General features: G+C 73.9%; 44 protein-coding genes and 2 pseudogenes (2 of these 46 only partly in view). 31 read left to right on the top strand and 15 right to left on the bottom strand.

Annotated elements, in window-relative coordinates; genetic code table 11:
• The 13 genes and pseudogenes from ACWGSR_RS23065 to ACWGSR_RS23005 form a co-directional block, all read left to right on the top strand.
• On the top strand, positions 1–3,427 hold the 3' portion of the coding sequence (locus tag ACWGSR_RS23065) for an SDR family NAD(P)-dependent oxidoreductase (protein WP_453568576.1). It extends 7,283 nt beyond the left edge of the window; the window shows 3,427 of its 10,710 coding nt (coding positions 7,284–10,710); its start codon lies off the left edge, out of view; it ends in the stop codon at positions 3,425–3,427.
• A 27-nt stretch (positions 3,428–3,454) separates the two neighbouring features.
• Positions 3,455–6,592, top strand: a pseudogene (locus ACWGSR_RS23060) (type I polyketide synthase); the annotation flags it as partial.
• Positions 6,589–8,619 (top strand): HAD-IIIC family phosphatase, encoded by a 2,031-nt coding sequence (locus ACWGSR_RS23055; protein ID WP_453568574.1) that lies wholly within the window; start codon positions 6,589–6,591, stop codon positions 8,617–8,619. The pseudogene ACWGSR_RS23060 and the gene ACWGSR_RS23055, both read left to right, overlap by 4 nt.
• A gap of 49 nt (positions 8,620–8,668) precedes the next feature.
• Positions 8,669–9,700 carry an LLM class flavin-dependent oxidoreductase gene (locus ACWGSR_RS23050; RefSeq protein WP_376238689.1) on the top strand — a complete coding sequence of 344 codons (1,032 nt, stop codon included), beginning with the start codon at positions 8,669–8,671 and terminating at the stop codon, positions 9,698–9,700.
• Positions 9,701–9,835: 135 nt separating this feature from the next.
• The gene (locus ACWGSR_RS23045; protein WP_453568571.1) at positions 9,836–11,494 is read left to right on the top strand and encodes an ABC transporter substrate-binding protein; all 1,659 of its coding nucleotides are present in this window, start codon (positions 9,836–9,838) and stop codon (positions 11,492–11,494) included.
• Positions 11,479–12,483 (top strand): ABC transporter permease, encoded by a 1,005-nt coding sequence (locus ACWGSR_RS23040; protein ID WP_453568569.1) that lies wholly within the window; start codon positions 11,479–11,481, stop codon positions 12,481–12,483. The genes ACWGSR_RS23045 and ACWGSR_RS23040 overlap by 16 nt, the downstream gene beginning before the upstream one ends.
• Positions 12,480–13,289 carry an ABC transporter permease gene (locus ACWGSR_RS23035; RefSeq protein WP_376246949.1) on the top strand — a complete coding sequence of 270 codons (810 nt, stop codon included), beginning with the start codon at positions 12,480–12,482 and terminating at the stop codon, positions 13,287–13,289. Before ACWGSR_RS23040 ends, ACWGSR_RS23035 begins: the two co-directional genes overlap by 4 nt.
• On the top strand, positions 13,286–14,938 hold the full coding sequence (locus ACWGSR_RS23030) for a dipeptide ABC transporter ATP-binding protein (protein ID WP_453568567.1): 1,653 nt from the start codon (positions 13,286–13,288) through the stop codon (positions 14,936–14,938). Before ACWGSR_RS23035 ends, ACWGSR_RS23030 begins: the two co-directional genes overlap by 4 nt.
• A 426-nt stretch (positions 14,939–15,364) precedes the next feature.
• Complete coding sequence (locus ACWGSR_RS23025) at positions 15,365–16,552, top strand: cytochrome P450 (protein ID WP_376246943.1); 1,188 nt, start codon at positions 15,365–15,367, stop codon at positions 16,550–16,552.
• Between the two features lie 5 nt (positions 16,553–16,557).
• On the top strand, positions 16,558–16,764 hold the full coding sequence (locus ACWGSR_RS23020) for a ferredoxin (protein WP_376246955.1): 207 nt from the start codon (positions 16,558–16,560) through the stop codon (positions 16,762–16,764).
• A 57-nt stretch (positions 16,765–16,821) separates the two neighbouring features.
• Positions 16,822–18,009 carry an acyltransferase family protein gene (locus ACWGSR_RS23015; protein ID WP_376246940.1) on the top strand — a complete coding sequence of 396 codons (1,188 nt, stop codon included), beginning with the start codon at positions 16,822–16,824 and terminating at the stop codon, positions 18,007–18,009.
• Positions 18,010–18,036: 27 nt separating this feature from the next.
• Entirely contained in the window at positions 18,037–19,248 is a 1,212-nt protein-coding gene (locus tag ACWGSR_RS23010) for a cytochrome P450 (protein ID WP_453568564.1), read from the top strand.
• 14 nt (positions 19,249–19,262) lie between these two features.
• Positions 19,263–19,469, top strand: coding sequence for a ferredoxin (locus ACWGSR_RS23005; protein ID WP_383160245.1), 207 nt, complete (start codon positions 19,263–19,265; stop codon positions 19,467–19,469).
• A gap of 146 nt (positions 19,470–19,615) precedes the next feature.
• Here the strand turns inward: ACWGSR_RS23005 and ACWGSR_RS23000 are convergent, their stop codons facing one another.
• From ACWGSR_RS23000 to ACWGSR_RS22990, 3 genes are all read right to left on the bottom strand, one after another.
• A complete protein-coding gene (locus ACWGSR_RS23000) occupies positions 19,616–20,584 on the bottom strand; it encodes an aldo/keto reductase (RefSeq protein WP_453568612.1) in 969 nt (322 codons plus the stop codon).
• Between the two features lie 95 nt (positions 20,585–20,679).
• The gene (locus ACWGSR_RS22995) at positions 20,680–21,195 is read right to left on the bottom strand and encodes an allene oxide cyclase barrel-like domain-containing protein (protein ID WP_366378923.1); all 516 of its coding nucleotides are present in this window, start codon (positions 21,193–21,195) and stop codon (positions 20,680–20,682) included.
• Positions 21,196–21,296: 101 nt separating this feature from the next.
• A complete protein-coding gene (locus tag ACWGSR_RS22990) occupies positions 21,297–21,896 on the bottom strand; it encodes a TetR/AcrR family transcriptional regulator (RefSeq protein ID WP_376235399.1) in 600 nt (199 codons plus the stop codon).
• A gap of 450 nt (positions 21,897–22,346) precedes the next feature.
• Here ACWGSR_RS22990 and ACWGSR_RS22985 point away from each other — a divergent pair, with 450 nt between their 5' ends.
• Together ACWGSR_RS22985 and ACWGSR_RS22980 are read left to right on the top strand one after the other, a co-directional pair.
• Positions 22,347–23,777, top strand: coding sequence for an MFS transporter (locus ACWGSR_RS22985; RefSeq protein ID WP_376235401.1), 1,431 nt, complete (start codon positions 22,347–22,349; stop codon positions 23,775–23,777).
• Between the two features lie 275 nt (positions 23,778–24,052).
• On the top strand, positions 24,053–26,812 hold the full coding sequence (locus tag ACWGSR_RS22980) for an AAA family ATPase (protein ID WP_453568560.1): 2,760 nt from the start codon (positions 24,053–24,055) through the stop codon (positions 26,810–26,812).
• Between the two features lie 88 nt (positions 26,813–26,900).
• Here ACWGSR_RS22980 and ACWGSR_RS22975 read toward each other — a convergent pair whose 3' ends face one another.
• On the bottom strand, positions 26,901–27,674 hold the full coding sequence (locus ACWGSR_RS22975; protein WP_376235406.1) for an AfsR/SARP family transcriptional regulator: 774 nt from the start codon (positions 27,672–27,674) through the stop codon (positions 26,901–26,903).
• A gap of 196 nt (positions 27,675–27,870) precedes the next feature.
• Here ACWGSR_RS22975 and ACWGSR_RS22970 point away from each other — a divergent pair, with 196 nt between their 5' ends.
• The 6 genes from ACWGSR_RS22970 to ACWGSR_RS22945 all read left to right on the top strand — a co-directional run bounded on the left by ACWGSR_RS22970 (position 27,871) and on the right by ACWGSR_RS22945 (position 36,490).
• Positions 27,871–28,074, top strand: a complete 204-nt coding sequence (locus ACWGSR_RS22970) for a DUF6059 family protein (protein WP_453568558.1) — start codon at positions 27,871–27,873, stop codon at positions 28,072–28,074.
• 88 nt (positions 28,075–28,162) lie between these two features.
• Positions 28,163–28,999 (top strand): hypothetical protein, encoded by an 837-nt coding sequence (locus tag ACWGSR_RS22965; RefSeq protein WP_453568556.1) that lies wholly within the window; start codon positions 28,163–28,165, stop codon positions 28,997–28,999.
• Positions 29,000–29,166: 167 nt separating this feature from the next.
• The gene (locus tag ACWGSR_RS22960) at positions 29,167–33,372 is read left to right on the top strand and encodes a SpoIIE family protein phosphatase (RefSeq protein ID WP_453568554.1); all 4,206 of its coding nucleotides are present in this window, start codon (positions 29,167–29,169) and stop codon (positions 33,370–33,372) included.
• Positions 33,372–33,653 carry an STAS domain-containing protein gene (locus tag ACWGSR_RS22955; RefSeq protein WP_376235416.1) on the top strand — a complete coding sequence of 94 codons (282 nt, stop codon included), beginning with the start codon at positions 33,372–33,374 and terminating at the stop codon, positions 33,651–33,653. The genes ACWGSR_RS22960 and ACWGSR_RS22955 overlap by 1 nt, the downstream gene beginning before the upstream one ends.
• A 198-nt stretch (positions 33,654–33,851) precedes the next feature.
• Positions 33,852–34,262, top strand: a complete 411-nt coding sequence (locus ACWGSR_RS22950) for an STAS domain-containing protein (RefSeq protein WP_376235419.1) — start codon at positions 33,852–33,854, stop codon at positions 34,260–34,262.
• Positions 34,259–36,490, top strand: a complete 2,232-nt coding sequence (locus ACWGSR_RS22945; protein ID WP_453568551.1) for a SpoIIE family protein phosphatase — start codon at positions 34,259–34,261, stop codon at positions 36,488–36,490. Before ACWGSR_RS22950 ends, ACWGSR_RS22945 begins: the two co-directional genes overlap by 4 nt.
• Here ACWGSR_RS22945 and ACWGSR_RS22940 read toward each other — a convergent pair.
• The 7 genes from ACWGSR_RS22940 to ACWGSR_RS22910 all read right to left on the bottom strand — a co-directional run bounded on the left by ACWGSR_RS22940 (position 36,471) and on the right by ACWGSR_RS22910 (position 42,951).
• Positions 36,471–37,175 (bottom strand): lysoplasmalogenase, encoded by a 705-nt coding sequence (locus tag ACWGSR_RS22940; protein WP_453568549.1) that lies wholly within the window; start codon positions 37,173–37,175, stop codon positions 36,471–36,473. The two genes, ACWGSR_RS22945 and ACWGSR_RS22940, sit on opposite strands and share 20 nt — an antisense overlap.
• A gap of 1 nt (position 37,176) precedes the next feature.
• A complete protein-coding gene (locus tag ACWGSR_RS22935; RefSeq protein ID WP_453568547.1) occupies positions 37,177–38,010 on the bottom strand; it encodes a sterol desaturase family protein in 834 nt (277 codons plus the stop codon).
• The gene (locus tag ACWGSR_RS22930) at positions 38,007–38,732 is read right to left on the bottom strand and encodes a FadR/GntR family transcriptional regulator (RefSeq protein ID WP_453568545.1); all 726 of its coding nucleotides are present in this window, start codon (positions 38,730–38,732) and stop codon (positions 38,007–38,009) included. Before ACWGSR_RS22930 ends, ACWGSR_RS22935 begins: the two co-directional genes overlap by 4 nt.
• A gap of 333 nt (positions 38,733–39,065) precedes the next feature.
• Complete coding sequence (locus tag ACWGSR_RS22925) at positions 39,066–39,566, bottom strand: winged helix-turn-helix transcriptional regulator (RefSeq protein WP_453568543.1); 501 nt, start codon at positions 39,564–39,566, stop codon at positions 39,066–39,068.
• Between the two features lie 30 nt (positions 39,567–39,596).
• Complete coding sequence (locus tag ACWGSR_RS22920) at positions 39,597–40,433, bottom strand: alpha/beta fold hydrolase (protein WP_453568541.1); 837 nt, start codon at positions 40,431–40,433, stop codon at positions 39,597–39,599.
• Positions 40,434–40,499: 66 nt separating this feature from the next.
• On the bottom strand, positions 40,500–42,038 hold the full coding sequence (locus ACWGSR_RS22915; RefSeq protein ID WP_453568539.1) for a flavin-containing monooxygenase: 1,539 nt from the start codon (positions 42,036–42,038) through the stop codon (positions 40,500–40,502).
• 28 nt (positions 42,039–42,066) lie between these two features.
• Positions 42,067–42,951: an alpha/beta fold hydrolase gene (locus ACWGSR_RS22910; protein ID WP_453568537.1), complete on the bottom strand. Its 885-nt coding sequence runs from the start codon at positions 42,949–42,951 to the stop codon at positions 42,067–42,069.
• Between the two features lie 270 nt (positions 42,952–43,221).
• On the opposite strand from ACWGSR_RS22910, the gene ACWGSR_RS22905 reads away from it, so the two are divergent.
• From ACWGSR_RS22905 to ACWGSR_RS22890, 4 genes are all read left to right on the top strand, one after another.
• The gene (locus tag ACWGSR_RS22905) at positions 43,222–44,034 is read left to right on the top strand and encodes an IclR family transcriptional regulator (RefSeq protein WP_453568535.1); all 813 of its coding nucleotides are present in this window, start codon (positions 43,222–43,224) and stop codon (positions 44,032–44,034) included.
• A 163-nt stretch (positions 44,035–44,197) separates the two neighbouring features.
• The gene (locus ACWGSR_RS22900; RefSeq protein ID WP_376235461.1) at positions 44,198–44,707 is read left to right on the top strand and encodes a hypothetical protein; all 510 of its coding nucleotides are present in this window, start codon (positions 44,198–44,200) and stop codon (positions 44,705–44,707) included.
• The gene (locus ACWGSR_RS22895; RefSeq protein ID WP_453568532.1) at positions 44,704–45,201 is read left to right on the top strand and encodes a hypothetical protein; all 498 of its coding nucleotides are present in this window, start codon (positions 44,704–44,706) and stop codon (positions 45,199–45,201) included. Before ACWGSR_RS22900 ends, ACWGSR_RS22895 begins: the two co-directional genes overlap by 4 nt.
• Positions 45,198–45,740: an SRPBCC family protein gene (locus ACWGSR_RS22890; protein WP_453568530.1), complete on the top strand. Its 543-nt coding sequence runs from the start codon at positions 45,198–45,200 to the stop codon at positions 45,738–45,740. The genes ACWGSR_RS22895 and ACWGSR_RS22890 overlap by 4 nt, the downstream gene beginning before the upstream one ends.
• Before the next feature lie 191 nt (positions 45,741–45,931).
• On the opposite strand, the gene ACWGSR_RS22885 is transcribed toward ACWGSR_RS22890, so the two are convergent.
• On the bottom strand, positions 45,932–46,969 hold the full coding sequence (locus tag ACWGSR_RS22885) for a hypothetical protein (protein WP_453568528.1): 1,038 nt from the start codon (positions 46,967–46,969) through the stop codon (positions 45,932–45,934).
• On the opposite strand from ACWGSR_RS22885, the gene ACWGSR_RS22880 reads away from it, so the two are divergent.
• Together ACWGSR_RS22880 and ACWGSR_RS22875 are read left to right on the top strand one after the other, a co-directional pair.
• Entirely contained in the window at positions 46,950–48,020 is a 1,071-nt protein-coding gene (locus ACWGSR_RS22880; protein WP_453568526.1) for a hypothetical protein, read from the top strand. The genes ACWGSR_RS22885 and ACWGSR_RS22880 overlap by 20 nt on opposite strands.
• Positions 48,017–49,111 carry a hypothetical protein gene (locus tag ACWGSR_RS22875; protein WP_453568524.1) on the top strand — a complete coding sequence of 365 codons (1,095 nt, stop codon included), beginning with the start codon at positions 48,017–48,019 and terminating at the stop codon, positions 49,109–49,111. The genes ACWGSR_RS22880 and ACWGSR_RS22875 overlap by 4 nt, the downstream gene beginning before the upstream one ends.
• A 96-nt stretch (positions 49,112–49,207) precedes the next feature.
• On the opposite strand, the gene ACWGSR_RS22870 is transcribed toward ACWGSR_RS22875, so the two are convergent.
• The gene (locus ACWGSR_RS22870) at positions 49,208–51,049 is read right to left on the bottom strand and encodes a hypothetical protein (RefSeq protein ID WP_453568522.1); all 1,842 of its coding nucleotides are present in this window, start codon (positions 51,047–51,049) and stop codon (positions 49,208–49,210) included.
• A gap of 446 nt (positions 51,050–51,495) precedes the next feature.
• On the opposite strand from ACWGSR_RS22870, the pseudogene ACWGSR_RS22865 reads away from it, so the two are divergent.
• The 3 genes and pseudogenes from ACWGSR_RS22865 to ACWGSR_RS22855 all read left to right on the top strand — a co-directional run.
• Positions 51,496–52,702: pseudogene (locus ACWGSR_RS22865) on the top strand (IS3 family transposase); the annotation flags it as partial.
• A 3-nt stretch (positions 52,703–52,705) separates the two neighbouring features.
• The gene (locus ACWGSR_RS22860) at positions 52,706–53,428 is read left to right on the top strand and encodes a glycoside hydrolase family 38 N-terminal domain-containing protein (protein ID WP_453568610.1); all 723 of its coding nucleotides are present in this window, start codon (positions 52,706–52,708) and stop codon (positions 53,426–53,428) included.
• 9 nt (positions 53,429–53,437) lie between these two features.
• Positions 53,438–55,159 carry a hypothetical protein gene (locus tag ACWGSR_RS22855; protein WP_453568608.1) on the top strand — a complete coding sequence of 574 codons (1,722 nt, stop codon included), beginning with the start codon at positions 53,438–53,440 and terminating at the stop codon, positions 55,157–55,159.
• Between the two features lie 258 nt (positions 55,160–55,417).
• Here the strand turns inward: ACWGSR_RS22855 and ACWGSR_RS22850 are convergent, their stop codons facing one another.
• Together ACWGSR_RS22850 and ACWGSR_RS22845 are read right to left on the bottom strand one after the other, a co-directional pair.
• Entirely contained in the window at positions 55,418–56,065 is a 648-nt protein-coding gene (locus ACWGSR_RS22850; protein ID WP_376235482.1) for a response regulator transcription factor, read from the bottom strand.
• Positions 56,062–57,162, bottom strand: coding sequence for a sensor histidine kinase (locus ACWGSR_RS22845; RefSeq protein ID WP_453568606.1), 1,101 nt, complete (start codon positions 57,160–57,162; stop codon positions 56,062–56,064). The genes ACWGSR_RS22850 and ACWGSR_RS22845 overlap by 4 nt, the downstream gene beginning before the upstream one ends.
• Before the next feature lie 183 nt (positions 57,163–57,345).
• On the opposite strand from ACWGSR_RS22845, the gene ACWGSR_RS22840 reads away from it, so the two are divergent.
• Positions 57,346–57,671 carry the 5' end (the start) of a class I SAM-dependent methyltransferase gene (locus ACWGSR_RS22840; protein WP_453568520.1) on the top strand. Its footprint extends 415 nt past the window's final position, so the window shows 326 of its 741 coding nt (coding positions 1–326); its start codon is at positions 57,346–57,348; its stop codon lies off the right edge, out of view.

Genomic DNA, 57,671 nt, shown 5'->3' with positions numbered 1-57,671 from the left:
CGGACAGCTGGAGGAACTGGTCCTGCGGGAGCCGCTGGTGCTCGCGGCGGACGGGCCCGACGGCGGCGCCGTCGAGATCCAGGTGGCCGTCGGCCCCCCGGAGCGGGACGGCGTACGCCCCCTGACCGTGCACGCCCGGCCCGTCGAGGACCGATCCGTCTCCGGACGGCCAGTCGAGGACCGGACCGACGGCGACCGATCCGTCTCCGGACCGACCGCCGGCGACCGGACCGGCGCCGATCCGCTCGGAGCGCCGTGGACCGCCCACGCCACCGGCACCCTCGCGCCCGAGGGGGAGCGCCCCGAAGCGCTCCCGGGCCCCTGGCCGCCGTCCGGCGCCGACCCGGTCGACGTCGACGCGCTGTACGACGACCTGGCGCTCAAGGGCTATCAGTACGGACCCGCCTTCCGCCGTCTGCGCGCCGCGTGGCGGTCCGGCGACGAGGTGCACGCCGAACTGTCCCCGACCGCTCCGGCGCCCGGGTTCCGGATCGCGCCGACCCTGCTCGACGCCGCCCTGCACGCCGTCGGCGCCGCCGGTCTGTTCCCCGACGACGGAGCCGTCCGGCTGCCCTTCAGCTGGCGCGGTCTGCGGCGGTACGGCGACGTCCCGGACACCGTCCGCGCCCACCTGCGGCGCGGCGCGGGCGACACCGTCTCCGTGTCCTTCACCGGCGCCGACGGCACCCCCGTGGCGGACCTCGACGCCGTGGCCTTCCGGGTCGCCGAGCCCGTCGGGGCGGACCCCCTGTACACCCTCGGCTGGGAGGCGGCCCCGGCCCCGGACGGCCCCGTCGCCGCCCCCGGACGGGAGGTGTGGGAACTCGGCTCGCCCGGACACCCCGACCTCGCCGCCGTACGGGCGGCGCTCGACGCCGGAACCCGCCCGCCCGGAGCCCTCGTGCTGCCGGTCCCGGACCCCGGCGACGACCGCCCGGAGACCCTGCGCGGCACCCTGGAGGCGCTCGTCGCCACCCTGCGGGACGGACTCGCCGAACCCCGCCTGGACTCCGCCCGCCTCGTCGTGCGGACCCGGCGCGCCGTCGAGGCCGTGCCCGGCGAGGGCGTCGCCGGACCGGTCGGCGGCGCGGTCTGGGGCCTGGTCCGCAGCGTGCAGACCGAGGAACCCGGCCGGGTCGTCCTCGTCGACGCGGACGGCCCCGGCGGGGACCTGCCGCCGCGGGTCCTGGCCGGCGGCGAGAACCAGTTCGCGCTGCGCGGCACGGACCTCCTGGTGCCCCGGCTCCGCCCGTACCGGCCGGCCCTCGCCCCGGACACCGGCCGGGACGGGAACTGGCGGCTCGCCACCGGCGGGAGCGGCTCGGCCGACGACCTCGTGCGCCGCCCGGTGCCCGAACGGCCCCTCGGCCACCACGAGGTGCGGATCGCCGTCCGCGCCGCCGGACTCAACTTCCGCGACGCCATGCTCGCCCTCGGCATGTACCCGGGCGAGGCCGAACTCGGCACCGAGGCGGCCGGCGTGGTCCTCGCCACGGGCGACGGCGTCGTCGGGCTCGCCCCGGGCGACCGGGTCATGGGCCTGGTGTCCGGCGGCATCGGACCGGTCGCCGTCACCGACCACCGGCTGCTCGCCCCGATCCCCGACGGCATCGACTTCGCGCGGGCCGCCACCGTGCCCGCCGTCTTCCTCACCGCGTACTACGCCCTCGGCGACCTGGCCGACGCGAAACCCGGGCAGTGGCTGCTCGTCCACTCCGCCGCCGGCGGCGTCGGCGGCGCCGCGATCCAGCTCGCCCGCCACTGGGGCCTGCACGTCTTCGGCACCGCGGGCCTCGCCAAACACCCCGCCGTCGAGGCCGCCGGACTGCCCGCCGACCGCATCGGCAACTCCCGCGACCTGTCCTTCGTCCCCGAGGTCCGCGCCGCCACCGGCGGACGCGGCGTGGACATCGTCCTCAACTCCCTCGCGGGGAGGTTCGTGGACGCCTCCCTCGAACTGCTCGCCCCCGGCGGCACGTTCGTCGAGATGGGCAAGACCGATCTGCGCGACGCCTTCCGCGTCCGGGCCGAACACGGCGTCGGCTACCGCTCCTTCGACCTGATGGAGGCGGGACCCGACCGCATCCAGGAGATGCTCGCCGACCTCGTCGAGCTGCTGCGGACCGGCGTCCTCGCACCGCTCCCGGTGACCGCCTGGGACGTGAACCGGGCCCCGACGGCCCTGCGCCACATCAGCCTCGCCCGGCACACCGGCAAGGTGGCGCTGCGCGTCCCACGGCCGGTCGACCCGGACGGCACCACCCTGATCACCGGCGCGTACGGCGGCGTCGGCCGGCTCGTCGCCCGCCACCTCGCCGCCCGGCACGGCGTACGGCACCTGCTCCTCGTCGGCCGGCGCGGCCCGGACACGGAAGGGGCCCGCGCCCTGCACGCCGAACTCGCCGCCCTCGGGGCCGAGGTGACCTCCGTCGCCGCCGACGTCGGCGACGAGTCGGCGGTCGCCGCGCTGCTCGCCGGCATCCCGGCCGAGCACCCCCTGACGGCGGTCGTGCACGCCGCGGGCGTCCTGGACGACGCGACGCTGCGCACCCTCGACCCGGCCCGCCTCGACGCGGTGCTGCGGCCCAAGGCCGACGGCGCACGCCACCTGGACCGGCTCACGCGGGACGCCGACCTCGCGGCGTTCGTCCTGTTCTCCTCCGCGGCCGGCCTCGTCGGCAGCGCGGGCCAGGGCGCGTACGCCGCCGCCAACGTCCACCTGGACGCCCTGGCGACGGCCAGGGCCCGGGCGGGCCTCCCGGCCACCTCGGTGGCCTGGGGTCTGTGGCACTCGGAGAGCGGCATGACCGGCACGCTGTCCCGGGCTGACCGGGCCAGGATGAGCCGCGGCGGGCTCCTGCCGCTGTCCCCGGAGCGCGCCCTCGCCCTCCTCGACGCGGCCCTGGAGGCCGGGGAGCCGGCGCTCGCCGCCGTACGGCTCGACGCGGCCCGGCTCGCGGCGGAGGCGGAACCCGCGCCGCCGCTGCGCTCCCTCGTCCGCCCCCGGGCCGCGGCGCCCGCCGACGGCGGGGAGCCGGCCGGCGACGGGCTGTCCGAGCGGATCGCGGCGGCCGCACCGGAGCGGCGGCGGGAACTGGTGGCCGACACCGTGTTCCGGCACATCGCCACCGTCCTCGGCGCCGCGCCCGGCACGGACGGCGCCACGGACGGCCGGACCTTCAAGGAGCTCGGCTTCGACTCGCTCACCGCGGTCGAGCTGCGCAACCGGCTCGGCCGGGCGACCGGCCTGCGGCTCCCGGCGACCCTGGTCTTCGACCACCCGACGCCCGAGGCGCTCGCCGACCACCTCCTGGACCGGCTGGCTCCCGCACCGGGGACGGCGGACCCGGACGCGGCGGACGCGGCCGGCGCCCCGTCGACTGCGGAGGAGCTCTTCCGCTTCATCGACGCCGAGTTCCGATCCTGATCCCGACGACGAGAGGGGGCCGCAGCCATGGCCGACGAGAAGAGACTGGTCGAGTACCTCCGGTGGACGACGAACGAACTCGCCCGGGTCGGAAAGGAGCTGGCGGACCGCGAGGCGCGGCTCGCGGCCTTCCGCGAACCGGTGGCCGTGGTCTCCATGGCCTGCCGCTACCCCGGCGGGGTCCGCTCGCCCGAGGACCTCTGGGAGGTCGTCGCACGGGGCGCGGACACCGTCGGAGGGCCGCCGTCGGACCGGGGCTGGGACCCGGCCGCCCTGGAGCACGCGCGCGCCGGCGGCTTCCTCGACGACGCGGCCGGCTTCGACTCCGGGTTCTTCGGCATCGGCCCCACGGAGGCCCTGGCGATGGACCCCCAGCACCGGCAGCTCCTCGAACTGTCCTGGGAGCTGCTGGAACGGGCCGGGCTCCTGCCGGGCGACCTGCGCGGCAGCCGTACGGGCGTCTTCGCCGGGGCGATCTACCAGGAGTACGCGCCGCCGCCCGGAACCGTGGCCGCGGACGTCGAGGGCCATCTGATGACCGGCAACGCGGCGAGCATCGTCTCGGGACGGCTCGCCCACACCTTCGGCTTCGAGGGCCCCGCCCTCACCGTCGACACCGCCTGCTCGTCGTCACTGGTCGCGCTGCACCTGGCCGCCGAGTCGCTGCGCCGCTCCGAGTGCGACCTGGCGCTGGCGGGCGGGGTGACCGTGATGTCGACGCCCCGGGTCTTCACCGACTTCGCGGCCCAGGGCGGGCTCGCCGCCGACGGGCGCTGCAAGGCCTTCGGCAAGGGGGCGGACGGCACGGGATTCGGCGAGGGGGCGGGGCTCCTGCTCCTGGAACGGCTCTCCGACGCGCGCCGCCACGGACATCCCGTACTGGCCCTGCTGCCGGGCTCGGCGATCAACTCCGACGGGGCGAGCAACGGACTCACCGCGCCGAGCGGACCCGCCCAGCGCAAGGTCGTCGAGGCGGCCCTGCGCGCCGCGGGGATCCCCGCCTCCGCCGTCGACGCGGTCGAGGCCCACGGCACCGGGACGGCCCTCGGCGACCCGATCGAGGCGGGCGCCCTCATCGCCGCGTACGGCGAGGACCCCGGCCGCGCGGCCCCGCTCTACATCGGCTCGGTGAAGTCGAACCTCGGCCACACCCAGGCGGCGGCCGGCGTGGCCGGCGTGATCAAGACGATCCAGGCCCTGCGCCACGGCGTCCTGCCGGCGACCCTGCACGCCGACGAGTGGTCCGAGTTCGTCGACTGGCCCTCCGGACGCGTGGCCGTCCTCAGCGAGGCCCGCCCCTGGCCCGCCGCCGAGGGCCGCCCGCGCCGGGCCGGCGTCTCCTCGTTCGGCATCAGCGGCACCAACGCCCACGTCATCGTGGAGGAGTACGACCCGGAGGCCGCGCCCGCGTACGAACCGGAGCCCACCGCCGAGGGCGCTGCCGACGGGACCCCGGCCCCGGCCCCCGGCGCACCCCGGACGGACGTCGTCTGGGCGCTGTCCGGGCGGTCCCCCGAGGCGGTGCGGGCCCAGGCGGGACGGCTGCGGGCGCTGCTGCGCGACCGGCCGGACACCGATCTCGGCGCCGTCGCGCGGACGCTGGCCACCCGCCGGACCTCCTTCCGGCACCGCGCCGCCGTCCAGGGCGCCGACGCGGCCGGGCTCGGCCGGGAGCTCGACGCGCTCACGGCCCCGTCCGCGCCCGTCACGAGCGCCGTCGCCGGGCCCCGGATCGCCTTCGTGTTCAGCGGCCAGGGCACCCAGCGGCCCGGCATGGGCGCCGAACTCGCCGACCGGTTCCCGGTGTACGCCGAGACCTTCGACGCCGTGTGCGCCGCCCTCGACGCGGCCCGAGGGCCCGACGAGGGGCCCGCCCTGCGGGACGTGGTCCTGGCCCGGCCCGGCAGCCCGCGGGCGGCGCTCCTGGAGCGGACCGAGTACGCCCAGCCGGCGCTGTTCGCCGTCCAGGCGGCGCTCGCCCGGCTCGCCGAGTCCTTCGGGCTCGTCCCGGCCGCGCTCCTGGGCCACTCGATCGGCGAGCTCACGGCCGCGTACGTCGGCGGCGCCCTGACCTTGGACGGCGCAGCCCGGCTCGTCGTCGCCAGGGCCCGCGCCATGCAGGCCGCCCCCTCGGGCGGGGCGATGCTCTCGATCCGGGCCTCCGAGGACGAGGTCCGGGAGTCGCTCGCGCGGGCCGGGGGAGCGGTCGCCGTCGCCGCCGTCAACGGCCCCCGGTCGACCGTGGTGTCCGGCGACGCCGACGCCGTGCGCCGGCTCGCGGCCCTCTGGCGGGCGGAGGGCGTGCGGACCAAGGCGCTCAAGGTCGGCCACGCCTTCCACTCCCCGCACATGGAGCCCGCGCTCGCCGCGGTCGACGCGGCGGCGGCCGGCCTCGCCGTGTCGCGGCCGCGCGTCCCCCTGGTGGCCAACCGCACCGGCGAGGTCGCCGACCTCGCCGAACTCTCCGCGCCGGGCCGCTGGTCGGCCCAGGTGCGCGGCACGGTCCGCTTCCACGACGGCGTGACGGCCCTGCGCGGCCTCGGCGTCGACACCTTCGTCGAGATCGGCCCCGACACCACCATGACCGGACTGGTCGCCGACTGCCTCGCCGACCGGCGGGACGAGGCCGCCGTGATCCCGCTGGTCCGCCGCCCCGCGACGGAGGCCGCCTCGGTGGTCCGGGCCGTCGCCCAGGCGCACTGCCGGGGCGTCCGCGTCGACTGGGACCGGCTGCTCGGCGCGGGACCGGCCGCCGACCCCGCCCTGGTGCCCGTCTACCCGTTCCAGCACCGCCCGTACTGGCTGCACCGCCCCGCGCCCGGCCCCGTCCCGGACGCGCCCCCGGCCGTCCCCGAGCGGCCCGAGCCGCCCGTCCTGATCCTGCGCGAGGTGCCGGAGGATGAGCGGCGGGACGTCGTGCTCGCGCGCGTCCTCGACGCCGTCGCCGCCTCCCTCGGATACGCGCCCGGCGAGGTCGACCCGGCCGCCGACCTCACCGAGATCGGCATCACCTCCTTCGGCTCGCTGGAGATCGCGGCCCGGCTGAACCGCGAGACCGGGGCGGAGGTCCGCCCCTCCGTCGTCCTGGAGCACCGCACCGCGCACGAACTGGCCGCGCACCTCCTCGTGTCGCTCGACACCCGCACCCCGGAGACCGTCCGATGACGACCGACCCCGCCCCCACGACCCCCGCGCCCCCTCCGCCCGCCGCCGTCGGCGCCCTCGACGCCCTGCGCGCGCTGCACCGCGACGGCGGCCTGGACCGCCACTTCGACCGCGTGCCCGCCCTGCTCGCCGTGCTCGACCGGACGGACCTCGCCCGCGCGGCCCGCCTGCTCGCCCGCGTCGATCCGGCGCGGGCCCGCGCGCACCACCCCGGCCTGCCCGCCGTCACGGTCGCGCTGACCGGCGGCGGCACCCTGGACGCGCTGCGGACGGCCCTGCTCGCCGAGCTCGCCCGGCACGGCTTCCTGCCCGAGGTGCGGCTCACCGGCTTCGGCTCGTACGTGCACGAACTCGGCGACCCCGGGAGCTCGCTGCACACGGAGCCCGCCGACGTGACCGTGTGCGTCCTGGACCACGCGACCGTCTTCGACGAGGTGCCGGTGCCGTTCGCGGCGGAGGACGTCGCCGGCGCCCTGCGCCGCAAGCTGACGCTGTGGCGGGGACTGGCGACCCGGTTCGCCGGCCGCTCCTCCGGCACCCTCGTGCTCAACACGCTGCCGCTGCCGAGGAACCAGCAGGCGCAGCTGCTCGACCTGCCGTCCCGCGCGCGGCTCGGCGCGGCCTGGCGGACCGCCAACGCCGAACTCCTCGGGTTCGGGGAGGAGCTGGGCCGCGTCGTCGTGCTCGACGTCGACCCGCTGCTCGGCGAGCCCGTCGAACTCGCCGACGCCCGTTTCGACGCGTACGCCGGGGCCCGGTTCTCCGACGGGTTCCTCGCCGCGTACGCCCGCGAACTGGGCCACCTCGTCCGGGCGGTGACCGGCCGGACGAAGAAGGTGCTGGCCGTGGACCTGGACGAGACCCTGTGGGGCGGGGTCCTGGGCGACGACGGCGTGGAGGGCATCGAGGTGGCGCACGGGCGCCGCGGCGAGGCCTTCCACCGGGTCCAGGGGGTGGTGAAGCAGCTCCAGTCGCAGGGCGTCCTCCTCGCGGCGGTCAGCAAGAACGACCGGGACACCGTGGTGGCGGCGCTCCGCGACCATCCGGACCTGCGGGTGCGGGAGGAGGACTTCGTCCGGATCCTCGCCGGCTGGCAGCCCAAGGCGGAGTCGCTGCGCGCGCTGGCCGGCGGCCTCAACCTGGGCGGCGACAGCGTGGTGTTCGCCGACGACAACGTGCGCGAATGCGCGGCGGTGGGCGCGGAGCTCCCGGAGACGACGGTGATCCCGCTGGACGGCGACCCGGCGCTGCACGTGACGCGGCTGCTCGCGGACGGCTGGTTCACGACGACGGAGGTGACGTCCGAGGACCGGGTCCGCACCCGCCGCTACCGCGAGGAGTCGGCGCGGGCGGACTTCCTGTCCGCGGCGGGGAGCGCGGAGGAGTTCCTCGACGGGCTCGGCGTGACCGTCCGGCTGGCCCCGGCGGCCCCGGCGGAGATCCCCAGGCTGTCCCAGCTCACGCTGCGCACCAACCAGTTCAACCTCACGACGCGACGGCTGTCGGCCGAGGAGGTGCGGGCCGGGGCCGCCGGTCCCGGCACCGCCGTCCTCGGGCTGACGGCGGGGGACCGGTTCGGGAGCAACGGGCTCGTCGGCGCGGTGTTCCTGCGCGCCGAGGAGAAGGTCCTGCACATCGAGAACATGCTGCTCAGCTGCCGGGTCTTCGCGCGGGGCATCGAGCAGGCCTGCCTGGCGGCGCTCCTCGACCGGGCCGCCGGCGCCGGGTTCGCCGAGGTGCGGGGCGCGTACCGGCCGACCGCGAAGAACGCCAAGGTCGCCGGCCTCTACGCGCACTACGGGTTCGAGGAGCTGGGCCCGGAGGAGCCCGGCCCCCGGGCGGACGGCTCCGGTGCGGGCGGCCTTCAGCCGGACGTCCCCGGGCCGGTCGGCCCCTCCGGCGGGACGGGGGCCGGGACCGTGTTCGTGCACCGTCTGGAGCGGCGGCCGGAGGTGCCCGGCCATCTGACCCTGGACGCGGCCGAAGACCTGCTCCCGGCCCCGGGCGCCCCGGCATTGACAACCTGAGGCATGCTCGACTTAACTTCCCGGGACAACGTGAGGTCGCCTCAGGATCGTGTCCGCGAGACCGGCGACCGCCCAGCAGGAGGAGGAGAACCAGGTGGCCGAGGGAATCGCGATTTCGGTGCACGACACGGTCCCCGTCTGGCGCGGCGACACGCCCGGCGACGCGCTGCGCCGCACCGTCGACCTGGCCGCGGCGGTGGAGGGCTTCGGCTACCGCCGCTACTGGGTCGCGGAGCACCACGGCACCCCCGCCCTCGCCACGTCCAGCCCCGCCGTCCTCGCCGGACCCCTGCTGCAGGCCACCCGCACCCTCACCGTCGGGTCCGGGGCGGTCCTGCTGCCCAACCACTCCGCCCTCGCCGTCGCCGAGCAGTTCGGCGTGCTCGCGAGCCTCTACCCCGGCCGCGTCGACCTCGGACTCGGCCGGGCCACCGGCGGCTCGCCCGCCTCCGCGGCCCGCCTCGGCGACCCCCGCCGCCTCGGCTTCGACGCCCAGTTCGACGAGCTCCGCGGCTACTTCGCCGGAGGACACCAGGGAGTGCGGGCGGTCCCCGAGCCCGAGGTCCCGCCCCGCTTCTGGCTCGTCGGCTCCAGCATCGGCAGCGCCGTCCACGCCGGCCGGGCCGGACTGCCGTACGTCTACGCCCACGCCATCGTCGGCGGCGGCGCCCCCCAGGCGCTGGACGCCTACCGCGAGGCCTTCCGGCCCGCCCCTGGCCTGTCCGAACCGCACGCCTGCGTCGCGGTGATAGCGGTCGCCTCCGACAGCGACGCGCGCGCCCACCGGCTCGCCGAGGCCTTCGTGCACGGACAGATCCTCATGCGCACCGTCGACCCGGAGAGCGTCCTGCCCACCGAGGAGGAGGCCGCCGCGCACACCCACACGTCCGCCGAGCGGGACTTCCTGCGCTCGCGCATCGACCCCCAGTTCGTCGGCGCCCCGGACCGCATCGCGCCCCGCCTCGCCGACTTCGTCGCCCGGACCCGCGCCGACGAGCTGTTCGTCCTCACCCAGGTCCCCGACCACGAGGCCCGGATCCGCTCGTACGAACTCGTCGCGAAGATCGCCGCCTCGCTCTGACCGCCCCGGACCGCCCGCCCCCACCGTCCGCGCCCCGCCCCCACCGCGCCCGCCGTCCGCTTTCAGACCGGCTTTAGGCCGGCCGTGCACCGTGACTGACCGAACGTCACGGCACAAGCGATGAGGACGACGAGCATGCACTCGGGTACACGGACACGGACGAAGAGATCCGCCCTCCTGGCGGCGGGAACCGCCCTGCTGACGACGCTGGTCACCGCGTGCTCCGCGGGGGCCGGGACCGACGGCGGCACCGCCGCCGGCGGCCCGCCCCGCGACGGCGGCACCCTGCGGATCGCCATCGCCAAGGAACCCGAGTGCCTCGACCCCCACCAGAGCCCCACCGAGGCCGCCCGGCTGCTGTCCCGGCCGATCCTGGACTCCCTGGTCCACCAGACCCCGAAGGGCGCCTTCGAGCCCTGGCTCGCCAAGAGCTGGACGCTGTCGCCCGACGGCCGGACCTACACCTTCGCCCTCCGCGACGACGTCACCTTCACCGACGGCGCCCGCTTCGACGCGGCGGCCGTGGTCGCCAACCTCGACCACGTCGCCGACCCCGCGACCAAGTCGCTCCTCGCCTCCAGCCTGATCTCCGCCTACAAGTCCTCCCGGGCCGTCGACCCCCACACGGTCGAGATCACCCTCGAGCGGCCCGACTCGGGCTTCCTCGGCGCCCTCGCGCTGCCCAACCTCGGCATCGAGTCCCCGGCCGGACTCAAGGGGTCCACCGCCGAACTCTGCAAGAAGATCGTCGGCACCGGCCCGTTCCGCACCGCCACCGGACTCGTCGCGCAGAAGGGCATCGAGTACACCCGGAACCCCGACCACGCCTGGGCGCCCAAGTCCGCCGGCCACTCCGGCCCGGCCCGCCTCGACGGCATCCGGGTCCAGGTCGTCCCGGACAACGCCTCCCGCTTCGGCGCGCTCACCAGCGGCCAGGTCGACGCCGCCACCGGCCTCGACCCCACCAGCACCCGGCAGCTCGCGAAGACCCCCGGCTTCACCCTGCACAGCACCAGCTTCCCCGGCGCCAACTACAGCTACTGGCCCAACACCGCCAAGGGCCCCCTCGCCGACGTCGCCGTGCGCAAGGCGCTGCGCGCCGGCATCGACTGGTCGACCATCGCCCAGCGCGTCCACTTCGGCCAGTACCCCTCCGCCAAGGGCCCGCTGTCCGCGACCACCCCCGGCCACGACGCCTCCCTCGCCGCCGCCTACGCCCACGACCCCCAGGAGGCCGCGCGGCTGCTCGACGCGGCGGGCTGGACCGCCCGCGACGCCCAGGGCTACCGCACCAAGGACGGCAAGCGGCTGCGCGTCCGGCACCTGTGGTCCGACCCGTCCATCACCAACCTCGCCGTGCAGATCCAGTCCGCCGGCAAGAAGCTCGGCGTCGAGTTCGTCGAGGAGAACGTCGACGGCGGCACCTTCGTCGAACGGCTGCTCGCCGGCGACTACGAGATCATCGACACCAGCTTCTCCTCGCCCGCACCCGACGTCCTGCGCGTCCTGTTCGGCAAGGACAACATCCCCACCCCCGCCCGCGGCATCAGCAACAACATGGCCCGCTACGACGTCCCGGACGTGGAGAAGCTGTTCGCCGACGCCCAGCGCGCCACCGACCAGAAGGAACAGTTCCGGATCTACCGCGAGGTGCAGCGGCGGATTACCGAGGACGCCGCCGTCCTCCCGATCTACTCGCCCGTCTCCACCCTCGCCGCCCGCGACGCGGTGCGCGGCACCGGCTTCACCGCCGACGGCTCCGCGAGCCTCTACGCGACATGGCTGGCCTCCTGACCGGCGGCGGGCCCGCTCCCGGCGACACCGCCCGGGAGCGGGCCCGCCCCGTCCGCCTCCTCCGGCTCGTCCTCGGCCGCGCGGCCGGCGCCGTCGTCGTCCTGTGGGGCGCGGTGACCCTCGCCTTCGTGGTCCTCCAGATCATGCCGGGCAGCACCGCGGACGTGCTGCTCGCCCGGTCCAGCGTCTCGCCCCGCGTCCGCGCCGAGATCACCGCCGAGTACCACCTGGACGACCCGCTGCCCGCCCAGTACCTCGGCTACCTCGGCCGGATCGTCCGCGGCGACTTCGGGGACTCGTACGTGCTGCGCCGGCCCGTGTGGGAGGCCGTCGGGTCCCAGCTCCCCGACACCCTCACGCTGATCGCCTCCACGCTCCTCGTCACCGCCGCCGGCTCGGTCGTCCTCGCCGTGCTCGGGGCGCACCGCCGCCGCTGGGTCCGGACCCTGTTCGCCGCCGCCGAGTCCGTCGTCGTCGCGCTGCCGCCGTTCTGGCTCGGCCTGCTCCTGCTGACCTTCTTCTCCTTCGGCCTCGGCTGGTTCCCGACCGTCGGCGCGTCCGGCCCGAGCGGCCTCGTCCTGCCGACGCTCGCGCTCGCCGCGGCCCCCACCGCCGTGGTCGCCCAGGTGCTGCGCGAAGGGCTGCTCCGTGCCCTCGACGAACCCTTCGTGGTGACCGCCCGGGCCCGCGGCATCGGCGAACTCGCGCTCCGCCTGCGGCACGTGCTGCGGCACGCCCTGCTGCCCGCCACGACGCTCCTGGGCTGGATCGCCGGCTCCCTGATCGGCGGGGCCGTGATCGTCGAGATCGTCTTCTCCCGGCAGGGCGTCGGCCGGCTGGTGCTGTCGGCGGTGCAGAACAAGGACATGCCCGTCGTCATGGCCGTCGTGCTGCTCGCCGCCGCCGTGTTCGTCCTCGTCAACCTCGTCGTCGACGCCCTGCAGTGGCTCGTCGACCCCCGCACCCGTGACGCCGGGAGGCCCGCGTGACCCGTCCCCGCACCGGCCTCTGGCTCGGCGCGGCGGTCCTCGCGGTGCTGACCGCCATGGCCGCCTTCCCCGGCCTCTTCACCTCCGTCGACCCCGACGCGGCCGACATCGACGCCCTGCTGCGCCCGCCCGGCGACGGGCACTGGCTCGGCACCGACCAGAACGGCCGCGACCTGTACGCGCGGATCGTGCACGGAACCCGGCCGTCGCTGCTCATCGGCGTCGGCGCGGTGGCCCTCGCCCTCGTCGGCGGGACCCTCGTCGGCGTCGCCGCCGCCCAGCTCGGCCGCTTCGCCGACCAGGCCATCGGCCGGTTCCTCGACGTCCTGCTCTCCGTGCCGGGCCTCCTCCTGGTCTTCCTCGTCGTCGCCGTCCTCGGCCCCGGCGCGGGCGCCGCCACCGTGGGCCTCGCCGTCGGCGCGCTGCCCGGCTTCGCCCGCGTCGCCCGCGCCGAGGTGATCTCGCTGCGCGGCCGGGCGTACGTCGAGGCCGCGTACGGCTTCGGCTGGACCCGCGCCCAGGTGGTCCTGCGGCACGTGCTGCCCAATGCGCTCGGACCGGTCCTCGCGCTCGCCACCGTCTCCCTGGGCGCGATGATCGTGGCGAGCTCCAGCCTGAGCTTCGTCGGCCTCGGCCCCCAGCCGCCCACCGCCGAGTGGGGCGCGATGCTGGCCGGCAGCCGCGACTTCCTCGCCCTCGCCTGGTGGCCCGCCGCCTTCCCCGGCGCGGCCATCACCCTCGCCGTCCTCGCGATCACGACGGTCGGCCGCCACCTCCAGCGCACCGTCGACGGGAGCACCGCATGAGCACCGAGCCCCGCACGGCCCCGGCCGAAGCCCCGAAGACGTCCGAAGGACCGGCCGCGCGCGAACTGGTCCGGGTCGAGGACCTGACCGTCTCCTTCGGCCGCGGCCGCCGCCGGGTGGAGGCGGTGCGCGGGGTGTCGTTCACCGTACGGCCGGGGGAGATCGTCGCCGTCGTCGGCGAGTCCGGCTCCGGCAAGAGCGTCACGGCCCGCAGCCTCGTCGGCCTGGCCGGCGACGGGGCCGACGTACGGGCCGCCGCGCTGACCTTCGACGGCGTCGACCTGCGCGGACTCGACGGGCGCCGGCTGCGCGCGCTGCGCGGCCGGCGCGTCGGGTTCGTGCTGCAGGACGCGCTCGGCTCCCTCGACCCGCTCCGCCGCGTCGGCGCGGAGGTCGCCGAACCGCTGCGCACCCACCGGACCGTCCCGCCCGCGCGGATCCGGGCGGAGACGGAACGGCTGCTCGAAGCGGCGGGCGTCCCCGACCCCCGCACCCGGGCCGCCCAGTACCCCCACCAGCTCTCCGGCGGCCTGCGCCAGCGCTCCCTGATCGCCTCCGCGCTCGCCGCCCGCCCCGACCTGCTCATCGCCGACGAGCCCACCACCGCCCTCGACGCCACCGTGCAGCAGCAGATCCTCCGGCTGCTGCGCGCCCGCGCCCGCGACGGCACCGCCGTCCTGCTCATCAGCCACGACCTCGGCGTCGTGGGCGAACTGGCCGACCGCGTCCACGTCATGAAGGACGGACGGTTCGTCGAGGACGGCCCCGCCGGGCGGATCCTGTCCGCGCCCCGCCATCCGTACACCCGGGCCCTGGTCGCCGCCGTCCCCGGCGAGGAGACCAGGGCCGCGCCCGAACCCGGGCCCGTACTGCTGCGCGCCGAGGGACTGGTGAAGCGGTACCGGCTGCCCGGCCGGCCCGAACTCACCGCCGTCGACGGGGTGTCGCTCACCGTACGGGCCGGGGAGACCCTCGGCGTCGTCGGCGAGTCCGGCTCCGGCAAGACCACCGTGGGCCGGATGCTGACGGGGGTCGTGACGCCCGACGCGGGCCGCGTGGAGCTCGACGGGCGCGCCTGGACCGAACGCACCCGCGCCGAACTCCGCGCGGCCCGCCGCCGCGTCCAGACGATCCACCAGTACCCCCTGGGCTCCTTCGACCCCCGTTACACCGCACGGCAGTTGCTGGAGGAGCCGCTGCGGGCGATCGGCACCCCCCGGAACGCCCGCGCGGCGCGCGTCGCCGAACTCCTGGAGCACGTCGGCCTCGCTCCCGGCGTCCTGGACCGCCGGGCCCGCGACCTGTCCGGCGGCCAGGCGCAGCGCCTCGCGATCGCCCGCGCCTTCGCGCCGGAGCCCGACGTCGTCGTCTGCGACGAGCCGGTCTCCGCCCTCGACGCCTCCGTCCAGGCCCAGGTCCTCGACGTCCTGATCCGCGTCCAGGAACGCCTGGGCGTGGCCTACGTGTTCGTCTCGCACGACCTGGGCGTGGTGCGCCGGCTGAGCCACCGGGTCGCCGTCATGAAGGACGGACGGGTCGTCGAGTCCGGCACGGCCGAGCAGGTCCTGCGCGCCCCCGAACACCCCTACACCCGCGCCCTCCTGGCGGCCGTCCCGCGCCCGCCCGGAACCGGACGAAAGGAGTTCTGAAGCGGCGCTTAACCGCGCTTGCCCGGCGCCCCGGAGCTCAATAGCGTCGCCCTTCCAGGGGTGCCGGACCCCACCGGCGCCGCCACGGCACCCCTCCGCCGCCCGGCCCCCGACGACCCCGGCCCCCGACGACCCCGGCCCCCGACGACCCCGGCCCGGGAACCCCGGCCCGAGCGGTCCCGGCCCCGACGACACCGGTCCGGGCAACCCCGTTCCGGGCAGCCCCGGTCCGGTCCACCCCGCTCCCGACGGCCCCGAAGCCGACGGCTCCCGATCCCCGCTCCCCAATCCCCGCTCCCCAATCCCCGATTCCACTCCCCGATTCCCGGCCCCGGCCCCGGCCCACGGGTCCGGTCGGGGGAGCCCCCGCACCCGCCCCGTCACCCGCATCCCGGCGTTCCGCCCCGTTCGAAGGACGAGAAGGCAATGGCAGAAGCACCGCCGTACCCGCAGCCGCGCACGTGCCCCTACCAGCCGCCCGCCGGATACCGCGAGATCGGCGAGGCGGGGCCGGTCCTCAAGGTGACCCTGTTCGACGGCCGCGAGGCCTGGATGGTCACCGGCTACAAGGAGTCCCGGGAGATCCTCACCCACCCGAACCTCTCCTCGCTGCGCACCCACCCCGACTTCCCCATCGTCGCGCCCCGGTTCCGGTCCCACATCGCCCGGAGCCTCGCCCTGATCGCGATGGACCCGCCGCAGCACGACATCTACCGGCGCTACCTCAACCCGCACTTCAGCCTCAAGCAGGTCAGGCGGATGCGGCCGGAGATCGAGAAGATCGTCTCCGGCTTCGTCGACCGGATCATCGCCCACGGCCCGCCGGCCGACCTGGTGCCGCTGCTCGCCGTGCCGCTGCCGTCCCTCGTCATCTGCCGCCACCTCGGCGTCCCCTACGAGGACCACGAGTTCTTCCAGGACGCCAGCGGCAAGGTCATGCTGGGCACCGAGGAGGAATCGGCGACCGCCGCGCAGAACCTCGTCGACTACATCGACGGCCTGGTCACCGAGCAGATCAAGTCCCCCACGGACGGACTGCTCGGACAGCTCGTCACCGAGCGGGTGCTCACCGGCGACATCGGCCACGAGGAGCTCGTCTCCATCGCGCTCGTCCTGCTGATCGCCGCGCACGAGACCACCTCCTCGTCCCTGGCCCTCGGCCTCATCACCCTCCTCGAACACCCCGACCAGCTCGCGAAGCTCCACGAGGACCGCGAACGGCTGCCCGGCGCCGTCGAGGAGCTGCTGCGCTTCATCGCCACCACCGACCTCGTCGCCACCCGGATCGCCAAGGGCGACATCGAGATCGCCGGTCACCTCATCCGCGAGGGCGAGGGCGTCCTCGTCTCCGGGACCCTCGCCAACCGCGACGAGAACTTCCACGAGCGCCCCGACGAGTTCGACGTGCTGCGCTCCGACACCCACCACGTGACCTTCGGCTTCGGCATCCACCAGTGCCTCGGCCAGAACCTCGCCCGCCTCGAACTGGAGGTCGCCTTCCGGGAGCTGCTCACCCGCATCCCCGGCATGCGCCTGGCGGTCGGCGTGGACGAGCTGCCGATCCTCGGCGCGGGCACGGTGCAGCGCGTGCTGTCCCTGCCCGTCGAGTGGTGACCGCGATGCGGCTGCACGCCGACCGGGAGTCCTGCATCAGCGGCGGCCGCTGCATGGCCACCCTCCCCGAGGTCTTCGACCAGGACGACGAGGGCCTCGTCGTCGTCCTGACCCCGGAACCCGCGCCGGAACACCACGACAAGGCCCGCAAGGCCGCCTACCTGTGCCCGGCACGGGCCATCGACATCACCGAGCGCCCGTCCCCGCACTGACCCGGCGACGGCCCCCGCACGAGAACCCCCACGAGAACCCCCGACGAGAAGAGACACATGTCCTCCCAGCCGACGGAGCCCTCCAGACTCCCCTCGCTCACCGGAATGCGCTTCGCCGCGGCCTTCCTGGTCTTCCTCTGCCACTCCTTCGTCCTCGGCTTCTACCACCCGGACACCGAGGCGGCCCTGCGGCCCTACGCCTTCGCGATCGGCTGGCTCGGGGTGGAGTTCTTCTTCGTCCTCAGCGGCTTCGTCCTCACCTGGTCGGTACGGGAGGGGCAGCCGGCCGGCCGCTTCTGGCGCCGCCGGCTGGCCAAGGTCTACCCGAACCACGTCGTCACCTGGTTCGCCGCCCTCGGCCTCGCGCTCTGGGCCGGGCAGACGCTCGACCTGTTCAAGCTGCTGCCGAGCCTGTTCCTGGTGCACACCTGGTACCCGCGGCTCGACGTCATCCTGTCCCTCAACGTGGTCACCTGGTCCCTCGCCTGCGACCTGCTGTTCTACCTCGCGTTCCCGCTCCTGTACGCCCTCGTCCGGCGCATCCCGGCCCACCGGCTGTGGTGGGCCGCGGGCGCCCTCGTCGCGGTCGTCATGCTGCTGCCCGCCGTCGCGCAGGCCTGGCTGCCGGGCGCGCCGAAGCTGCCGGGGCAGGACATGTCGCTCACCCAGAACTGGTTCCTGGTGTCCTTCCCGCCCATACGCGCGCTGGACTTCACGCTCGGCATCGTCATGGCCCGGATCGTCCGCACCGGCGGCTGGATCCGGTTCGGCCCGGTGCCGGCGCTCGCGCTGCTCGTCCTCGGCTTCGCCGTCCAGGTCTCCCAGTTCCCGGGCGTCTACAGCCTCACCGCGCCGATCGTGGCCCCGCTCGCCCTGCTGATCCCGGCGGTGGCCACGGCGGACGTGCGCGGCGGCTTCTCGCCCTTCCGGGGCCGCGCCCTGCAGTGGCTGGGCACCGTGTCGTACGCCTCGTACCTCGTGCACTTCCTGGTCCTGACGTACGGGCACACGGTCCTCGGCGCGGGCCGGACCTGGGACGTGGTGCAGGCCACCGGCCTCCTCGCGGCGCTGTTCGCCGTCACCACCCTGCTCTCCTGGGCGCTGCACCGGTTCGTGGAGGAGCCGGGGATGCGCAGGTGGGGGCGGCCGCGGAAGATCCCCGCCCCGCACGTCGTCCCGCTGCCGACCCCGGCGGCGGGCGGAAAGGCCCCGGCGGCGCCCACCGCGCCGGCGGCGTCGGACTGACCCGACACGACGGAAGGAACGCGTACGGTGCTCTCCTACCCCCAGGACAGGACCTGTCCCTACCAACCCTCCCCGGCCTACCGGGAACTCGGGAGGAACGGCCCGCTGCACCGGGTGTCCCTGTGGGACGGATCGTCCCTCTGGATGGTCACCGGGCACGCCGCCGGCCGGAAGCTCCTCGCCGACCCGCGGCTCTCCGCCGACCGCTCCCGGGACGACTTCCCCGTGGTGCTGCCGCGCTTCGAGGCGCCCATCTTCAAACCGATCGCCGTCATCGGCTTCGATCCGCCGGTGCACGACGTGCACCGGCGCCTGCTCGCCCCCGACTTCAGCCTCAAGCACGTCCGCGAGATGCGCGCCGGGGTCGAGGAACTGACCGGCGCACTGGTGGACGACATGCTCCGCAAGGGACCGCCCGCGGACCTGGTCGAGGACTTCGCCCTGCCCATCCCCTCGATGGTCATCTCCCAGCTGCTCGGCGTCCCGTACGAGGACCACGCCTTCTTCGAGGAGAAGACCGTGGGACTGCTCCAGGCGAAGGACGCCGAGGGCGCGGAGGCGGCGGGCCGGGCGCTGTGGGACTACCTCGACGGGCTCCTCACCGCGAACGAGCGCGCGCCGGGCGGCGGCGACGGGGTGCTCGGCCGGCTCGCCGGCCGGGTCGACGGCGAGGACCTCACCCGGGACGACCTGCTGCGGATCGCGCTGGCCCTGCTGATCGGCGGCCACGACACGACCTCGCAGATGATCGCCCTCGGCGTGGTCACCCTCCTCGAACACCCCGATCAGCTGGCCGCGTTCCGCGCGGCGCCGCCGGAGGCGGTGCCGGCGGCCGTCGACGAACTGCTGCGGATGGTCTCCGTGACGGACGTCTCCGGGGTCCGGGTCGCGAAGGAGGACATCGAGATCGACGGAGAGGTCATCAGGGCGGGGGAGGGGGTCCTCGTCTCCTCCTCGATGACCAACCGCGACCCCGCCGTGTACGAGGACCCGTACACCTTCGACATCCACCGGTCCGAGGGCCGCGGCGGCGCGGCGGCGGCCCGGCAGCACCTCACGTTCGGCTTCGGCATCCACCAGTGCCTGGGCCAGAACCTCGCGCGGATGGAGCTGGAGGTGGCCTTCACCACGCTGTTCGCCCGGATCCCGGGGCTGCGGCCGGCCGTTCCGGTCGCCGAACTGCCGTCCCGCAGCGGCGGCACGATGCAGGGCGTGCACCGCCTGCCGGTCGAGTGGTGAGGGAGGGGACGACGATGCGGGTGCACGCCGACCGGAACCGCTGCATGGCGGCCGGACACTGCGCGGTCACCGTCCCCGGGGTCTTCGACCACGGCGACGACGGCCTGGTGGTGGTCGTGGACGAGAAGCCGGGCGAGGACCTCCTGGAGGAGCTCGAACTGGCCGTTGACCTCTGCCCGTCACGGGCGCTCTCGCTGTCACGGGAGGAGGTGCCCGGGTAGGAGCCGGTGAAGGGGACGACGAAGGACGGTGGGGCGGCCTCCCTCTCGGGGAGGCCGCCCCACCGTCCTTCATGCGGTCCGGAGGACCCGGAACCGCGTCCTTCGTACGGGCCGGAGGACCCGGAAGGCCCCCGGGAACCCGTCCGTCACTCCTCGATGTACGCGAGGCTCTGCTCGTTCCAGCGGGCGCCGTGGACCTCGTCCGCCGGGACCGCCGCCTCGACCGCCGCGAGCTGGGACGGGGTGAGCCGGAGACCGACCGCCGAGGCGTTCTCCGCCAGGTGCTCCGGGTCGCCGGTACCGGGGACGGGGACGACGTCCGGCCCCCGGTGGTGCAGCCAGGCCAGCGCCAACCGGGCGGCGCTCGTACCGAGTTCGGACGCGAGCGCGGTCAGCCGGTCGGCCAGCGGCAGGTTCGCGGCGAGGTTGTCCCGGGTGAACCGGGGCAGTCCGAAGCCGCGGAAGTCGCCCTCGCCGAACGCGTCGGCGGAGCGGACCGTGCCGGTCAGGAACCCGCGACCGAGCGGCGCGTACGGGACGATCGCGATGCCGAGCCGCCGGCACACCCCCGCCACCTCGCGCTCGATGCCCCGCGACCACAGCGACCACTCGGTCTGCAGCGCGGCCACCGGGGCGACGGCGTGCGCCCGCTCCAGGGTCCGCGGTCCCGCCTCGCTCAGCCCGAACTCCCGGATCTTGCCCTCCTTCCGGAGTTCGGCCAGCGCCCCGACGGTCTCCTCGACGGGGACGTTCCGGTCGGGGCGGGTGAGCGTGAACAGGTCGATGTGCTCGACGCCGAGCCTGCGGAGCGAGGCCTCGCAGCTCTCCCGGACGTGGGCCGCGTCGCCGCGGATGCCCGTACCGACGCCCGTGCCGGGCCGGACGACGCCGAACTTCGTCGAGATCACCGCCTCGTCGCGGCGCCCGGCGACCGCCCGGCCGATCAGCTCCTCGTTCGCGCCGTGCCCGTACACGTCGGCGGTGTCGAGGAGGGTGACGCCCAGGTCGAGGGCGCGCCGGATCGTGGCGATCGCGGTCTCCGGGGCGACCGGCCCGTAGAACTCGGACAGGCCCAGGCAGCCGAGCCCCTGGGCGCCCACGGTCAGCGAGCCGATGCGACGGGTGGGAAGCGGCGCGGGGGGAGCGGGGGAGGGGGGTGCGGGCGAGGGCGCGGCGGGGCGCGCCGCGGAGGTCGATGACACGGCGGCCGTCACCTCCGGTACAGGACGATCGAGGACTCGTACGTCGTGTGCGACTCCTTGGCCACCGGGCGGAACTGCCGGAAGCCGATCGCGCCGCGCAGCGGACCGCTGACCACGACGGCGGGGAACGTCGCGTGCTCGCCGGCGGTCAGCCGGGCGTCGTCGACGAGTCCGCCCGCCCGGACGACGTTGCCGTCGTCGAGCGTGATCTCCTCGCCGAAGTACGCGATGAAGTGCCCGTCCTCCTCACGGCGGTAGAGCATCCGGCCGGCGCCCTCGGTCCGCCCGATCCGCGTGCCGTCGGGGCCGAAGATCTCCAGCCGGACGGTGGCGAAGTCCTTCTCGGTGGGGGTGGTGCCGGTGGGGTCCGGGTTGTTCGACTCGTACGCGACGACCTTCTCGGTGAGGTCGCGCAGGATCAGCGACCTGCCGGTGTCGCGGAGGGCGCCGACCTCCGGGGAGACGGTCTTCGGGGGTGTGGCGACCAGCGGCGTGAGCCAGTCGGACAGGACCTGCAACACCACGATGAGCCCTCCTGATGCGGGATGTACCGATTCCCGCCCGACGCTAGGAGGGCCCTCTCAAGCGGTCCTAAAGGGGCGGAGCGGGGTCGTCCGCCCGGGGCTCATCCGGCCTGCGGGTGCGCGACGATGCCTTCCAGGACCAGGCGCAGGTACCGGTCGCCGCGCTCCCCTCCGCCGGGCAGCGCGTTCTCCCGCACCCAGGCCGCCCCGCTGAGCAGGTCGAACAGCTCGTCCGGCGTGACGTCGGCGCGCACCCGCCCGGCCCGCTGGGCGGCGCGCAGCAGCTCCGCGCCGCCGCTGTGCATCGCGGCGCACGCGGCGTGCGAGGGCGTGCCCTCGTCGTACATGCTCCGGGTGAGGATGCCGACCAGGCCGCGGAACGTGCTGAAGTGCCGTACGGCGCGGCTCATCCAGGCGGCCAGCGCCTCCAGCGGGTCCCCGTCCCCGGCCAGGCTCTCGGCGCGCGCGACGAGGTCGGCGAGCCCGTCCCGGGTGGCCGCCTCGACCAGCGCGGCGCGGGTCGGGAAGTGGCGGTAGAGCGTGCCGATCGCGACGCCGGCCCGGGCGGCGATGTCCTCCAGGGAGGCGTCGGAGCCCTCCGCCTCGAAGGCCTTGCGGGCCGAGGCCAGGATCGCGTCGTAGTTGCGGGCGCCGTCGGCCCGCTTCGGGCGCTGCGCGATGTAGGGCGGGTTGTCTGCCACGGGGCCTCCACTTGACTACCTGAGGTCGCCTCAGGTTAACTGCGGCCAACTAACCTGAGGCTGTCTCACGATAGTAGCCCGCGCCGGTCGGCCGCGCACCGGACGGCCGTGCGCCCACGGCTCCGCCGCTCCGGCGGGACCCCTGCCGGACGCCCCGCTTCCGGCGGCACCACCGCGCCCGACCGGCTCCACCCGACCCGCTCCACGCGAACCGCTCCACCCGAACCGCTCCACGCGAACCGCTTCACCCAAGCCGCTCCATCCGAACCGCCTCACCCGATCCGTCCCCCTCGTCCCGCCGCACCCGACCCCGCCCGAGCCGACCCCACTCGGCCCGACCCGCCGCGCCCGACCCGCCTCACCCGTCCCGTCCCATCCGAACCGCCGCGCCCGATCCGCCCCACCCGATCCGCATCCCGGCGGACGGCCGCCGACCGTGGAGGACCACCCGTGACCGCAGAAACCGTCCCCGACGGCATCCCGAAGGACGCCGCCCCCGCACGCGCCCCCTGGGGCCTCGCCCTCACCGCCATCGTCGGCGCCGAGTTCATGCTCCAGCTCGACGGCACCATCGTGAACGTCGCCCTGCCCGCCCTCCAGAAGGACCTCGACGTCACCGTCGCCTCGGCCTCCTGGGTGCCCAACGCCTTCCTCCTCGCCTTCGGCGGCCTGCTGCTCCTCGCCGGCCGGCTCGGCGACGTCCTCGGCCACCGCAAGGTCTTCCTCGGCGGCATCCTGCTCGTCGTCGCGGCCTCGCTGCTCGCCGGCCTCGCCCCCAACCTGGAGGTCCTGCTCGTCGGACGCGCCCTCCAGGGCGCCGGCGCCGCCGTCGCCGGACCGACCGGACTCGCCCTCCTCGCCCTCGTCTTCGAGGGCGAACGCCGACAGCGCGCCTTCGGCCTCTACTCCACCGTCACCGGACTCGGCGCGTCCGCGGGCATGGTCCTCGGCGGCCTCCTGACCTGGGTCGGGGACTGGCGCTGGAGCCTCCTCGTCAACGTCCCCGTCGGCCTCGTCCTGGTGCTCGTCGCCGTCAAGGCGCTCGGCACCGACGACGGCCCCACCCGCCGCCGCTCCCTCGGCCTGCCCAGCGCCGTCCTCGTCGGCGGCGCGGTGACCGCCCTCGTATACGGATTCGTGCACGCCGCCGAGAAGGGCTGGAGCGACACCGGGACCGTCGTCCCGCTCGCCGTCTCCGCCGTGCTGTGGATCGCGCTGTTCGCCGTCGACGGGCGCAGCGCCGAACCCCTCCTGCCCGGCCGGATCTTCGCCGACCGGGTGCGCGCCGGCTCCTTCCTCAACCTGCTGCTGCTCGCCGCCGTCCTGACGAGCTACCTCGTCTACCTGGTCCAGTACCTCCAGAACGTGCTGGGCCTGAACGCCCTCCAGAGCGGCCTCGCCATCCTGCCCTTCGGCGCCGCCCTGCTGCTCACCACCCAGGTCCTCACCCCGCGCATCGCCGCGATCGACCTCAAGCTCCGTGCGATCGGCGGCCTGGTCGTCGTCCTCGCCGGGGTGGCCTGGCTGAGCCTGCTCGACGGCGACAGCACGTACGCCGCCGGAGTCCTGCCCCAGATCGTGCTGATCGGCGTCGGGGTCGGCGTGTCCATCATCCCGTTCAACATCATCATCCTGACGACGGCCCCGCCCGAGTACGCCGGCGTCACGGCCGGAGTCCTGCAGACCGCCCTGACCATCGGCGGCTCGGTCGGCCTCGCGGTGCTGCTCGTCCCCTTCACCGGGGGCAGCGGCGAGACCGCCGACACGATCTCCTCCGTGTTCCTCTGGGCCTCGGGGCTGACCGTCCTCGCGCTGCTCGTCGCCGTCCTGTTCTGGTACGGCCCGGGAGCGAGGAAGGCGGCCGCCGCGCCCCAGGAGTGAACCGCCCGCCGGGGCCCGCGACCGAAGCGGCCACCGCGACCCCGGGGCGGAGCGACCGCCGGCGGGCCGGGACGTCCCTCCCGGCCCGCCGGCCCGTCCGTACGCGGTCGCCCAGTCCGTACGCGGTCGCCCCGTCCGTACGCGGTTGCATGAAGGTTTTGTTGCGGGACAAACCTCCCTCCCCCCGCTCTCCTATGCTGCTGTCCGCCCCTCGTTCCGCGTGATCGGCGGGGTGCCCGGACCGCAGTTCAGACCGCGGAAGGAGACCTGCCGCCATGGTCACCGCCCTCGAATCGAGACACGCCCGCACCACCGTCCGCCACACGGAACGGGACACCCTCAGGCAGATCGTCCGGTCGGCCGCGGTCGGCCGCGACACCGTCGTGGAACTCACCGGCGACCCCGGCTCGGGCAAGACGGCCCTGCTCACCGCACTGGCCGCGGACGCCCGGCGCGAAGGCCTCGTGACGCTGCGCGGCCTGTGCGTCGCCAACACCGGGGAACCGGCCTCCTTCGCGCCCTTCCTGGAGGCCCTCGGCGGCCCGGGCTCCCCGGGCGCGCCCGGCGCCGACGGCCCGTCGCCGGCGATCGCCCGCCTGCTGCGCCGGCTCGCCCGCCCGCCCCGGGACCCCGACGCCCTCGTCCCGGCCGGCGGCGGACTCACCCGCGACTGCCAGTACTACGCCGAACTGCGCGGCCTGCTCGCCGACTGCGCGGCCGCCGCACCGCACGGACTCCTGCTGGTCCTCGACGACTTCCACTGGGCCGACCCGTGCTCCGTACGCCTCCTGGAGACCCTCATCCGCCGGCCGGTGGGCGGCGGGCTCGTCACCGTCGTCGCCCACCGCCCGCGCCAGGCCTCCGTCGGACTGCGCCTCGCGGTCCGGCACGGCGTGGAGCTCGGCACCGTCGACGAGGTGGGCCTCGGACCGCTGACCCCCGCGCAGAGCGCCGAACTCCTGGGCGCCGCGCCCGACACGCCGCGACTGCGCCGGCTCCACGCCCGCAGCGGGGGCAACCCGCTCCGCCTCGTCGCCCTCGCCGCCGCCGACGGCGGCCCCGACGACCCCGCCCACCTCGACGTCCGCCGGGACCTGGAGACCCGGCTCCTCGCCGAATGCGCCCCCCTGACCGCGCAGGAGCGCCTCACCGCGCACGCCGCCGCCGTCCTCGGCGAGGCCTTCGACGTCGAGTCGGTCGCCGCCGTCACCCGGTCGCCCCACGCCGAGGTCTGCCACGCCCTCGGCTCCCTCGAAGCCCGCGACCTCGTCCGCACCGCGCTCCGCCCCGGCACCCTGGCCTTCCGCGACACCCTGCTGCGGGACTTCCTGTACGCCGAGGCCGACGCCTGCTGGCGCGTCGAGGCGCACCGCCGCGCCCTCGTCCACCTCACCCGCCGCGGCGCCCCGCCGGTGGACCTCGCCCCGCACATCGTGCGCTCCGGCGCCCTCGCCACCCCCGAGGACCGGACCGCCCTCGTCGCCGCGACCAAGGACGCCCTGCCCGCGGGCCGCGCGTGCCGCGCCGCCCAGTGGACGGTCTTCGCCCTGCGGCTCCAGCGGGCGGCACCGGACGGGTCCGGACCCGACCTCGTCGGGCGCGACGTGTGGCTGCCCGTCGTCCGCGCCCTGGCGGCCGAGGGCGACCTCACCCGGCTGCGCTCCGTGACCCGCGAGGTCCTCGCGGCGTTCGCCGACCGGCCCGCAGCCGAGCGGGTGCCCGCCGTCGTCCCGCTCGCCCTGGTCCAGGCCGCCGCCGGCCTGGTCGAGGAGGCGCAGGCCCTGCTCACCCCGCTGCTCTCGGCCCGCCACACGAGCCCGGAGCAGGAGGCCGCGCTGCACGTGCAGTCCCAGCTCCTGTGGGTGCTCGCCGGCCAGCTCCCGCCCCGCGCGGACGTGGAGGCGCTGAACCGGCACCTGGCGGGCGCCTCCCCGCTCACCGCCGGCGGCGCGCTGGCGCTCCAGGGCCTGAGCACCGTTTTCGCCGGGGACCCGAGCGCCGCCGAGAGCGCCCTGGACGCGAGCGCCCAGCTGCTCGACGGCCTGGAGCCGGGCGCGCACGACCGCATCGACGTCTTCGCCTGCTACCTGCTCGTCCTGGCCTGCGGCGAGTCGGCCATGGGCTGGTACGGCCCGGCGCAGGCCCATGTGGAGCGGGGGCTCGCCGTGGCCCGGCTGCGCGGCGACCTCCCCCTGCTGCCCGCGCTGCTCAACGTCCTCGCCTACGTCGCCTACCAGTCGGGCCGGATGGCCGAGGCGCTGGAGACCGCGCAGGAGGCCCGGGCCGTCGCCCTCGCCGCGGGCCGGGACCACCTCGTGACGCTCGCCGACGCCGTCACGACCGCCGCCTGGGCCTGGCTCGGGGACACCGGGCCGCTCCGGCCGCGCCGCACCGCGCCGGACCCGGCCGGCGGCGACCTGCCCCGCACCTCCGTCGTCGCCCTGCTGCACGCCGAGGCGGCGCTCGCCGCCGGCGACGGCGCGGGCGCGCTGGCGCTGCTGTTCCCGGCCGACACCCGCCGGATGCCCGAACCGCCCGCCATCCTCGCGCCGCGCGTGTACGAACTCCTCGCGGCGGCCTGCGCGGCCACGGGCGCCGAGGCCGGCGAGTGGGCGCACCGCGCCGAGTCCGTCGCGGCCACGGTCAACGTCGCCGAGCAGCGCGGCCACGCCCTGCTGGCCCGCGGCCACGACCTGCGGGCGCGCTCGCTCCCGGAGCGGGCGGCGCGCTGCTACGAAGAGGCGTACGGGCTGCTCGGCGAGACGGCGGCCGGCATGCGCGCCCGCGACCTCGCCCGCGCCGCGACCGCGGCGGCCCGCGCCCACGAGGGCCCGGACGGCGGCGCGCTGGCCGAACTCACTCTGCGGGAACGGCAGGTCGCGGAGCTCGCGGGCGAGGGGCTGAAGACCCGGGACATCGCCGCACGGCTCCTGGTCAGCCCCCGCACGGTCGACGTCCACCTCACCCGGATCTACAGCAAGCTCGGCGTCCACACCCGCGCCGCGCTGGTCCGGCTGATGGCGCGCGCGGCCTGAGCGTGGCCCTCCGCCCGGGGACGGGGAGACGTCCCCGGGCCCGGCCGGAAGGCTCCGCCCGGCGACGGGGACGCGCCCCGGGCGGCGCTCAGCCCGCCGTGGGCAGGTCGAGCAGCCGGTCGGAGGTGAGGATCGCCCGGTGCAGCAGGCGCAGCGAACGGTGCGGCTCCAACCCCAGCTCGGCCCGCAGCACCCGCTGCGCCGAGCGGTAGACCTGAAGGGCCTCGGCCTGCCGCTCCGAGCGGTACAGCACCAGCATCAACTGCCGGTAGAACGACTCCCGCAGCGGGTACTGCGCGGTCAGCGTGCTCAGCAGCCCGATCACCTCGCGGTGCCGGCCGAGCGCCGTGCGCGCCTCCACCGACAGCTCCAGGCCCTGCAGCCGTTCCTCCTCCGCCCAGGTCGCGAACGAGGTGAGGACCGGCCCCTCCGCGAGCCCGTCGAGCACCGGACCCCGGAACAGCCCCGTGGCCCGCTCGAAGTGGTCCAGGGCCTCCTCGTGCCGTCCGGCCGCCCGCAGGCCGCGGCCCAGCCGCATGGCCTCCTTGAACTCCTCGACGTCCCAGGCGGCCCCGTCGAGCCGCAGCTCGTACCCGAGCGGCCGGGTGACGATGGCCCCGCCCTCCGGCGCGCCCGCGCGGGCCAGGAACTTGCGGAGCTGGGATATGTACACGTGGACCGCTGCCGAGGCCCTGCGTGGTGGTCTGTCCCCCCACAGCTCCGTGACGAGCCGTTCCTTGGTGATGACCCGGCCGCTCCCGATCAGCAGGGTGGCGAGCGTCGCCTCCACCTTCGGGGCGGACAGCGAATGGCTCTGCTCGGCGTGGCGAACGCGGAGGGGCCCAAGGAGTTCGTAGCGCATCGAGTCCTCGTCCAGTAGGGGAACAGGTGTCTGTGCCGGGTGGCTGATTCACTGTCACCTCCGTCCCGGGGTCCACGCATCGGGGAAAGTACGTACGTATCGCGCGCCGGCCGCGCCCGCCGCCCGCGGGCGGCCGCGACACGGCCCCGGCCTCCGGCTTTGGCGCCGCTTTGGCGCCCGGCCCGAGAGTGCGGGAATGCCGCTCTTCGTCCTCCGCCGCCTGACGGAGCTGTGGGAGGCCCTGATCGCCTTCGGCCACCTCTGGGTCCACATCCCCGTCCCCCCGCCCGCCGACCCCACCGGTCCCGCCCCCGGCCACCCGGAACGCCTGCGCCCGGACGTCCCGCCGACGGACCGGGAGCGGGCCCTGTGGAACGACCTCACGGGCGGGATCCGGTGACACGTCCCCGAACCGGGCGGTCCCACCCCGCCGGAGCACGCCTCGTACACATGTTTAGGCTGGTCGTCACACCACGAGGAGACGCACCATGCCCGTCCGCCCCAGCATCCTGTTCGTGACCGATCTCGCCTATCAGGCCCGGGGGCGGCGCTACTGCGACGAGGACATCCTCCTGACCTCGCGGCTGCGCGACGCCTTCGACGTGGCCCTGTGCCACCCCCGGGACGCCGCGGCGCTGATGGACGCCTTCGACGCGGTCGTGGTCCGCAACAGCGGGCCGGTGCTGCACTACCGCGAGGAGTACGACGCGTTCCGCGCGCGGGCCGCCGCACGGGGCACCCGGGTCTACAACCCCCTGCACGGGCGCGGAGACATGGCCGGCAAGCAGTACCTCCTCGACCTGACGGCGGACGGGTACCCGGTCATCCCCACCGTCGACCGCCCCGAGGACCTGCACGTGCTGCCCCGGGCCGAGAGGTACGCGGTCAAGCCGAGGGACGGGGCCGACTCCATCGGCCTGACCTTCGTCCCCCGGGACCGGCTCGACGGCCTCCCGTACGGCGACATCCTGGTCCAGCCGGGCGTCGACTTCCTCTACGAGGTGTCCTTCTACTACGTCGACGACGCCTTCCAGTACGCCCTCCACGCCCCCGACACCGACCGGCGCTGGGTCCTCGAACCCTACGAGCCGACCGACGCCGACCTCGCCTTCGCCCGCCGCTTCATCGACTGGAACACCCTCGACCACGGCATCCAGCGGGTGGACGCCTGCCGCACCCGGGACGGCGGACTGCTCCTGGTCGAGCTGGAGGACCTCAACCCCTACCTGTCCCTCGACCGGGTCCCCGCCCCGACCCGCGACGGCTTCGTGACCGCCGTGACGGCCTCCCTGCACCGGTTCCTGGACGCCGCGCCGCGCATCTGACGGGACACCCGAAGCCCCGCCCCGCTCGACTTCGACCACCGTGGCCACCACCACCCGTGCGGTTGTCTTATCCTACGGATGCGCCAGTGAATCCTCGGGCGGTGGAGAAGCACTCCGGCGTCTCCTGCGGGGTACCGGACCTGTGGCGTCCGACGAAAGGGTGGTCTGTGACGCGCTCGGAGGACGGCGGGCCCGCCACGCCGTCGACGGCTGTGACCGGGGTGTTCGGTGCCGACAAGGGGATCGGCGAGGACCTCGCCCGGGTGGACTGGGCGGCGACGCCGCTGGGACCGCCGCGGGACTGGCCGCAGAGCCTGCGGACCGCCGTGAGCATCCTGCTGTCGTCGAAGTTCGCCATGTGGATGGCCTGGGGGCCGGAGCTGACGTTCTTCTGCAACGACGCCTACCGGCGCGACACCCTGGGCCAGAAGTACCCCTGGGCGCTGGGCCGTCCCGCCGACGAGGTGTGGTCCGAGATCTGGGACGACGTCGGTCCGCGCATCGACACCGTCCTGAACAGCGGCGAGGCGACCTGGGACGAGGCGCTGCTGCTGTTCGTGGAGCGCTCCGGCTACCCCGAGGAGAGCTACCACACCTTCTCCTACAGCCCGCTGCGCGACGACGACGGCGCCGTGGTGGGCATGCTGTGCGTGGTCAGCGAGGACACGGAGCGGGTCATCGGCGAGCGCCGCATGGCGACCCTGCGCGACCTGGGCTCCGACCCGAGCGTCATCCGCACCGAGCCGGAGATGCTCGACTTCGCCGGCGAGCAGCTCCGCCGCAACCCGCACGACCTGCCGTTCGCCCTGACCTACCTCTTCCAGGACGACGGCACCGCCCGCCTCTCCTCGGCCGTCGGCATCCCGGCCGGCCACCCCGCGGCGGCGGAGACCCTCCCCGTCGGCTCCACGTCCGTGTGGCCGACGGACGCCCCGGCCCGCGGGGAGTCCCTGCTGGTGCCCCTGGACGGCGAGCCGTTCGGGGACCTGCCCTCCGGGGCGTGGGAAGGGGCCCCCACCCAGGCGCTGGTCGTCCCCCTGCTCCAGCAGGGCGGAACGCCGTACGGCTTCATGGTGGCCGGCCTGAACCGCTACCGCGCCCTGGACGAGGGCTACCGGGGCTTCGTGGAGCTGGTCGCCGGGCACATGGCCACCGGGGTCGCCAGCGCCCGCGGCTACCAGGCGCAGCAGCGCCGCGCCGAGGAGCTCGCGGAACTCGACCGCGCCAAGACGACGTTCTTCTCCAACATCAGCCACGAGTTCCGGACCCCCCTGACCCTGATCATGGGACCGGTCCAGGAACTGCGGCAGCAGCTCGCCGACGCGGAGCCGCGCGTGCGGGAGGAGCTGCGGGCCGTCCACCGCAACGGACTGCGGCTCGGCAAGCTGGTCAACACGCTCCTCGACTTCTCCCGCATCGAGGCGGGCCGGATGCAGGCGAGCTACGAACCGGTCGACCTGGCCGCGGTCACCGGCGAGCTGGCCAGCGTGTTCCGCTCCGCCGTCGACAAGGCCGGCCTGGACTTCCACGTCGACTGCGCGCCCCTGCCCGAGCCGGTGTACGTCGACCGCGGCATGTGGGAGAAGGTCGTCCTCAACCTGCTCAGCAACGCGTTGAAGTTCACCTTCGACGGCGCGATCCGCGTGGGCGTGCGCGCGGAGGACGGCGGGGCCGTGGTGACGGTCGCGGACACCGGGATCGGCGTGGCGGCCGAGGAGATGCCCCGGCTGTTCGAACGGTTCCACCGCATCGAGAACGCCCGCTCCCGCTCCGGCGAGGGCAGCGGCATCGGCCTGGCGCTGGTGAAGGAACTGGTCGGCCTGCACGGCGGCGCCATCACCGCCTCCTCCACCGAAGGGGAGGGCACCCGCTTCACCGTCCGGCTGCCCTTCGGCTCCGCCCACCTGCCCGCCGACGCCGTCCGGCCGGAGACGGACGCCGACGCGGTCCGTTCGGAGACGGGCACCGACGCGTTCTCCGCCACCGCCGACCCCTTCGTCCAGGAAGCCCTGCGCTGGCTGCCGGGCGAACGGACCGCGGCGACGGCCCCCGCGTTCGAGCCCGCCCCGGACACCGCGGAGACCGGCGACGACGCGCGGACGCCCCGCCCGACGGCCCCGGCGCGGGTGCTGATCGCCGACGACAACGCCGACATGCGCGAGTACCTCACCCGGCTGCTGCGCGGCGCCGGCCACCTGGTCCACGCGGTCGATGACGGCCGGCAGGCCCTCGACGCCATCCGCGCGGAGGCCCCCGACGTGGTGGTCAGCGACGTCATGATGCCCCGCCTGAACGGCCTGGACCTGGTCCGGGCGCTGCGCGTCGACCCGCGCACCGCCTCGGTGCCGGTCCTGCTCCTGTCCGCCCGCGCCGGACAGGAGGCGTCCATCGAGGGCCTGCGGGCGGGCGCGGACGACTACCTCGTCAAGCCGTTCGCGGCGGCCGAACTCCTCGCCCGGGTCGAGGCCAACGTGAAGCTGGCCCGGCTGCGCAACCACCACGCCCGCTGGCGCACCGCCCTCATCGACTCGCTCCAGGAGGCCTTCTTCGTCTGCGACGAGGACGGCGCGGTCATCGAGATCAACGCCTCCTTCACCACCATCCTCGGCTACGGCCCCGAGGGCCTGCCCTACCGGCCGGTCCACCCCTGGTGGCCGGACGCCGCCGCGCACCCCGAGGCCCACCGCCGGGTTGCCGAGGCCTTCGCCACGCTGACCGGCCAGGAGCGGGGCAGCTACACCATCCCGGTCACCCACCGGGACGGGCACCGCCTGTGGGTCACCGCCACGTTCAACCAGGTCCAGGACCCCGACACCGGTCGCACCGTGATCGTCGGAACCTTCCGCGACGTCACCGCGGAGCACTACGCCGTCCAGCGCGAGAGCGCCCTGGCCGCCCTGGGCGCCCGCCTCTCCCAGGCCCCCAGCCTGCCCGACGCCACGGCCGGCGCCCTGGAGGAGCTGAAGGAGGTGTGGCAGGCCCGGCACGTCGTCGCCGCGGTCTTCGGCCACGGCGACGAGCCCGTCCTCACCGCCACCGACCCCTCCCTCACCTGGCGGGGACTGTCCGCCGAACGCCGTCACGCGCTCGCGGACCTGTGCCGGCAGCCGGAGCTCACCCCCGTCACCGACGGGAACGGGGCCGCCGTCCTCCTGGAGCACCCCGACGGCCCGCTCGTCCTCCGGATCGACCTGGACGAACAGCGCCCCTTCACCGGCGAGGACCAGCTCCTGCTGTCCCTCCTGGCCGGACGGCTGGCCCAGGGCCTGGCCCGCGCGCACCAGATCGACCAGCAGCGCGAGACCGCCATCGCCCTGCAGCGCGCCATCCTCGGCCCGTCCCACCTGCCCGACGGCTTCGCCGTCCGCTACGAGCCGGCCACCCGGCCCCTGGAGGTCGGCGGCGACTGGTACGACACCGTCACCCTGCCCGACGGCCGCATCGGCATCGTCGTCGGCGACTGCGTCGGCCGCGGCCTGGAGGCCGCCAGCGTCATGGGCCAGCTGCGCAGCGCCTGCCGCGCCCTGCTGCTGCAGGACGCCGGACCGGCCCAGGCGCTCATGGCCCTGGACCGGTTCGCCGCCGGCGTCCCCGGCGCGGTGTGCACCACCGTCTTCTGCGGGGTCCTCGACGCCCGGACCGGAGAACTCACCTACTCCAGTGCCGGACACCCCCCGGGCATCCTCGTCCGCCCCGACGGCACCACCCGGCTCCTCGAAGACGGACGCTCCCTGCCCCTGGCCGTCCGCCCCGGCACCCCCCGCCCCGAGGGCAGCTGCACCATCTCGGCCCGCTCCACCCTGCTGCTGTACACCGACGGACTCGTCGAACGCCGCCGCCGCCCGCTCAGCGCGGGCATCGACCAGGCCGGCGAAGCGCTCCAGGACGGCCGGGACACCGCGATCGACGACCTCGCCACCGACGTCATGTCCCGGCTCGCCCCCGCCGGCGGCTACGACGACGACGTCGCCCTGCTGCTCTACCGGCACCCGGCCCCGCTGGAGATGTCCTTCCCCGCCGAGTCGGGCCAGCTCGCCCCCGTCCGCAAGGCCCTGCGCGGCTGGCTCGACCAGTGCGACCTGCCCCCGGGCACCGTGCAGAACATCCTCGTGGCGGCGGGCGAGGCCTGTGCCAACGCCATCGAGCACGGACACCGCGACGCCCCCGGCGACACCGTCTACTTCCGTGCCGAGGCGTCCGTCGACAACCTGCACCTGACCATCGCGGACACCGGCCGGTGGAAGGTCCCCCAACCCGAGCGCAACGCCCACCGCGGCCGCGGCATGGCCCTGATGCGGGCCCTGATGCAACAGGTCACCGTCACCCGGGGACCGACCGGGACCACCGTCGACATGCACACAAGGATCGCCTGATGACTGCACCCCTGACCCTCACGCCCGGTCGGCGGCCGGACGGCACGGCCGTGCTGACCGTGGTCGGCGAGATCGACATGAGCAACACGCACAGCCTGGCCGCCGCGCTCGACGGCACCCCCGGCCCCCTCGTCCTCGACCTGACCGACGTCGAGTACCTCGACAGCGCGGGCCTGAGCGTCCTCTTCTCCCACGCCGACCGCCTCGAACTCGTCGCGGGCCCGCTCCTGGCCCCGGTCCTGCGCATCTCCGGACTGACCGACCTCACCACGCGCCACTAGGAACGGTGCCGAAGGTCCCGGTGTGGCGCGCCGACGAGGGGGTAGGGGTCCGCTTCGGTCCGGATGGAACCCGGCGGTGACGAGGACCACGGCTCACCACCCGGAAAGCGGGATTCCGGGCAAACCGAGCTGAAAGTAGTATTCTCCCGGTCTTTACCATGGATTCCCGTTGGGAACCGTACGCGGAGGGAACTGAGGGTGTTCGCGGTAGACGTCAGACGGGACACGCGAGGAGTGGTGTTCGCCCTGCGCGGGGACCTCGACTTCCACAGCGCGGTGCAGTTGTACGAGGCCGGCGACAGGGAACTGGCCCCGGGGCGGGAGACGGGCGCGGTGGTGGTCGACTGCACCCACCTCACGTACTGCGACTCCACCGGCATCACCGCCCTCCTCAAGCTGTACAACCAGCTGTCCGCGCAGAGCCGGGTCCTGCGCCTGGCGGCGGTGCCCGCCTTCCTGGACCGCCTGTTCGCCCTGACGGGACTGAACCAGATCTTCTCCCTGTACGCCGACACCGACGAGGCCCTCGCCGCCCACGCGGCCGACCACGGCGCACTCGCCGCGGGCGCCGACGACCCGGCGCGGCCGAGCGAGGAACGCGGCGCATGACGGGTGCTTCAGGACGGCGGACGTCCCGGCCCGCCCAGCCCTCACCGGTACCGACGGCGCGCGCCGCCGGCGACGGCGTGGAGGACGATCTGCGGGCCCTGTTCGGACAGTCGATGGCCGTCTTCGCCTCCCTGGCCGGACCGGCGCACATGCTGGAGACGGCGAACCCGGCCTTCTTCGCGGCGATCGGCGGACCGGAGCGCACCCGCACCGGCGTGCCGCTGGGGCAGCTCATGCCGGAACTGGCCGCCCAGGGCTTCATCGCGCTGCTCGACCGGGTCTACCGCACCGGAAAGGCCCACGTCGGCCGGAACGCCCGGGTGATCCTCGGCGAGGGCAAGGACGCCCGTGAGGCGTTCTTCGACTTCACGTACGAACCCCGCCTGGACGCCGGCGGCAACGTCATGGGCGTACGGGTGATCGGGGTGGAGACCACCCAGGTCCAGCACGCGCAGCGGCTGACGGCCGAGCACCGGGCCCTCCTCGAACAGATCGCCCGCCAGGCCCCCCTGTCCGAGGTCCTGGAGGGCATGGCCCGCGTCATCGAGGACCTCGCCCCCGAGGAAGTCCTGGTGTCCGTCCTGCTCGCCGACGCCGACGGGAGCCACCTGCGCCACGGCGCGGCCCCCAGCCTGCCCGACTTCTACAACCAGGCCATCGACGGCATCGCCACGGGCGAGGGCGTGGGCTCCTGCGGCACCGCCGCGCACCGCCGCCGGCCGGTGACCGTCACCGACATCGCCACCGACCCGTTCTGGGACGACTTCCGCGACCTGGCCGACAAGGCGGGCGTGGCCGCCTGCTGGTCCACCCCGATCCTGGCGCGCGACGGCTCGCTCCTGGGCACCTTCGCGATGTACCACCGCACTCCGCGGACCCCGCGGGAGGCCGACCTCGCGCTCGCCCGGGTCTTCGCCGACACCGCCGCCCTGGCCATCGAACGCCACCGGGCCGAGCAGGCGCGCCGGGCGGCGGAGGCCCGCGAGGAGGCCGCCCGCGGTGACCTGGCCTTCCTCCTGAACGCCAGCACCGTCCTCTCCTCCGACCTGGACGCCCTCCAGACCCTGAACCGGCTGGCCGCGTCCTGCGTACCGAGACTGGCCCCGCTGGGCGCGGTCGACGTCGTCGAGGGCGGCCGGGTGCGCCGCGTCACCACCGCCGCCCCCACCCGGCACCAGCAGGACCTGCTGGCCTCGCACATCCCCGTCTACGACGCCGACGACGACGCCGTCGCCCGGGTCCTGGCCTCGGGCGTGACCGAAGTGGCCCGCCGCGCCCCCTCCGGGCCCGGCCCCTGGCAGGAGCTGGGAGTCACCGGTTACGTGTGCCTCCCCCTCCTCGACCGGGGCAAGGCCTTCGGCGCCGTGACCCTGCTGTCCACCGGCGAGCACGCCTTCGACGGGCACGCCGTCGCCCTGGCCGAAGAGCTCACCCGGCGCGCCGCCCTGGCCGCGCGCAACGCCCGTCAGTACACCCACCGCGCCGCCCTCGCCCGCGATCTGCAGGCCGGGCTCCTCCTGCCCGACCTGCCCCGGGTCCCCGGGGCCGAGGTGGCCACCTACTACCATCCGGCCGGCGAGGGACTCGACATCGGCGGCGACTTCTACGACGTCTTCCCCCTGGAGGGGGACCGGTGGGCGTTCCTGCTCGGCGACGTCTGCGGACGCGGCGCCATCGCCGCCACCACCACCGCCCTGGTCCGCCACACGGCCCGCGCCGTGGCCCCTCTCCTGCCCGGCCCCGAGGCCGTCGTCAAAGCGGTCGACCGGGCCCTGATCAACCGGCCCGCCGGGCACGGCACCGGCTTCGTCACCCTCGTCTACGGCCTGCTCACCCCCGCCGGGGACGGCCTGGACGTCGAACTCGTCCGCGCCGGCCACACCATGCCCCTCCACCTGGACGCCCGGGGAACCGTCCACACCGTCGACGTGCCCGGCGCCCTCCTCGGCATCGGGACCGGGACCCACCTCACCACGCACCGCCTCCGTCTGCGGCCGGACGAGAGCCTCCTGCTGTACACCGACGGCATCACCGAGGCCCGTGACGCCGACGGCGAACAGTTCGGCGAGCACCGCCTCGCCGAGGCCCTGGCCGGCCTCCCGGGAGGGTCCGGCTCCCACCACATCGTCGAGACCCTGACCCGGGCCGTACGGGCCTTCACCGGCGACCAGGGCATCGACGACGACCAGGCCGCCCTGGTCCTGACCGCTACCCGTCGGCGGGAGTGACGCCGGCCCGGGACGGGTCCGGGCCGGGGACGCGCACCGGCACGGCGGCCCGCTGCCGGTCGGCGCGCTCCCGCCGGCCGGTGAGGGCGGTCACCAGCAGGACGAGGGCCACCGTGTACGTCGGCATGACGAGCAGGGACCGGCCGGGGAGGTCGACGCCCGCCGCGCCCAGGCCGATGAGCAGGTCCGAGACGAAGAACACCGCTCCGCCCCAGGCGGCACGGGCCCCCTCGACGTGCGCGGTGCAGGCCGTCACCACGAGGGCGAGGCAGTAGAGGGAGAGCGCGACGGCCAGACCCGGGTCCAGGGCGGGCGCCAGCGCGGCGACGGCGGCGCACCACACGGCGAGGTACGCCCCGCACAGCGGCCGGCGCCGCCGCAGGTGGGCCACGGCCCCGGCGCGTACGAAAGCGGTCGTCCAGCAGATCTGCGCGCCGAGGAAGAGGGCGAGCCCGACGGCGAACGCCACCGGTCCGGGGAACAGGAGCGCCGTGTCACCGACGGCGGCGAAGCCGAGGCCCGTCAGGAAGGCCCGGTGGCGGGTGCCGGTGGCCCGCCACAGGTACAGGGCGAGGACGGGGGCGAGCAGCGGCTTCGTCGCCCATTCGAGGACGGGGGCGTCGAGGGCCACGCCGGTGACGTCGACGGCGGCCAGGACGGTGAACAGCGCGAGCAGCGGCGGCACTTCAGCCCTCCGCCTTCGGCGTCCAGCCGGGCGGCCCGAAGAGGTGACCGGCGCGGTCGCGCCAGCCCCGGGCCGCTCGCACGTCGCGCCAGGCGGCCGCGTACTCGTGGAAGGCGACGCGGACCGGGTTGTGGGTCGCGATGTTCTTCGTCAGTCCGTAGACGACCCGCTCGCCCTCCGCCTCGAAGGAGCCGAAGAGCCGGTCCCAGACGATCAGGATCCCCCCGTAGTTGCGGTCCAGGTAGACGGAGTTGGAACCGTGGTGGACCCGGTGGTGGGACGGCGTGTTGAAGAACCACTCGATGGGACGCCACAGCCTGTCCACGCGCTCGGTGTGCAGGAAGAACTGGTAGATCAGGCTGAAGGACTGCTGGAGGAGGATCATCCACGGCGGGACGCCGAGCAGGGCCAGCGGCAGCCAGAAGGGCAGCGTGGTCATCGGCGTCCAGCTCTGCCGCAGGGCCGTCGACAGGTTGAAGCGGACGCTGGAGTGGTGCACGACGTGGCTCGCCCAGAGCAGCCGCACGCGGTGGTGGGCCCGGTGGAAGACGTAGTACGCGAGGTCGTCGGCGAAGAACAGCAGGACCCAGGTCCACACGGAAGCGGGCGACAGCTGCCAGGGAGCGAACTCGTAGCAGGCGGCGTAGGCGAGGAGGGCGAACGCCTTCCACGGCAGGCCGACGACCTGGCTGCCCGCGCCCATCGACATGCTCGTCGCGGTGTCGCGGAGCTCGTAGCCCCGCTCCTCGTCGTCGGGGAGGAAGCGGTACGAGAGCGCCTCGACGACGACCAGGAGCACGAAGGCGGGTATCGCGTACACCACGGCGGGGATCATCGCGGCTCTCCCGCCCCGTGCCGGGCGGGGACGGCCGGGACGCTGCGACCGAGCAGTTCGCGGGCGAGCCGCTCGGCGGCCTCCGCCTCGCCGGCCGCGATGTGGGCGGCGAGGCGCACATGGGCGTCGACGTCGAGGAGTTCGGCGGTGCGCAGGTCCACGGGGACGTCACCGACCGTGAGGGTCCCGCCGACCAGGCTGTTGAAGGAGAGCAGATAGGCCAGATTGCCGGAGCCCTCCACGATCAGGCGCCACCAGGCGATGTCGGCCTCGCCCAGGGCGGCGAGGTCGGGACCGGCCTGGGCGTAGGCGCCGGCGGCCTCGACGACCGCGGCCGCGGTCTCCCGCGAGCAGCGGGCGGCGCACAGCCGTGCGGCGTCGGCACCGATGCAGGCGCGCATCTCCAGCGCGTCGCGGGCCAGCTCCGGGAGGGCGGGGCCGGCGGCGGCCCGGGCGATGCCGACGGCGAGTTCGAGGCCGGCGGTCCGCCTCCAGTCGAGGACGAGCGTGCGCCCTCCGTGGCTGACCTCCACGAGCCGGGCCTGCTGGAGGCGCTTGACGGCCTCGCGGACGGCGTGCCGGTTCACCCCGAACTCGGCGGACAGCTCGCGTTCGGAGGTCAGGGGGGTGCCGACGGGGAGCGTCCCGGTGAGGATGCGGTCCCGGAGCACCGCGTGAAGCTGGTCGGAGACCGCCTCGCGCCGGAGGGGCTGCTGCGTCATGGCGATGAGAATGAGCCACGTTCCCGCACTGGTCAACTGGTTGGACCAGATTTTCGTAAGAGGGGTGGCGCGCCGGGCGTACGGGAGCGGCTGGGAGGACGGGAGGTCTTCGTGGGCCCGCTGCCCTCCTTCGACCCCGCCGGAGCCCCGCCGGCACCGAGCCGTCCGAAGGCGCGGCGGCGGACCTCCTCGCCCGCTCGGCGACGGCCCGCGCGGAAGCGTCGCCGGGCCGTCGGATTCGACTCGGGCCGGTGGGCCTAGGAGCAGCCGGGCCGACCTCCGTATTGCCGGGTCCGGAGCCCGTCACCGTCGGTGTGACGGGCGCCCGGCCCGTCAAGGGCCCGCGTAGCGCCGCTGTGCCCGGGGAAGGGCGGTCTGTTCCTCCGGGTAGCCCGGTCCGAAGCGGGGGCGGACGTCGGAGGAGCGCAGTGGTTCGCCGCAGGAGTCGCAGACCACTTCGGCGTGGACGTGGTGGCCGCAGGACCGGTGCTCGAAGAGCACCGGAGGGCCCGACGCGTCGGCGAGCCAGCGGTCGCCCCAGGCCGCCATGGCCATGAGTACGCCGAAGAAGTCCTGGCCCTTCTCGGTCAGGACGTACTCGTGGCGCAGGGGCTGCTCCTGATAGACCCGCTTGGCCATAATGTCGAGCTCGACGAGCCGGCGGAGCCGCTCGGTGAGCGTCGCGCGGGCGATGCCGAGCTCGCTCTGGAAGTCCTCGAAACGCCGGGTTCCGTAGAACGCCTCGCGCAGCACGAGGGGGGTCCACCAGTCGCCCAGCAGGTCGGTCGTCCGGGCGACCGAACAGGGCCAGTTCTCGAAGGACGTCCGTCGCATCGGACCAGCGTATAGCGCCGGCCGGAAAGCTCAGGGCGGCAGCGGGCGCTCCTCGGCCTTCACGAGGAACTCCCGCAGCGCCGCGTTCACCGCGCCGGGCCGTTCGAGCGTCGGGGTGTGGCCCGCCGCGTCGACGGGCGTCAGACGGGCTCCTCCGATGCGCGCGGCGATCGCTTCGGCGTCGGCCGGGGGCGTGGAGACGTCCTCGGCGCCGACCAGGACGAGCGTGGGGGCCGTGATCCGGTGGAGCTCGTCGGCCACCGCGGGATGGCCGGCGACCGCTCGTGCGGCCCGGGCGAGGCCGGCGCGGCTGCCGCGCCGTACGCGCCGTTCCCATTCCGTGAGCACCGGCCCGCTGCGGGGCGAGCGCAGAAAGCTCGTGCCGAAGGCGAGGGCGGCGGCCCTCCGCCTCATCGGCCGGAAGCCGGTGAGGCGGTGCGCGGCGGCGAACAGGCGGAACTGTCCGGCCCGCCGGGGGCGCAGGCCGTCCGCCGTGGTGGAGAGGAGGGACAGCGACCTGATCCGCCGGGGGTGGCGGGCGGCGAGGCGCATGCCGACGAATCCGCCCATGGACAGGCCGACGTAGTGGACGGGGCCGGTGTCCAGGTGGTCCATGAGGCGCAGGACGTCCTCGGTGAGGGTGTCCATGTCGTAGCCGTCGCGGGCGTACGGGCTGAGGCCCTGGCCGCGCCAGTCGAGGGTGACACAGCGGTGGGTGTCGCGGAGGGCGGCGATCTGGGGGCGGAACATCCAGCCGCCGAACATCAGGCCGTGTCCGAAGAGGACCGTGGGTGCGTCGGGGCGGTTCGCGGGTGTGCCGGTGTCGGTGTAGGCGAGCGTCGCGCCGCCGGCTGTGAAGTGGGGCATCGGTGTCCCGGGCGTCGGAGGTCGGTTCGTACGGGGTGTTCCGGAGGGCTGCTCGGGAACGGCCGGTCACCGGGCGTCGGCCGGCTGCCGGTAGGGGGCGGGGTCGAAGGTGCCGTTGCGGTGGCGGAACTCGTCGGCGAAGTCCGGCCAGATCAGCGTCAGCCGTCCGCTGCGCGGGTCGATGTACCAGCTCTTGCAGCCCTCGGAGTCCCACACGGTGCCCGCGCTGCGTCGGGCGAGCTCCTCGGTGTACCGCCGTTGGGCGGCCGTGGAGACCTCGACGGTGTGGTCACCGTGGGTACGGCTCCACTCCAGGGCGCCGAGGAGGTAGTCGATCTGGGCCTCGATGACGTGGACGATCGAGTTGTGTCCGAGGCCGGTGTTGGGGCCGTTGACGAGGAAGAGGTTCGGGAAGCCGGCGACCGTGGTGGAGGCGTACGCCTCCATGCCCCGCGCCCAGTGCTCCGCGAGGGAGGTCCCCTCGCCGTCGTGGACCAGGTGGGCGTAGGGCGGTTCGGTGGTCTCGAAGCCGGTGCACAGCACGATGACGTCCACGGCGTGGCGGGCGCCCGACGCGGCGACGGCCGTCCCCGGTTCGACCCGGGCGAGAGCGGACGGCTCGAGGCGGACGTGGTCGCGGGTGAGGGCGGGGTAGTACGTGTCCGAGATCAGGACGCGCTTGCAGCCCAGTTCGTAGTCCGGGGTGAGCGCGGCCCGCAGACCGGGGTCGGCGACCTGCCGTTCGAGATGGGCGCGGGCGGCGGCCTTCGCCTCGGCGAGCTGGTGGGGGGCGGCCCGGCGGGCCGCGTAACCGGCCTCGAGGTACCAGAAGATCTCCGCGCGGTGGGCGGGAACGGCGTCGGGGTCGCGGCGGAAGACCCCCTTCTCGGTGTCGGTGTAGGGACGGTCGGGGCGGGGGACGACGTAGGGCGCGCTGCGCTGGAGGACGACGACCTCGGCAGCGGTCTCGGCCACTTCGGGGACGATCTGTACCGCGCTGGCTCCGGAGCCGACCACGGCGACGCGCCGCCCGGCGAGGGACGTGGTGTGGTCCCAGCGGGCGGAGTGGAACACCGGGCCGTCGAAGCCGTCCAGACCGGGGATGTCCGGGAGGCTGTGGTCGCTGAGGTGTCCCGTCCCGGTGACCAGGAACCGGCCGGTGAAGACGCCGCGCGTGGTGGTGACCACCCACTGCCGGCCGGCGGGGTCCCAGCGGGCGTCGGTGACCTCGGCTCCGAAGCGGATGTGGGGCAGCAGGCCCTCTTCCCGGGCGGTGTCGCGCAGGTAGGAGTGGATCTCGGGTCCCCGGGCGAACAGCCGTGACCAGTCGGGGTTGGGCCGGAAGGAGAAGGAGTACAGGTGGGAGGGGACGTCGCAGGCGGCTCCGGGGTAGGTGTTGTCACGCCAGGTGCCGCCGACGTCGTCGGCGCGTTCCAGGACGAGGAAGGAGTGCCGTCCATGGCGCTTGAGGCGGGTGGCGGTGCCCAGGCCGGCGAAGCCGGTCCCGATGACGAGCACGTCGGCCTGCTCGCGGATCCCGTCGCCGGCGGGTCGGGCCGCGGGCCTGGTCGCGTGCGTCGTGGTGGCGGTGTCGGCAGGGTTCATGGCGGGTCTCCGTAGGGGGCTTCGGATGTCAGACGCGGGCTTCGGGGACGAGCGAGCCGGCCGGGAAGCGTCCCGGGTCGGCGTTGAAGCGGTCGATGATCTGCACCAGGTGGGCGGGACGTTCGAAGACGACGGCGTGGCCCGAGGCGATCTCGGTGTAGCGGGCGTCCGGTATCGATCCGAACAGGGCCTTGCTGTGCCTGACGGGCACCATCTGGTCGTGCGTGCAGCCGATCACCAGGGTGGTGGCGCGCACCCGCTCCAGGAGGTGGGTGATGTCGACCGACTCGTTCAGCGCCATCTGGAGGTCCAGGAACGCGTCCGGCCCGCCGTGGGCCAGCAGCGGCGCGAGCTGCTCCAGGTCCGTCCGGGCGAGGAAGGGGCCACCGAGCGCGCAGAACGCCATGTAGGAGGGCAGGGCGGCGGAGCCCTCGGCGCGCAGCCGCCGCCACACTCCGTTGCGCAGCTTCTGCTGGGTGTCGGTCCTGGCCCAGCCCGCCACCGTCACCAGCCGACCGACCAGTTCGGCGCGGTGCGCGGCCACCGCCGTGGCCACGACGGCTCCGAGGGAGTAGCCGACGAGGGTGACCGGCCTGCCGGGCAGTACGGCCTCGCAGACCGCGGCGACCTGCCGTTCCAGGTGGTCGAGGCGGAGCGGGCCGGCCGCCGGCACCGGCGGGGCGAAGTCGAGGGCGACCACGCGCTGGCGGGAGGCCAGCAGGGGGAGCAGGAAGCCGTAGTCGCGCTCGACGCTTCCCCCGGTGCCGTGCACGAGGACGATCGGCGGGCGTCCCGGTCCGTGGGCGTCTCCTTCGTCCAGGGGGCCGGTGTCGACGTACCGGACGGGCGCCCCGTCGCAGTCCACCGTCCCCTCGACGCGGCGGGACGACTCTCGGAGGGCGGGGATGGTCATGTCTCTCCCGTGGCGTTGATGGCAGGAAACGGAGGCGAGGCTGCGGAGGGTCGGGCGGCGGACTCCGACGGGGTCCGTTCCGCAGACTTTCGTGACGGCTCGATCGGGTACGGCTGCCCCGCGGCCCCTCCACCGGGATGACACGCCGTGCCGACCCGTAACGTCAACGGCATCACCTCGTACAACGCGCGACCGCACACGATTTCCCGCCGTAAAGTCCGTCCAGCGGACTTCACCGCGCCTTTCGCCGATGCCGAGAAGGAGCAGGCCATGCAGCGAACGCCGGAGAACCGGCCTCCCGAAACGCCCGGCGACAGTGCCGGCGCGAGTGCGACGGGGAAGGTGGTCGCGCTGCTCACGGCGCTCGCCAGGGAGGGGGCCGCGGGCCGCCGGCTGCTGGACCTGGCGCGCGAGACGGGCATCTCCCGTCCGACGGCCCACCGCATCCTCGGCGAGCTCGCCGCGTCCGGCCTCGTCGAACAGCGGCCCGGACGGCGCTACGGCCTCGGTCCGGGGATGTACGTCCTCGGTCTCGGCGCCCCGTCCCCGGTCCGGGAAGTCGAAGCCCTGCGGCACGTGGCGCGGCAGCTCGCACGACGTACGGGCGACACCGTGTACGTCGCGATCCGGCGGCTCGACGGGGTGCACTACCTGCTCCGTGCCGACGGCTCCCATCCGATCCGCGCGGACATCGTCGAGGTGGGCGAGACGGTCCCGCTCGGTGCCACCTACGCGGGCATCGCCCTGATGGCCCGGCACGAACCGGAGGCGGTCGAGGCCCAGCTGAAGGCCAACCACGCCCTGCAACGCCTGATGGGAGTGCGGACGCCACCGCTGGACGAGACGCTCACCGCCGTACGCCGCCAGCTCCTCCAGGTGCGCGAGTACGGCTACTGCTTCGACCACGGCACCGTCATGCCCGGCGTCTCCGGCATGGCCGCACCGGTCCCGTCGACCACGGGCGAGCCCCATCTGGCGATCACCGTCTCCGCCGTCAGCGACCGGCTGACCGCCGCACGCGTCGGCGAGCTGGCGCCCCTGCTCCTCGCCGCGGCGGCGGAGATGTCGGCCGTCGTGGGCTGAGAACCGGCCCGTTCCGCCCCCCCGTGAGCCCGGGAGGCAGCCCCGGTCGAAGTCAGTCTTGTAGACAGACTATTGAGGTGGATGGGTATCTGTAGTAGACATCAGGGCACCTGCTCGCCGGAGTCGGCCGCACTTCGGCGTCCCCGATACAGGAGCCGTCCCCTTGGAAACGACACACCCTCCCGGCGTCGCCGCCCCGCGCTCACCGAACAGCCTCTCCTCCGCCGAGACCCGCGCGGCGAACACCATCAAGGTCTTCGTCCTGACCGGATTCGTCGGCGAGGCCTCCTTCCTCGTCCTGGGACTCGTCCTCTTCCCCGACCACGGGCCCCTGCTGTGGCGTCTGGTGTGGACGCTCGGGCTCTGCGGCATCGGCATGGGCGCGGCGGTCGGTGCGCTGACCTTCCTCGCCACCTCCGCGCTCACCCCCGGCAGCCGTTCCGCCTTCGTCGCCACCGCGGCGGCCGGAGCCGCCCTCTTCGCGGTCTGCCAGACGCTGTGCTGGAGCCTGGACCACAACGTGGGCCTCAACTACTGGGGTTCGCAGGACATGCCCGTCCTGTTCCTCGCCAAGGGCTATGCCGGGGCCGTCGCCGGCGGACTGCTGGGCAGTTTCCACCTCAACTCGGCCACGGGGGCGGCGATGATGAGCCGCCTCAAGGTCTTCCGGTGAGCAGCGCGACCGCCGTACGGGCGCTGCCGTGGTCCTCCGTCCCGCCGGCGGTGACCGCGTTCGGACTGTGCGGCGCCGCGGCACTGCTGAACCTGGCCCTGTGGCGCGAATCCCTGCTGTCCGCCGCGCAGGGCGCCGCCGGAACGGCCCTGATGACGCTCTGGCTGATCATGGCCTGGGGCGTCGCCCCCGGAGCCCTGACCCATCTGGTGGTCGAGAAGGGCCTGCGACGCGCCTCCTCGCGGGCACTGCTGACCGCGACGGCCGTGAGCCTGGCCCTCGCCTGGGGCATCAGCGCGCTGCTGCACGCCTTTCTCACCGATCCGCGGTTCCGTGCGCAGGCCATGAACGGTCCCGGTCACCACCACGCGCCGCACGCACCGGACTCCGATGCCGTCGGACTGCTGCCCCTGCTCGTCCCGGTCACCTATGCCGTGATCCTCACGGTGATCCTCGGACACCGGCGCACCGTCACCACGCAGGCCGCCCGGTGACCGGTCCGGCCGGGCGGATCAGGCACCTGGAGGAGTCCCTCGTCGTCGCCGCGCCCGCCGACGTCGTCTTCCGTCTGGTCGGCGATCCGGCGCGGATGGGAAGCCTGAGTCCCGAGTGCTCCGGCGTGTGGGTCCTTCGCCCTCGCCGGCGTCCCGGACCGCTCTTCATCGGCTTCAACCGGCGAGGGGCGCGACGGTGGTTCACCGTCTGCCGCGTCGTCACCCACCGGCCACCCGCGGAGTTCTCCTTCCACGTCTCGATCCTCGGTCTGTCCATCGCCCGGTGGACGTACCGGCTGGAGCGACTCGGCGAACGCGGCACGCGGGTGACGGAGTCCTGGCAGGACCTGCGACACGGCCCCGGCGGTACCGTCACCGACCTGCTCGGGCGCCGGTTCGCCGGCACGACCCCCGCTCAGCGCGTCGACGCCAATCGGCACGGCATGCGCACCACCCTGCGCCGGCTGAAGACACTGGCCGAGTCCACGGCGTCCCCGCCCCGGGACGACGTGCCGCGGAAGCGGACGGGGCCGTCCTGACCCCCGGTGGCCGCGGAGCGCACGCGGCACCCCGCGGGTCGTGCGGGAACGGCCCTGGCGGTGAACGGCCGACCACCACGAGCAGGACGAAGAAGCGGTGTCCGGTGGCCGGTGCGTACCGTGCGAGCGCGGCGAAGCGCCGCCTGTCGGCCTCCGGCCCCGGCGGGCACGAGCACGCCGGCTCCCCCTCGTCAGCTCCATTCGGTCGCGGCGAGGCGGATCCGCGCGTCTTCACCGAGGATCGTCGTGGTGGAGCCGGGCAGGGGGATGTGGCTGATCCATCTGCCGCTCGCCGGATCCTCGTCGGCCAGGACCGGGCCGGTCGGCCTGTAGTCGCTGATGGGACCGACGATGTCGGAGTTCCAGGTGGCCCGCAGTGCCGGAACCCCGTCTTCGCTGCTGACGTCGACGACGAGGATGTCGTCGAAGTCGGCCGTCTGCTCGATGTGGTCGCGGAAGTCCAGGAAACCGTTGTCCCGTTCGCGCAGGGACAGGATCCGCAGGTGCAGCGCGTACCGCAGGGCACCGGCGCCGTTCGGACTCGCCAGGTTCTCGCACAGGAAGGTGCTCACCAGCGGCACGGCTCCGTCGCCGTGTGCGCCGGTCCGCGTGTCGCCGTCGAGCTGGATCGGGCACCACTGGTCGCCGGTCCGCTCGTGCATCACGGTCTGCAGGCCGCGGATCGACAGTCCGACCTCCGCCTGCCACGCCGTGTTCTTCTCCTCCGGCAACCGGAAGTGGACGAGGGCGGACTCCACCTTCAGGTCGCCGAACAGGAACCGTCGCAGATTCTGGTACCCCTCCTCGGAGTTGACGAGCCCGTAGCGTCCGCTGTGACTGCGGTGCACATAGGCGCAGAAGGCCCCCGGCACGTACGCGTTGTCGATCTGCACCAGGCCGTCGCTGCGGGGCCCGACCACCGCGGACGACAGACCGCGCGCCACGTCGTAGTCGTCCGGGTTGGTGCCCACCAGGCAGAAGACCCGCCGGTGGGGGAAGGCGAAGGGCTCTCCGTCGGCGGGCATGGCGCGCGGATCCCAGTCCTCGGGCGGCCCGTCGGCCGTGGTGGCGCCCGGGGTCAGGTACTGGTACATCCGCTCGCGTCCGAAGATCTCGGCACCGTTGACGCCGATGGCGTCCCGCGGGCGCCCCCACGCCCCGGCGCCGTCGCCGATCCCGGCGTCGGCCGCCCCACCGGCGGCCGGTGGCGTGACCCCCTCACTCGTCACCTTCCGCCTGCGGTACGGCCTCCAGATCGAGGACAAGCAGGTCTCGTTCGGCTACGACCGGGCCGAGGCCGTGCAGCGCACCTACTCGCCCCAAGGATTCCTCGGTGTGCTCGCCGCGGACCTGAACGGGCCGCCGCACGTCATCGACGTCGACCTCGACGACCCCTTCTTCCGCACCCTCACGGTGCGACTGGTCGGCGACGTGGACTTCACCGCGCTCGGCCTGACGAGCATCGCCGTGACCATCCGCTACGGCAGGGCCGAGGACCCCGGCGGAGTACGGTCCTCCGACCGCCTCGCGGACGCCGCCGCCCCGCATCCCGAGCCCGTCACCTTCTTCCTGGACAGCGCGGCGGACCCCACGTACGCCTACCGCCTCGAATACCACTTCGCCGCGGGATCCGGCTGGCAGGGGCGAGAGCTCACCGTGGTGCGGGAGGGCCGCGAGGACCAGTACGCCCTGTCCATCGACCCGCACCGCTTCCTGGGCTTCCTCCGGGTGGAGATCGCGCCGCACGACATCGACGCCCAGCTGGTCCGGGAGACCCGGGTCGAGCTGACCAGGAAGGAACCCGACGGCACCGAACTGCGGGACACCCGCACGCTGCTGCCCGCCGATCCACCCTCCGAGTGGAAGGTCCTCACGGCCGACCCGGCCGATCTGAGCTACACGTACCAGCTCGTCCACACCATGACCGACGGGTCCGTGATCACCTGCGACCCCGTCACCACGAGTGCCACCCGCCTGGCGGTCAACGACCCCTACCCCGGGCAACTCGACATCGACCTGGTCCCGGACTGGAGCCCGGCCCCCATGCAGGCGGTCCTCGTGGACCTGCGCTACGCCGACCCGGCCGCCGGCCACCGACAGGAGCAGCGCATCGAACTGGACGCCGCGCAGACCACCACCCACCACGCCCGGTTCGCCCTGCCCGACCCGAAGAAGCGCGATTTCTCCCATCGTTTCACGTTCGTGCGCGCCGACGGCACCACGTCCGCGACGGAGCACACGACGACCACGGACTCGCTCGTCCTGGTACGGCCCCCGTGACCGAAGGGCTGCCGCCCGCCCTGCGCCGGACGCTGACGCTGCTCGGCCCCGGGGCCCGCCGGTGGCTGCCGAGGCTCCTGGAACCCGTCGCGGCGGCTCCCGGCGACGACCGGTGGCGGCGCAGCCTGCTGACCCCCGAGCGGTTCCCGGTGGAGCTGAGCGTGTCCACGGCCTCGCCCCGGACCGACCGCTACACCACGGAGTTCGTCTCCCCGGCCCGCCCTCCCGCGACCAGGCTGGCGGCGGGCCTCGAACGTCTTGAGCGGATGGGGCTGCCACCGCCGGACGCCCGGCTCCCCGCCCTCCTCCTGGACGCCCATCGTCGCCACCCCGTGGTGTGGGGGACGTGGCTGGCGGGCCGACACGACACGCGCGGCGACCGCTTCAAGCTGTACGCGGAGGTCCCGAAGACGGCCGCCGTCCCGTTCGAGCGTGCCGTGGCCCGGCTCATCGGCGTCCGGCCGTTCCCGCTGCCCGAGGCCCGGCTCCGCCTGGTCGGCATCGACCTGACGACCGGAGCCGTCGAGCGCTACCACCGGGTGGGCCGCCTCACGGTCGCGGACCTGCGCCCGCGCATAATCCAGCCACGTGTGCGACGCCACCTGGGCCCAGATTCCAGCCTGCCTGCCGGCCTTGACGACTTCCTCGCAAGCGCCCCAGAGCCCAGCCACCGGCGCAGGCAGCGTGATGGCGTTGCGGCACTGCGAGCAGACGCTGCCGATCACGTCGAGCAGGCGAACCTTCTGCCCTTCACCTGCACTGTGCGCATACCGGCACCCGCCGTACCGAGGCTGCCGGTCCGCAGGAAGGTGCCACTTCTTGCCCGCCCCCTGCCGTGCCAGAAAAACCTCCGCTGCCTCAATGCACGCCACAGCCAGACCCGCCTGCTCCAGGTCACGCCGCGTCAGGTCCGGCACCTGCGTATACCCAGTCACGATGAACCCCTCTGCGATCGCTTCCTGCGCCCACATCTCCTCAACGCGAACCCGGCGGGCAAGGGCACGAACCGGACCGGTCTGCCGCATTCTTCGACCGCGGTGGTTTCCCCGCCCTGGGCGCACCCGTCGGGATCAGGGGCAGAGTCCGCGTGAAGAGCGCGGCTCGGCCCGGTGCCCCGCGTCTCGAGCGATGCGGGGCACCGGAGCCTGCGTTCTTGCCGGGCCAAAGCGTCGAGCCCGGTGGACGGGTCAGGCGGCGGACGGTGCGTGGTCGAAGAACCGGTTGCCGGCGTCGAGATGGATCTCCCTGACTTCGGGGTAGTCACGGGGGAGGGGATCGTTGGTGGCCGCGATGATCTGGCAGCCGTATCCGTCTGTGGCGGGATCGGCCGCGATGGAGATCAGCGTGTCGATCAAGCGCAAGCTCGTCTCCTGGTCCAGGCCCGTCGAGCCGAGACCCGACAACGGCGAGTCGATGATCAGCAGCGGTGGCACGTGAACCTGGGCATCAACGCGTCCGAGGTCACGCAGCGCCAGGAGCAGCGCGATGTTGGTCACGGCCTTCGGGTTGCCGCCCACGGAGCTGTCGTCGAACGACTTGTCCGCCTCGTTGCGCTCCTTGACCCGGGTGGTGAAGTCGGCCGGGTCGATGAACGCCGCCTCCACGGCCGGGTTGATCTGCTGCAGACGCCGCAGGAAGAACTCCGACCACCGGCCGGTGACCTCCTTGCGGCGCACCTCGTCAGCAGCCTTCGCCGCGTCCCTGGCGGCCTGCGCGGCCTTCATCCGCTCCTTGGCCGCGGTGATGGCCAGGGCCTGTGCCTTGATGTAGTCGGCGTTGTCGATCTGCTTCTTCAGCTGCGCGATGTCCCGGCTCAGACCGAAGGCTTCCTTCTCCGCCTGCTGTGCCGCCTGGCGGGCGGGAGCCAGATGGTCCCGCTCGTAGGCGTCGCGCTGCGCGAGCGCGTGCGCGGCCGCCTCCTCAGTGGCCCCCGATGCCCGCTCCGCGCCGGCCACGGCCTCCTGCAGACCCTTCAGGTCCAGCCGCAGACGGTCCGCCTTCGCCCGCGCCGCCGCGACCTGCTTCTCCCTCCGGTCCTCAGCACCGTGAACCGCCTGGCCGCACTGCCGGCACTGCCCCGGCTCCCGCTCAGGAAGCCCCTGGCCACACCCCGCACACTCCATCGGGGGCGTCGAGAGCAGCCCGGAGATCACACCCTCGGCACGAGCGAGATCCGCTGTGGTCCTGTTGAACCGGGTCCGCGCGTCCTCGGCCTGCTTTGAAGCCTTCCGCCGCTGCTGCTCCGCCGCCTTGTGCAGAGCCACCAGCCGGCCGTGCTCACCCACAGCGGTCGACAGCGCCGCAGCCGTGGCCTGGGCGCTTCCCGCTGCCGCCTTGTGCTCACGTTCCTTCTGGCGGTGTTCCTGACGTGTCGCCTCCGGGTCTGTGAGGACTCCCGTATCACGCAGCCGCTTGAACTGGGTCAGAGCCGTCTGCGCCGCACGGTGCTGAGACTCGGTTTCCGAGGCATTCTTCTCCAGGCTCGCGAGGGCTTCGCTCCACAGACCCAGAATCACCTCCAGGGTCAGGATCCGTTCCTGCGCCTTTACCCCTCCGAGGAACTCGGAGGCGATCGTGGTCTGACGCAGGGCCATGACCGTGCCGTACAGGGTGTCCAGCGTGAGACGGGCGGTGCCGCGTGAGGCGGCCGGCAGACCCAGGAGGTCCTGGATGAACGCGCCGGCGGTCTTCTCCCCGGACGAGGAGCTGACGGGCAGCGGACGGCCGATGTCCTTCTCGTCGTCCAGATTCTTGATCAGCACCCGGGCCTGCGCCTCCGCGCCCCTGCGTGTGGCCTGCCAGCGGGTGCCGGCCACGCGGAACGTCAGACGGACCTCCTGACAGCCACGTACCTCCGGCATGACCCTCGCGGTGGTCAGCCCCAGCGGGTACAGCAGCGCCTCGACCGCTGTCGACTTGCCCGCCTTCGAGTGTCCCACCAGGAAAGTCACCAGACTGGTGAAAAGGCGGACCCGCCAGACCCCATCCCTCAAGAACTCAAGCCGCTCCACCACCAACGACGGTCCCACCGGACCTCCCTCACCGCAGACGCTGATACCTGACCCCAGGAACGATCTGCCGCCAGATGGGTGACGCCTGGAACAAGCCTTCTACGTTCGGCCAACCCTCGTCGGCGTCAGACGGGCTCCATCCGGCAAGGCATCCTCGGGCCGACGGCTTCGGATCCCCACGTCGCCATCCCGAGAGCCCCCCCCCGCGCCCGGTCCCGCTTTGCCTGACCGCCCTATACAGCGGTCACGTCGTGGATCCGATGGCGTCATCGACAAACCGGCGCACCAGGGCGTCGACGTCATGCACCGGAACCAGGACGGACCACTCGAGGACCGGTTCGTGCTGGTAACACTGCAACCGGGCGAGGACCGCTCCGTCCTCCTGGACGTGGAACAGGCCTTGACCCCGGATTTTGGACACCGGAGATACTTGGATCTTGACGGTCCAGGAGAACAGAGTCCCCGTGGGGATGAAGCACTACCCCGCCGAGTTCAAGGCGGACGCAGTCGCGTTGTATCGATCGAGGCCAAGAGCGACGATCAAGTCCGTCGCCAGCGATCTCGGAGTGAACACCGAGACGCTGCGCAACTGGATTCGGGCCGCCGACGGACGTCGTTCCGGCGCCCACTCCTTGGCGCCGGCCGTCGTCCCGGCCGGTGGTGACGCCGTCGAGGCGGAGCTGGCCGCTGCCCGGAAGAGAATCCGTGAGCTGGAGGAAGAACGCGACACCCTTCGCAAGGCGGCCCGGTATTTCGCGACGGAGACGCGCTGGTGAACCGCTGCCAGTTCGTTGAGGATCACCAGCGCCGTCACGGCGTGAAGCGGCTCTGCGACATCCTCGGCCTGTCCCGCTCGAGCTTCTACTACTGGCGCCGCACCGCTGCCGCACGAGCGGCCCGGCAAGCCGTCGAGGCTGAGCTCGCCGTCCGGACAGGCAAGGTTCACCAGGACTCCGACGGCACATACGGAGCCCCCAGAATCACCGCGGAACTCCGCGACGGGGCGGCCCGGTGGTCAACCACAAGCGCGTCGCGAGGATCATGCGGAGCATCGGGCTCGAGGGGGTCCGCCTGTGCCGCCGACACCGCACCACGCTCGCCAACCCGGCCACGGCGAAGGCACCGGACCTGATCGGACGTGACTTCACCGCTGCCACGGTGAACACGAAGTACGTCGGCGACATCACGTACCTACCGGTCAACGGCGCGAAGCCGCTCTACCTGGCCACCGTCATCGACCTCGCCTCACGCCGACTGGCCGGGTGGGCGATCGCCGATCACATGCGAGCCGAGCTCGTCATCGACGCCCTGGCGGCCGCCGAGCAGACCCGCGGCAGTCTCGAGGGAGCGATCATGCACACGGACCACGGGTCGCAGTATGCGAGTAGAGACTTCGCTGAAATCTGCAGGTCAGCAGGGGTCCGGCAAAGCATGGGAGCGGTCGGGTCCAGCGCGGACAATGCCGCAGCCGAGAGCTTCAACGCTGCCTTCAAGAGGGAGACGCTCAAGGGACGCAAAGGCTGGCCGGACGAGCGCCAAGCGCGGCTCGACGCCTTCCGCTGGCTGACCCGATACAACACCCGACGCCGGCACTCCCGCCTCGGCCAACGGTCCCCGATCGCCTACGAAAACGACCTCCAACCCACAGCAACTACCCTGGCCCAAGCCGCATGGATGTGTTCAAAATCCGGGGTCAAGGCCCCCGGGCGCCTGACCCTCGGCCTGTGGCACGTCCTCGCCGACAACCAGCTCGTCTCCGGCGAGAACCTGGTACGCAACCTGCTGACCGCCCGCCGCCTCGTCCCCGGCACTCTCGCACGTGTCGGTTACTCCCCGGACGCTTTCGGCCACCCTGCCGACCTGCCCCGGCTGCTGCGCGGATTCGGCATGGACACCGCTCTGGTCTGGCGCGGCGCCCCCGACGGCGTCGCCCGCTTCCGGTGGCGTTCCCCGGACGGTTCCGAGGTCTTCGCCGTCAACCAGGGCTACCACGGAGCGGAGGTCCTCTGGGCCGACGGACCCGCCGCCTCCGACTCCGCCGAGCGGCTGAGGGACTTCCTCCACGCCGAACACGCCCGGCTGCCCGACGGCCCATGGCTGCTGATGAACGGCGGCGACCACCTCGCGCCCTCCGGACCGGGCGAGCGCATCCGCGAGGCCGCAGCCGGCGCGACGACCACCGATGCCGTACTCCACGAAAGCACCCTGGAGGACTTCTTCACGGCCACCCGCACCGCGGCCGACGCACGGGGGGCGGCCGGCGAGCCACTGCCCGTCATCGAGGGCGAACTCCGCGAACCCGCCGGCTACCTCACCTTCATCCTTCCCGGCACCCTCTCCGCCCGCACCTATCTCAAGCAGGCCAACGCCTCCGCCCAAAACCTCCTGGAACGCTGAGCCGAGCCGATCCTCGCCCTCCACGCCGCCGACGACCCCACCCTGCGCGCCGACCTCGACCACGCCTGGGAACTGCTCCTGCGCAACGCCCCGCACGACTCGCTGTGCGGTTGCAGCGTGGACGAAGTGCACCGCGAGAACGCCGTCCGCTACGAGCGCGTTCACCAGCTCGGCGAACATGTCGTCAGGCGCGCACTGCTCGCGTCCGGACTGGACGTCCGTGCCTACGGCGACCCGCCACAAGACCACACTGACCTCGCCGTCCTCAACCCGCATGCGGACGACGCAGGAGGCCCTGTCACACCCGACATCCTCACCGCGCCCGACCGCCACCCGACCACGATCACCAGCCCGGACGGCACGCCCGTCCCGTTCGAAACCGAGACCCTCGGCGTCGAGACGGCCTTCGAAGCCGACCTCGACCTGCTGCCCGACTCCCGCCCCGCCCGTCGCCACCGCCTGTACTTGAACGTTCCGGCCATACCTGGTCTCAGCCGGACCGTTCTGCGCGTACGGCTCGGTGACGCACCCGCCGACGGTGCCGTTGCCCGGACGGACGACCGCTCCGACACACTTCCCGCTCCTTGCGGAGGCCACCTCACCGCGGCCGACGACGCCTCGCTGACGCTGACCCGCACCGACGGCACCGAGCTGGCGGGACTGGGCCTGCTCACCGACGGCGGCGACAGCGGCGACACCTACAACTACGACCCACCCCTCCTGGACAGCGTGATCACACCCCGACTCGTCGCATCCCGCACCCGCACCTCAGCCGTACGCACCGTCCTCGAACTCGACGCCGTACTCGACCTGTCCATCGAACTCGCCCCCGATCGCCAAAGCCGCAGCGAGCAGACCACCGCGATTCCGGTACGGATCGAGGTCACGCGCTGGCAGGGCGACCCACTGCTGCGCTGGCACATCACCTTCGACAACACGGCCCGGGACCACCGGCTGCGTTTCCACGCGCCCACCGCCCGGGCCGCGGACACCTGGACCGGCGACGGACAGTGGTGCCTGATCGAACGCCCCGTGCGCCCCGGCTTCGGCCCGCTGCCCACCGACCGGGGCCACGAAGCCGTCTGCGGCTCTGCTCCCGTGCAGAGCCTCGGCGTGGTCGGACGCGGCACGGACCGCACAGCGGTCCTCGCCCTCGGCCTCCCCGAGATGCGCGCGCTCACCGGCACGGAGACGGCCACCGGCGCGGAGCAGGAGATCGTGGTCACCCTCCTGAGGTCCGTGGGCTGGCTCTCCCGCTTCGACCTGCGCAGCCGCACCACCGGAGCCGGACCGATGCTCGCGACCCCTGAAGCACAGTGCCGGGGCCCGCAGACCTTCGACCTCGCGCTCGCCCTCGAGGACGCCGCCGCCACCGACACCGGTCTCACCCGCCGGGCTGCCGTTTTCCGTACACCTCTGCGCGCCTGGCAGCTGCGGCCGGGAACCACAGCCGAATCGTGCCTTGGCGCAATCCGCGTCGACGGTGCGCTGCTGGCCGCGCTCAAGCCCGCCGAGAACCGCGACGGCCTGATCCTCCGCCTCAGCAATCCCACCCCTGCGGCGTGCGAGGCCCGCGTCACCGCACCGGCCGGCACGCTCCTCCTTCCTGTCCGGCTGGATGAACAGCACACAGGGCGGCAGGCGGTGCTCCAGGGCACCGCGGAGAGCACCTGGCACCTGGCCCCCTTCGACACGCTGACGCTCCAGATCGGCCGACCCGACCGAAGGTGACGTGCCGGCTCCGGCCCGGCCGGACGCACTCACCACTGACGTGGGGACGGCCTTCCCCCTCAGAGGACCGCGGAAGTACGCCTCCGGCTCACGGACCGGCCTCATCCGGTCCCGGACCGGCGGCGGTCGCCCCCGGAGAGCGGTCCTCGCGCGTGGAGCGGGCGCGACCACGGAGGGCCCTGTGGGAGCCGGCGTCCACCGCTCGACCCGAAATGTCCGGGACTCGACGACGGGGGCTCGAGCAGGCAGGGGTGCGGATCAGGTGAGGCCGGCATCGCGGGCGAGGAGGGCCGCCTGGACTCGGTTGGTGACCTCCAGAACGGAGAGGATGCGGCTGACGTGTGCTTTCACCGTGCTCTCTCGCATGTTGAGGCGGGTGGCGATGTCGGCATTCGTGTCGCCACGGGCCAGGAGCGCCAGGACATCGCCTTCGCGGGGAGTGAGGTGTTCGAGGCGCGCGCGAGCAGCCGTTGCCTGGGGCTGGCCCGCGTGGTGGTAGCGGTCGATGAGGCGGCGGGCGGCCGTGGGGTGGAGCATGGCGGAGCCGGCGGCGACCAGGTGGACGGCGCGCAGGATTTCGGCCGGGTCGGTGTCCTTCAGGAGGAAGCCATCGGCTCCCGCGGCCAGCGCGTCATAGACATACTCGTCGAGGTCGAAGGTGGTCAGGGTGATGACTTTCGGCGGGTGAGGCAGGGCGCGCAGGCGTTTGGTGGCGGTGATGCCGTCCATGCGGGGCATGCGGACGTCGACCAGGGCGACGTCGATGCGGTGGGCGGTGGCCTGCTCGATGGCGTGGAGTCCGTCGGTGGCCTGGGCGACGACCTCGATGGTGTCGTCGCTGTCGAGGAGGTCGGTCAGTCCGAGGCGGACGAGGGCGTCGTCGTCGACGACCATGGCGCGGATCACGAATCGGGGCCGTTCTGTTCGGTGACGGGGTGGGGGATGCGGGCGGCCAGACGCCAGGCGCCGGCGCCGCCGGGCCCGGCATGGAGATGTCCGCCGAGTGCTTCGACGCGTTCGCGCAGGCCGATCAGGCCGAAGCCGGAGGGAACCGGCGGGAGGCCGGTCAGGCCGGTGCCGGGCGGGTTGGTGACCTCAACCAGGGTGGCGGGTGGGGCATAGGTGATACGGACGCCCACCGGTGCGTCGGGGGCGTGCTTGCGGGCGTTGGTCAGCGCCTCCTGGACCAGCCGGTAGACGGCCAGCCGGTGGGAAGCGGGCGCCTGCGCGGGGCTGCCCTCCACGGTCACGCTGATGGTCTGTCCGGCCGACCGCGCCTGCTCGATCATCTCTTCGACGTCGCGCAGGACCGGTGCGGGCTGATTGGCGGCAGACAGGGTCTCGGTGGTGCGCAGGGCGCCGAGTACGTCGCGCAGGTCGGTCAGGGCCTCAGTCGAGGCGGTGCGCAGCAGACTGAGGCGTTCGACAACAGGATCGGGCAATGTGTCCTTTTTGGTGGCCAGCACGCCGGTGTGCAGGGCGATCAGGCTGAGCCGGTGGGCGAGCACATCGTGCATCTCCGCCGCGATCGCGGAACGCTCCGCCATCCGCGCGGCCTGCTCACGCAGTTCCCGCTCGGTCCGCAGATGTTCCACCTCGGCGTTCAGCGCTTGGACCAGGCGGCGCCGGTTGCCCCTCCACAGCCCGCCGATCACGGCCAGCAGCAGGAAGAGCATCGCGCCGTACCGCTGCGGGATCCACAAGGACGCGGCCGGACTCAGCACGGCATTACCGGCGAGCGCCACGGCCGAGCAGACCACGGCCGCCCGTACGCGCCGCCGGTCGGCAAGATCGAACAGGGCGATCACGAACAACGGCAGCACGGGCCACCCCCACACGCCCGCGGCCACCGTGGTCAGACCCGGAGCGAGCCACCACCACAGCCGCCCTCCCGACAGCAGAGCCAGCCCGCACGCCAGAACCACCGCGCTGCGGACGGTGACGTAATTACCTCCGCTGGACATGGCCATGTTCTGTACAGCGCCCAGGGTCAGCAGCACCACCAGCGCGTAGCGCCCGTACACGGCCCATCCGCGGTTTCGTTCCTGTTCCACCTGTGCAGCGTAGGCAGAAGGCCGCTGCTTCCACCGCCGACGTTCTGCCCTGGCGACCCCCTACTTTCGTAGGGGAGCACGGTCGCACAAGGGACGATCCACAGGGATGAGCCCGTCCTTAGCGTCGAAGCCATGGACAACTGGACCACCTCACACGATCGTGTCCTCGCGCAGCGCAACGCCGAGGGCTGGATGTTCCTCATCGAAGCAGCCCGCGACCTGCGCGCCACCGGCGCCATCACCCCCAGCAGCAAGGCCCTGGGCCGCCTGCTCACCGACCCGGTGGACGAGCACGGCGCACGGCCCCTGAACGTCCTGGAGGTGGGCGCGGGAACCGGCTCGGTCACCCGCACCCTCATCCTCCGGCTCTCCCCGGGCAGCCGGCTGGACATCGTCGAGGCCAACCCCCGCTTCGCCGCCCAGTTGCACCGTCTCGTCCGCTCCCACCCGCGTCTGGC

This window comes from Streptomyces sp. NPDC055632 (genome assembly GCF_053618675.1).
This window is presented reverse-complemented; position numbering and strand designations above follow the sequence as displayed.

Excerpts from the sequence above, each read along its gene's own strand:
- ACWGSR_RS23055 (WP_453568574.1), top strand. The coding sequence starts at position 6,589 with ATGACGACCGACCCCGCCCCCACGACCCCCGCGCCCCCTCCGCCCGCC.
- ACWGSR_RS23045 (WP_453568571.1), top strand. The coding sequence starts at position 9,836 with ATGCACTCGGGTACACGGACACGGACGAAGAGATCCGCCCTCCTGGCG.
- ACWGSR_RS23040 (WP_453568569.1), top strand. The coding sequence starts at position 11,479 with ATGGCTGGCCTCCTGACCGGCGGCGGGCCCGCTCCCGGCGACACCGCC.
- ACWGSR_RS23030 (WP_453568567.1), top strand. The coding sequence starts at position 13,286 with ATGAGCACCGAGCCCCGCACGGCCCCGGCCGAAGCCCCGAAGACGTCC.
- ACWGSR_RS23025 (WP_376246943.1), top strand. The coding sequence starts at position 15,365 with ATGGCAGAAGCACCGCCGTACCCGCAGCCGCGCACGTGCCCCTACCAG.
- ACWGSR_RS23020 (WP_376246955.1), top strand. The coding sequence starts at position 16,558 with ATGCGGCTGCACGCCGACCGGGAGTCCTGCATCAGCGGCGGCCGCTGC.
- ACWGSR_RS23015 (WP_376246940.1), top strand. The coding sequence starts at position 16,822 with ATGTCCTCCCAGCCGACGGAGCCCTCCAGACTCCCCTCGCTCACCGGA.
- ACWGSR_RS23005 (WP_383160245.1), top strand. The coding sequence starts at position 19,263 with ATGCGGGTGCACGCCGACCGGAACCGCTGCATGGCGGCCGGACACTGC.
- ACWGSR_RS22980 (WP_453568560.1), top strand. The coding sequence starts at position 24,053 with ATGGTCACCGCCCTCGAATCGAGACACGCCCGCACCACCGTCCGCCAC.
- ACWGSR_RS22975 (WP_376235406.1), bottom strand. The coding sequence starts at position 27,674 with ATGCGCTACGAACTCCTTGGGCCCCTCCGCGTTCGCCACGCCGAGCAG.
- ACWGSR_RS22970 (WP_453568558.1), top strand. The coding sequence starts at position 27,871 with ATGCCGCTCTTCGTCCTCCGCCGCCTGACGGAGCTGTGGGAGGCCCTG.
- ACWGSR_RS22965 (WP_453568556.1), top strand. The coding sequence starts at position 28,163 with ATGCCCGTCCGCCCCAGCATCCTGTTCGTGACCGATCTCGCCTATCAG.
- ACWGSR_RS22955 (WP_376235416.1), top strand. The coding sequence starts at position 33,372 with ATGACTGCACCCCTGACCCTCACGCCCGGTCGGCGGCCGGACGGCACG.
- ACWGSR_RS22945 (WP_453568551.1), top strand. The coding sequence starts at position 34,259 with ATGACGGGTGCTTCAGGACGGCGGACGTCCCGGCCCGCCCAGCCCTCA.
- ACWGSR_RS22935 (WP_453568547.1), bottom strand. The coding sequence starts at position 38,010 with ATGATCCCCGCCGTGGTGTACGCGATACCCGCCTTCGTGCTCCTGGTC.
- ACWGSR_RS22930 (WP_453568545.1), bottom strand. The coding sequence starts at position 38,732 with ATGACGCAGCAGCCCCTCCGGCGCGAGGCGGTCTCCGACCAGCTTCAC.
- ACWGSR_RS22925 (WP_453568543.1), bottom strand. The coding sequence starts at position 39,566 with ATGCGACGGACGTCCTTCGAGAACTGGCCCTGTTCGGTCGCCCGGACG.
- ACWGSR_RS22920 (WP_453568541.1), bottom strand. The coding sequence starts at position 40,433 with ATGCCCCACTTCACAGCCGGCGGCGCGACGCTCGCCTACACCGACACC.
- ACWGSR_RS22915 (WP_453568539.1), bottom strand. The coding sequence starts at position 42,038 with ATGAACCCTGCCGACACCGCCACCACGACGCACGCGACCAGGCCCGCG.
- ACWGSR_RS22910 (WP_453568537.1), bottom strand. The coding sequence starts at position 42,951 with ATGACCATCCCCGCCCTCCGAGAGTCGTCCCGCCGCGTCGAGGGGACG.
- ACWGSR_RS22905 (WP_453568535.1), top strand. The coding sequence starts at position 43,222 with ATGCAGCGAACGCCGGAGAACCGGCCTCCCGAAACGCCCGGCGACAGT.
- ACWGSR_RS22860 (WP_453568610.1), top strand. The coding sequence starts at position 52,706 with ATGTGTTCAAAATCCGGGGTCAAGGCCCCCGGGCGCCTGACCCTCGGC.